51 protein-coding genes and 2 pseudogenes are annotated in these 57,128 nt (G+C 64.6%); 26 read left to right on the forward strand and 27 right to left on the reverse strand.

What is annotated here, in order from left to right; all coding sequences use genetic code 11:
* Nucleotides 1–91: 91 nt before the first annotated feature.
* From ACEWFR_RS17070 to ACEWFR_RS17080, 3 genes are all read right to left on the reverse strand, one after another.
* Complete coding sequence (locus ACEWFR_RS17070) at nt 92–319, reverse strand: hypothetical protein (RefSeq protein WP_098725081.1); 228 nt, start codon at nt 317–319, stop codon at nt 92–94.
* Nucleotides 320–470: 151 nt separating this feature from the next.
* Nucleotides 471–890 carry an HIT family protein gene (locus tag ACEWFR_RS17075; protein ID WP_374062187.1) on the reverse strand — a complete coding sequence of 140 codons (420 nt, stop codon included), beginning with the start codon at nt 888–890 and terminating at the stop codon, nt 471–473.
* Between the two features lie 148 nt (nt 891–1,038).
* Nucleotides 1,039–1,788 (reverse strand): uracil-DNA glycosylase family protein, encoded by a 750-nt coding sequence (locus ACEWFR_RS17080; protein ID WP_374062188.1) that lies wholly within the window; start codon nt 1,786–1,788, stop codon nt 1,039–1,041.
* A gap of 118 nt (nt 1,789–1,906) precedes the next feature.
* Here ACEWFR_RS17080 and ACEWFR_RS17085 point away from each other — a divergent pair, with 118 nt between their 5' ends.
* From ACEWFR_RS17085 to ACEWFR_RS17095, 3 genes are all read left to right on the forward strand, one after another.
* Nucleotides 1,907–2,137, forward strand: a complete 231-nt coding sequence (locus tag ACEWFR_RS17085) for a hypothetical protein (RefSeq protein ID WP_374062189.1) — start codon at nt 1,907–1,909, stop codon at nt 2,135–2,137.
* Nucleotides 2,138–2,230: 93 nt separating this feature from the next.
* Nucleotides 2,231–5,437 carry an isoleucine--tRNA ligase gene (gene ileS, locus ACEWFR_RS17090; protein WP_374062190.1) on the forward strand — a complete coding sequence of 1,069 codons (3,207 nt, stop codon included), beginning with the start codon at nt 2,231–2,233 and terminating at the stop codon, nt 5,435–5,437.
* A 381-nt stretch (nt 5,438–5,818) separates the two neighbouring features.
* Nucleotides 5,819–7,915: a CARDB domain-containing protein gene (locus ACEWFR_RS17095; RefSeq protein WP_374062191.1), complete on the forward strand. Its 2,097-nt coding sequence runs from the start codon at nt 5,819–5,821 to the stop codon at nt 7,913–7,915.
* Nucleotides 7,916–8,078: 163 nt separating this feature from the next.
* Here ACEWFR_RS17095 and ACEWFR_RS17100 read toward each other — a convergent pair whose 3' ends face one another.
* From ACEWFR_RS17100 to ACEWFR_RS17115, 4 genes are all read right to left on the reverse strand, one after another.
* Nucleotides 8,079–8,621, reverse strand: coding sequence for a heme NO-binding domain-containing protein (locus tag ACEWFR_RS17100; RefSeq protein ID WP_374062192.1), 543 nt, complete (start codon nt 8,619–8,621; stop codon nt 8,079–8,081).
* Nucleotides 8,622–8,725: 104 nt separating this feature from the next.
* Nucleotides 8,726–9,583: a ribose-phosphate diphosphokinase gene (locus ACEWFR_RS17105; RefSeq protein WP_374062193.1), complete on the reverse strand. Its 858-nt coding sequence runs from the start codon at nt 9,581–9,583 to the stop codon at nt 8,726–8,728.
* A gap of 166 nt (nt 9,584–9,749) precedes the next feature.
* Nucleotides 9,750–10,271, reverse strand: coding sequence for a hypothetical protein (locus ACEWFR_RS17110; protein ID WP_374062194.1), 522 nt, complete (start codon nt 10,269–10,271; stop codon nt 9,750–9,752).
* 102 nt (nt 10,272–10,373) lie between these two features.
* The gene (locus ACEWFR_RS17115; RefSeq protein WP_374062195.1) at nt 10,374–11,318 is read right to left on the reverse strand and encodes a hypothetical protein; all 945 of its coding nucleotides are present in this window, start codon (nt 11,316–11,318) and stop codon (nt 10,374–10,376) included.
* A gap of 125 nt (nt 11,319–11,443) precedes the next feature.
* Between ACEWFR_RS17115 and glmM the strand changes: the two genes are divergently transcribed.
* Nucleotides 11,444–12,820, forward strand: a complete 1,377-nt coding sequence (gene glmM / locus ACEWFR_RS17120; RefSeq protein ID WP_374062196.1) for a phosphoglucosamine mutase — start codon at nt 11,444–11,446, stop codon at nt 12,818–12,820.
* Nucleotides 12,821–13,241: 421 nt separating this feature from the next.
* Here the strand turns inward: glmM and ACEWFR_RS17125 are convergent, their stop codons facing one another.
* The 5 genes from ACEWFR_RS17125 to serA form a co-directional block, all read right to left on the reverse strand.
* The gene (locus ACEWFR_RS17125) at nt 13,242–13,637 is read right to left on the reverse strand and encodes a universal stress protein (RefSeq protein WP_374062197.1); all 396 of its coding nucleotides are present in this window, start codon (nt 13,635–13,637) and stop codon (nt 13,242–13,244) included.
* 87 nt (nt 13,638–13,724) lie between these two features.
* On the reverse strand, nt 13,725–14,906 hold the full coding sequence (locus ACEWFR_RS17130) for a hypothetical protein (protein WP_374062198.1): 1,182 nt from the start codon (nt 14,904–14,906) through the stop codon (nt 13,725–13,727).
* A gap of 1 nt (nt 14,907) precedes the next feature.
* On the reverse strand, nt 14,908–15,276 hold the full coding sequence (gene hisI / locus ACEWFR_RS17135; RefSeq protein ID WP_374062199.1) for a phosphoribosyl-AMP cyclohydrolase: 369 nt from the start codon (nt 15,274–15,276) through the stop codon (nt 14,908–14,910).
* Between the two features lie 507 nt (nt 15,277–15,783).
* Complete coding sequence (locus ACEWFR_RS17140; RefSeq protein WP_374062200.1) at nt 15,784–16,695, reverse strand: hypothetical protein; 912 nt, start codon at nt 16,693–16,695, stop codon at nt 15,784–15,786.
* A gap of 179 nt (nt 16,696–16,874) precedes the next feature.
* Nucleotides 16,875–18,461 (reverse strand): phosphoglycerate dehydrogenase, encoded by a 1,587-nt coding sequence (gene serA, locus ACEWFR_RS17145; protein ID WP_374062201.1) that lies wholly within the window; start codon nt 18,459–18,461, stop codon nt 16,875–16,877.
* Nucleotides 18,462–18,702: 241 nt separating this feature from the next.
* On the opposite strand from serA, the gene ACEWFR_RS17150 reads away from it, so the two are divergent.
* Nucleotides 18,703–19,158: a universal stress protein gene (locus tag ACEWFR_RS17150; RefSeq protein WP_374062202.1), complete on the forward strand. Its 456-nt coding sequence runs from the start codon at nt 18,703–18,705 to the stop codon at nt 19,156–19,158.
* A gap of 9 nt (nt 19,159–19,167) precedes the next feature.
* Here the strand turns inward: ACEWFR_RS17150 and ACEWFR_RS17155 are convergent, their stop codons facing one another.
* Nucleotides 19,168–20,622, reverse strand: coding sequence for a PAS domain S-box protein (locus ACEWFR_RS17155; protein ID WP_374062203.1), 1,455 nt, complete (start codon nt 20,620–20,622; stop codon nt 19,168–19,170).
* Nucleotides 20,623–20,753: 131 nt separating this feature from the next.
* On the opposite strand from ACEWFR_RS17155, the gene serB reads away from it, so the two are divergent.
* On the forward strand, nt 20,754–21,398 hold the full coding sequence (gene serB / locus ACEWFR_RS17160) for a phosphoserine phosphatase SerB (RefSeq protein WP_374062204.1): 645 nt from the start codon (nt 20,754–20,756) through the stop codon (nt 21,396–21,398).
* Nucleotides 21,399–21,596: 198 nt separating this feature from the next.
* Nucleotides 21,597–21,974, forward strand: a complete 378-nt coding sequence (locus ACEWFR_RS17165) for a hypothetical protein (RefSeq protein ID WP_374062205.1) — start codon at nt 21,597–21,599, stop codon at nt 21,972–21,974.
* A 200-nt stretch (nt 21,975–22,174) separates the two neighbouring features.
* On the opposite strand, the gene ACEWFR_RS17170 is transcribed toward ACEWFR_RS17165, so the two are convergent.
* The 3 genes from ACEWFR_RS17170 to ACEWFR_RS17180 all read right to left on the reverse strand — a co-directional run bounded on the left by ACEWFR_RS17170 (nt 22,175) and on the right by ACEWFR_RS17180 (nt 25,690).
* A complete protein-coding gene (locus ACEWFR_RS17170) occupies nt 22,175–22,960 on the reverse strand; it encodes a hypothetical protein (RefSeq protein ID WP_374062206.1) in 786 nt (261 codons plus the stop codon).
* A 133-nt stretch (nt 22,961–23,093) separates the two neighbouring features.
* Complete coding sequence (metX, locus tag ACEWFR_RS17175; protein ID WP_374062207.1) at nt 23,094–24,299, reverse strand: homoserine O-acetyltransferase; 1,206 nt, start codon at nt 24,297–24,299, stop codon at nt 23,094–23,096.
* On the reverse strand, nt 24,296–25,690 hold the full coding sequence (locus ACEWFR_RS17180; RefSeq protein ID WP_374062208.1) for an O-acetylhomoserine aminocarboxypropyltransferase/cysteine synthase family protein: 1,395 nt from the start codon (nt 25,688–25,690) through the stop codon (nt 24,296–24,298). The genes metX and ACEWFR_RS17180 overlap by 4 nt, the downstream gene beginning before the upstream one ends.
* A 235-nt stretch (nt 25,691–25,925) precedes the next feature.
* Here ACEWFR_RS17180 and ACEWFR_RS17185 point away from each other — a divergent pair, with 235 nt between their 5' ends.
* Nucleotides 25,926–26,264, forward strand: coding sequence for a DsrE family protein (locus tag ACEWFR_RS17185; protein WP_098725106.1), 339 nt, complete (start codon nt 25,926–25,928; stop codon nt 26,262–26,264).
* Nucleotides 26,265–26,286: 22 nt separating this feature from the next.
* Here the strand turns inward: ACEWFR_RS17185 and ACEWFR_RS17190 are convergent, their stop codons facing one another.
* Complete coding sequence (locus ACEWFR_RS17190) at nt 26,287–26,943, reverse strand: DUF6517 family protein (RefSeq protein WP_374062271.1); 657 nt, start codon at nt 26,941–26,943, stop codon at nt 26,287–26,289.
* A gap of 151 nt (nt 26,944–27,094) precedes the next feature.
* On the opposite strand from ACEWFR_RS17190, the gene ACEWFR_RS17195 reads away from it, so the two are divergent.
* From ACEWFR_RS17195 to ACEWFR_RS17210, 4 genes are all read left to right on the forward strand, one after another.
* On the forward strand, nt 27,095–28,327 hold the full coding sequence (locus tag ACEWFR_RS17195) for an MFS transporter (protein WP_374062209.1): 1,233 nt from the start codon (nt 27,095–27,097) through the stop codon (nt 28,325–28,327).
* Nucleotides 28,328–28,448: 121 nt separating this feature from the next.
* Nucleotides 28,449–28,934: a plastocyanin/azurin family copper-binding protein gene (locus ACEWFR_RS17200; RefSeq protein ID WP_374062210.1), complete on the forward strand. Its 486-nt coding sequence runs from the start codon at nt 28,449–28,451 to the stop codon at nt 28,932–28,934.
* 136 nt (nt 28,935–29,070) lie between these two features.
* Nucleotides 29,071–29,736, forward strand: coding sequence for a plastocyanin/azurin family copper-binding protein (locus ACEWFR_RS17205; protein WP_374062211.1), 666 nt, complete (start codon nt 29,071–29,073; stop codon nt 29,734–29,736).
* A 103-nt stretch (nt 29,737–29,839) separates the two neighbouring features.
* A complete protein-coding gene (locus tag ACEWFR_RS17210; protein ID WP_374062212.1) occupies nt 29,840–30,952 on the forward strand; it encodes an alanine--glyoxylate aminotransferase family protein in 1,113 nt (370 codons plus the stop codon).
* A gap of 169 nt (nt 30,953–31,121) precedes the next feature.
* Here the strand turns inward: ACEWFR_RS17210 and ACEWFR_RS17215 are convergent, their stop codons facing one another.
* On the reverse strand, nt 31,122–32,477 hold the full coding sequence (locus tag ACEWFR_RS17215) for a S8 family peptidase (protein ID WP_374062213.1): 1,356 nt from the start codon (nt 32,475–32,477) through the stop codon (nt 31,122–31,124).
* Between the two features lie 331 nt (nt 32,478–32,808).
* On the opposite strand from ACEWFR_RS17215, the gene ACEWFR_RS17220 reads away from it, so the two are divergent.
* On the forward strand, nt 32,809–33,705 hold the full coding sequence (locus ACEWFR_RS17220; protein WP_374062214.1) for a hypothetical protein: 897 nt from the start codon (nt 32,809–32,811) through the stop codon (nt 33,703–33,705).
* Between the two features lie 383 nt (nt 33,706–34,088).
* Here ACEWFR_RS17220 and eif1A read toward each other — a convergent pair whose 3' ends face one another.
* Nucleotides 34,089–34,376, reverse strand: a complete 288-nt coding sequence (gene eif1A, locus ACEWFR_RS17225; protein WP_098725110.1) for a translation initiation factor eIF-1A — start codon at nt 34,374–34,376, stop codon at nt 34,089–34,091.
* A 130-nt stretch (nt 34,377–34,506) separates the two neighbouring features.
* Between eif1A and ACEWFR_RS17230 the strand changes: the two genes are divergently transcribed.
* A complete protein-coding gene (locus ACEWFR_RS17230) occupies nt 34,507–34,686 on the forward strand; it encodes a hypothetical protein (protein WP_098725111.1) in 180 nt (59 codons plus the stop codon).
* Between the two features lie 41 nt (nt 34,687–34,727).
* Here the strand turns inward: ACEWFR_RS17230 and ACEWFR_RS17235 are convergent, their stop codons facing one another.
* Entirely contained in the window at nt 34,728–36,704 is a 1,977-nt protein-coding gene (locus ACEWFR_RS17235) for a DUF460 domain-containing protein (protein ID WP_374062215.1), read from the reverse strand.
* Nucleotides 36,705–37,199: 495 nt separating this feature from the next.
* The gene (gene rnz, locus ACEWFR_RS17240) at nt 37,200–38,138 is read right to left on the reverse strand and encodes a ribonuclease Z (protein WP_374062216.1); all 939 of its coding nucleotides are present in this window, start codon (nt 38,136–38,138) and stop codon (nt 37,200–37,202) included.
* Nucleotides 38,139–38,392: 254 nt separating this feature from the next.
* Between rnz and ACEWFR_RS17245 the strand changes: the two genes are divergently transcribed.
* The 3 genes and pseudogenes from ACEWFR_RS17245 (at nt 38,393) to ACEWFR_RS17255 (ending at nt 41,387) form a co-directional block, all read left to right on the forward strand.
* The gene (locus ACEWFR_RS17245) at nt 38,393–39,514 is read left to right on the forward strand and encodes a DUF4179 domain-containing protein (protein WP_374062217.1); all 1,122 of its coding nucleotides are present in this window, start codon (nt 38,393–38,395) and stop codon (nt 39,512–39,514) included.
* 244 nt (nt 39,515–39,758) lie between these two features.
* A complete protein-coding gene (locus ACEWFR_RS17250) occupies nt 39,759–40,763 on the forward strand; it encodes an AAA family ATPase (RefSeq protein WP_374062218.1) in 1,005 nt (334 codons plus the stop codon).
* 111 nt (nt 40,764–40,874) lie between these two features.
* Nucleotides 40,875–41,387: pseudogene (locus ACEWFR_RS17255) on the forward strand (acyl-CoA thioesterase).
* Nucleotides 41,388–41,568: 181 nt separating this feature from the next.
* Here the strand turns inward: ACEWFR_RS17255 and ACEWFR_RS17260 are convergent.
* On the reverse strand, nt 41,569–42,681 hold the full coding sequence (locus ACEWFR_RS17260; RefSeq protein ID WP_374062219.1) for a methyltransferase domain-containing protein: 1,113 nt from the start codon (nt 42,679–42,681) through the stop codon (nt 41,569–41,571).
* Nucleotides 42,682–43,100: 419 nt separating this feature from the next.
* Between ACEWFR_RS17260 and ACEWFR_RS17265 the strand changes: the two genes are divergently transcribed.
* Nucleotides 43,101–43,661 carry a TATA-box-binding protein gene (locus ACEWFR_RS17265; protein ID WP_006092636.1) on the forward strand — a complete coding sequence of 187 codons (561 nt, stop codon included), beginning with the start codon at nt 43,101–43,103 and terminating at the stop codon, nt 43,659–43,661.
* 422 nt (nt 43,662–44,083) lie between these two features.
* A complete protein-coding gene (locus ACEWFR_RS17270) occupies nt 44,084–44,503 on the forward strand; it encodes a hypothetical protein (RefSeq protein WP_374062272.1) in 420 nt (139 codons plus the stop codon).
* Nucleotides 44,504–44,571: 68 nt separating this feature from the next.
* Here ACEWFR_RS17270 and hisG read toward each other — a convergent pair whose 3' ends face one another.
* Nucleotides 44,572–45,432: an ATP phosphoribosyltransferase gene (hisG, locus tag ACEWFR_RS17275; RefSeq protein ID WP_374062220.1), complete on the reverse strand. Its 861-nt coding sequence runs from the start codon at nt 45,430–45,432 to the stop codon at nt 44,572–44,574.
* A gap of 98 nt (nt 45,433–45,530) precedes the next feature.
* Here hisG and ACEWFR_RS17280 point away from each other — a divergent pair, with 98 nt between their 5' ends.
* Nucleotides 45,531–47,888 carry a copper-translocating P-type ATPase gene (locus ACEWFR_RS17280; RefSeq protein ID WP_374062221.1) on the forward strand — a complete coding sequence of 786 codons (2,358 nt, stop codon included), beginning with the start codon at nt 45,531–45,533 and terminating at the stop codon, nt 47,886–47,888.
* Nucleotides 47,889–47,997: 109 nt separating this feature from the next.
* A complete protein-coding gene (merB, locus tag ACEWFR_RS17285) occupies nt 47,998–48,636 on the forward strand; it encodes an organomercurial lyase (protein ID WP_374062222.1) in 639 nt (212 codons plus the stop codon).
* Nucleotides 48,637–48,684: 48 nt separating this feature from the next.
* Here the strand turns inward: merB and ACEWFR_RS17290 are convergent, their stop codons facing one another.
* On the reverse strand, nt 48,685–49,317 hold the full coding sequence (locus ACEWFR_RS17290; RefSeq protein WP_374062223.1) for a helix-turn-helix domain-containing protein: 633 nt from the start codon (nt 49,315–49,317) through the stop codon (nt 48,685–48,687).
* Between the two features lie 172 nt (nt 49,318–49,489).
* Between ACEWFR_RS17290 and ACEWFR_RS17295 the strand changes: the two genes are divergently transcribed.
* The gene (locus ACEWFR_RS17295) at nt 49,490–50,449 is read left to right on the forward strand and encodes an ABC transporter ATP-binding protein (protein WP_098725127.1); all 960 of its coding nucleotides are present in this window, start codon (nt 49,490–49,492) and stop codon (nt 50,447–50,449) included.
* Entirely contained in the window at nt 50,446–51,342 is an 897-nt protein-coding gene (locus tag ACEWFR_RS17300) for an ABC transporter permease subunit (RefSeq protein WP_374062224.1), read from the forward strand. The genes ACEWFR_RS17295 and ACEWFR_RS17300 overlap by 4 nt, the downstream gene beginning before the upstream one ends.
* A gap of 117 nt (nt 51,343–51,459) precedes the next feature.
* Here ACEWFR_RS17300 and ACEWFR_RS17305 read toward each other — a convergent pair whose 3' ends face one another.
* Nucleotides 51,460–51,828 carry an SHOCT domain-containing protein gene (locus tag ACEWFR_RS17305; protein ID WP_374062225.1) on the reverse strand — a complete coding sequence of 123 codons (369 nt, stop codon included), beginning with the start codon at nt 51,826–51,828 and terminating at the stop codon, nt 51,460–51,462.
* Between the two features lie 411 nt (nt 51,829–52,239).
* Here ACEWFR_RS17305 and ACEWFR_RS17310 point away from each other — a divergent pair.
* A pseudogene (locus ACEWFR_RS17310) lies at nt 52,240–52,419 on the forward strand (metal ion permease); the annotation flags it as partial.
* 68 nt (nt 52,420–52,487) lie between these two features.
* Here the strand turns inward: ACEWFR_RS17310 and ACEWFR_RS17315 are convergent.
* Nucleotides 52,488–52,685 (reverse strand): heavy-metal-associated domain-containing protein, encoded by a 198-nt coding sequence (locus ACEWFR_RS17315; protein WP_098725130.1) that lies wholly within the window; start codon nt 52,683–52,685, stop codon nt 52,488–52,490.
* 126 nt (nt 52,686–52,811) lie between these two features.
* Between ACEWFR_RS17315 and ACEWFR_RS17320 the strand changes: the two genes are divergently transcribed.
* Both ACEWFR_RS17320 and ACEWFR_RS17325 read left to right on the forward strand, forming a co-directional pair.
* A complete protein-coding gene (locus ACEWFR_RS17320; RefSeq protein WP_374062226.1) occupies nt 52,812–53,402 on the forward strand; it encodes an AsnC family transcriptional regulator in 591 nt (196 codons plus the stop codon).
* 84 nt (nt 53,403–53,486) lie between these two features.
* Nucleotides 53,487–56,084: a heavy metal translocating P-type ATPase gene (locus ACEWFR_RS17325; RefSeq protein WP_374062227.1), complete on the forward strand. Its 2,598-nt coding sequence runs from the start codon at nt 53,487–53,489 to the stop codon at nt 56,082–56,084.
* 84 nt (nt 56,085–56,168) lie between these two features.
* Here ACEWFR_RS17325 and ACEWFR_RS17330 read toward each other — a convergent pair whose 3' ends face one another.
* Nucleotides 56,169–57,023 carry a DUF4382 domain-containing protein gene (locus ACEWFR_RS17330; RefSeq protein ID WP_374062228.1) on the reverse strand — a complete coding sequence of 285 codons (855 nt, stop codon included), beginning with the start codon at nt 57,021–57,023 and terminating at the stop codon, nt 56,169–56,171.
* Between the last annotated feature and the right edge of the window lie 105 nt (nt 57,024–57,128).

The following is a 57,128-nucleotide window of genomic DNA, read 5'->3' on the forward strand; positions in this document are numbered from 1 at the left end:
CAGTCACGAAAGCGCGCTGAGCGCTTTCGAACGACACCGCCGGAACGGGCGAAGCCCGTGAAGGCGGCCTTTTTAGCGTAAAAAGGTACGTCTACAGCGTCCGTTCGTACAGTGGCACCACGACGGTCCAGAAGAGGACGAACGCGACGCCGACGCCGATCAGCGCCAGCCACGGATCGCCCCGGCCGGTCGGCACGCCACTCGAGAGGAGCACGAACGTTCCCGCGAACAGTAGACAGCAGACGAGGACGCTGCCCAGCTCGAGGGCCGTGGCGACGGGGTGAGCGCGGAACTGGGCGACGATGCCGGCGATGGTCATACGCGAGGCTCACGCGCGGAGAGTAAAAACGTCACGGCACCCTCGAGCTGCGCCGTTCACCGATCGAATCGTACGGACTGCTGTCAGTCAGTTCCGGAGCAACCGCGAACCGTCCTGCGGTTGCTCCGGGACATCGGTACAGCAGACCGTCTCAGGCTCGAGACTCGATCTCGTCGGCGATGTCGTCGAGTTCGTCGTCCTCGAGATCGGCCGGGCCACCGAACATGGCGTGAATGGGGCCGCCGCCGTCGCCCTCGAACCGGGGGACGATGTGACAGTGGACGTGTGGAACCTCCTGTCCGGACTCCTCGCCGTTGTTGAACGCGACGGTGGTCGCGTCGGCGTCGACAGCCTCCTCAACGGCGGGGACCATGCGATGGATCGTCGCGTAGAGATCCGTCGCAATGTCTTCGGGAACGTCGTTCAGCCGCTCGTACTCGTCTTTGGGGATCACCAGCGTGTGGCCCGGTGCCAGTGGGTTGGCGTCGAGGAAGGCGATCGTCGTCTCGTCCTCGTACACGATGCGCGCGGGGATCTCCCCCTCCACGATCTGACTGAAGATCGTACTCATGCTCGAGTGTGTGTTGGCTCGCCGTATGAAGGTTACCCGACTACTCGAATCGATCGCCGGGTTCCGTCGAGCGCTGGACGGCGAAAGCGGTACTGTGACGGGAATAGCATCCGCAGCCGGAAGCTTGTTTTTGCAGCGTATTCACCCGCTACCGCTTGCCGGAGGGTCCACACAGTTCGTCGAGCGTCTCGCCGATCGCCTCGAGGTACTCATCGGGCTCGAACCCGAGCCGGCCGATCCAGACGTCCTGATAGGACGGATGCAGGATCGGAACGAGCCACACGTCGAGGCGCTCGCAGCGGACCGGCTCGAGCACGCTGTCGATAAAGCCCTCGAGCGTCCGATCTTCGGCCGCTAACACGGTCTTCGTCGCGTGCTTTCCCGTCGCGAGGACGACCGTCGGATCGACCTCCTCGAGTTCAGTCAGGAGATGAGTCCGACAGTTCGCGCGCTCTTCGGGGGTGGGTTCGCGATTACTCGTCGGGTCCTCGGGATCCTGGCTCACGGTTTCACTGTTCGCCGACTCCGAGGAGCGTGGCTCCTCGCTCGCTGGAAAACACTTCACCGCGTTCGTGTAATAGGCGTCGTCGCCGTAGCCGATCTGCTCGACCATCCGACGGATGCGCCGACCGGAGTGTCTCGAGGTGTAGGCCTTGCCGGTCCAGTTGCCGCCCCGCCAGCGGTCGGCGTCGGGGTTGCCGTATCCCGGCGCTTCGCCGACGACGACCACGTCGGCCTCGAGCGGGCCGGTTCCCCACGAGATGCACTCGCGGGACTCGACGAGTGCCGAACAGCGTGTGCAGTCGGGCTCGAGGACGTTTCGGTCGCTCGGATAGGCCGGGGATTCTGCGGTTGCCGAGTCGGGTTCGGCATCGGTATCGGGGTCGGTCGCGGGCACATACCGAGATACGACCGCAGGCGCTTAGACCGGTCGATTCGATGCGGCTTCCGTCCATGTGGTCGTGTCGCACTCGAGGGGACAGGTTTACCTTCTGTGGGTGGGTACCAGCAGGGTAATGCCAACGCTCGATCCTGAACTACTCGTGGAATCACTCACACTGGTCGTCTACACCGTCGTCGCCGGTGTATTGACGGTCGGCGGCGTCCTCGTCGAACAGGCGAGCCTCCAGCACCTCGGGGGTGGCGAGGCGATGATCGCAATGTGGATGGCTCTCCTCGGCGGCGTCATGCTCTACGCTGGCGCGTATGGACTGGGCTATCAGAAGGTCCTCTCGAAGTACATCTGAGCGGCCGAAAACGCCGTTCGATTTCTCGAGACATCGACGCGAGCGACCTGCAATATCGATTCCTCTTTACTACCGGAGGCGATTAGGTCGAGTATGAGCAGGTTCGGCGAGGTCGACGACCAGTACGACCCACACGAACTCGAGCAGCGGGTCTTCGAGTACTGGGACGACGTCGACGCCTACGAGCAGACGGTCGAGCACCGAGCGGACGGTGAGTCCTATTTCTTCGTCGACGGCCCGCCGTACACGTCGGGATCGGCGCACATGGGAACTACCTGGAACAAGTCGCTGAAGGACGTCTACATCCGCTTCCTGCGAATGCAGGGGTACGACGTCACCGATCGCCCCGGCTACGACATGCACGGCCTTCCCATCGAGACCCGCGTCGAGGAGCGACTGGGCTTCGAGAACAAGAAGGACATCGAGGAGTTCGGCGAGGAGAACTTCATCCAGGAGTGCAAGGACTACGCCGACGAGCAGCTCGAGGGCCTCCAGTCGGACTTTCAGGACTTTGGCGTCTGGATGGACTGGGACGATCCCTACCGAACGGTCGAGCCGGAGTACATGGAGGCGGCCTGGTGGGGCTTTGCGAACGCTGCCGACCGCGGCTTAGTCGAGAAGGGCCACCGCTCCATCTCGCAGTGTCCGCGCTGTGAGACCGCCATCGCGAACAACGAGGTCGAGTACGAGGACGTTGAGGATCCCTCGATTTACGTCAAATTCGACCTCGAGGACCGAGAGGGGTCGCTCGTCATCTGGACGACGACCCCATGGACGATCCCGGCGAACACCTTTGTCGCGGTCGACGAGGACGGCGATTACGTCGGGGTTCGTGCGGAGAGAGACGGCGAGGAGGAACTGCTCTACCTCGCCGAGGCGAAACACGAGGAGGTCCTGCGGGAGGGCCGCTACGACGACTACGAGGTGGAGGAGGAAGTCACCGGCGAGGACTTGCTCGGCTGGGCCTACGAGCATCCGCTCAGCGAGGAGGTGCCCGATCATCCGGACCACGAAGGCGCGCTCGAGGTCTACGCCGCCGACTACGTCGACACCGACGGCGACGGGACCGGGCTGGTTCACTCCGCGCCCGGCCACGGTGAGGTGGACTTCGAGCGCGGCCGCGAACTCGGCTTCCCGATCTTCTGTCCAGTCGGTGGCGACGGCGTCTACACCGCGGAAGCGGGCAAATACGAGGGGCAGTTCGTCACGGACGCGGACGACGAGATCACGGCCGACCTCGAGGACGAGGGCGCGCTGCTCGCTTCGGGCACCGTCCACCACAGTTACGGCCACTGCTGGCGCTGTGACACGGGAATCCTCCAGATCGTCACCGACCAGTGGTTCATCACGATCACGGATATCAAAGACGACCTCCTCGAGAACATCGAGGACAGCGAGTGGCACCCCGAGTGGGCTCGCGACAACCGCTTCCGCGACTTCGTCGAGGAGGCACCGGACTGGAACGTCTCCCGACAGCGCTACTGGGGCATTCCGCTGCCGATCTGGACGCCGGAAGACCGGGACGATGATGAGGACATGATCGTCGTCTCCACGCGCGAGGAACTCGTCGAGCGCGTCGATCAGGACATCGACCCCGAGGAAGTCGACCTCCACAAGGACACGGTCGACGACCTGACGATCACCGACGGGGACACCACCTACACTCGCGTTCCCGACGTGTTCGACGTCTGGCTCGACTCCTCCGTCGCGTCGTGGGGGACGCTGAACTACCCCGCGGACGACAGCCGGTTCGACGAGCTCTGGCCCGCCGACCTCATCCTCGAGGCCCACGATCAGACTCGAGGCTGGTTCTGGTCCCAGCTGGGGATGGGCACCGCCGCGCTCGGCGAGAGCCCCTACACGGAGGTCCTGATGCACGGCCACGCGCTCATGCCCGACGGCCGCGCGATGAGCAAGTCCAAGGACATCCTGGTCGACCCCCACGAGGCGATCGATCGCCACGGCCGGGATACCATGCGGCTGTTCTTGCTGTCGAACAACCCGCAGGGCGAGGACATGCGCTTCGACTGGGACGGGATGCAGACGATGGAGAACCACCTCCGGACGCTGTGGAACGTCTTCCGGTTCCCGCTGCCGTACATGCGCTTAGACGAGTTTGATCCACAGGAAACTACCCTCGAGGACGCGGACGAAGATCTCGAGCTGATCGACGAGTGGGTGCTCGCGCGGCTGCAGTCCACGAAGGCCGAGATGACCGACCATCTCGAGGAGTTCCGCCAGGACAGGGCGGTCGACGCGCTCCTCGAGTTCGTCGTCGAGGACGTCTCGCGCTTTTACGTGCAGGCGGTCCGCGAGCGCATGTGGGCCGAGGAGGACAGCGGTTCGAAGACTGCGGCCTACGCGACGATCTATCAGGTGCTCCGGGAGGGCGTCGCCCTGCTCGCGCCGTACGCGCCCTTCATCAGTGAGGAGATTTACGGGACGCTCACCGGCGATGACGGCCACCCAACGGTCCACATGGAGGACTGGCCCGCGGTCGACGAGTACTGGCAGGACGAACAGCTCGAGGAGGACGTCGCCCTCCTCCGCGCGATCGAGGAGGCCGGCGCGAATGCCCGCCAGCAGGCCGGCCGCAAGCTGCGCTGGCCGGTTCCGCGCGTCGTCGTTGCCGCGGACGACCAGCGCGTCGTCGCTGCCGTCGAGCGCCACACCGAACTGCTCGAGGATCGGCTCAACGCCCGCGAAATCGAACTCGTCTCGCCCGAGGAGCGCTGGGAGGAACTCCAGTACAGCGCCGAAGCGGACATGAGCGAACTCGGCCCGGCCTTCGGCGACCGCGCCGGCCAGGTCATGAACGCGCTCAATGAGGCCCGTATCGATGAACCGAGCCTCGAGGCGATCGACGACGCCGTCGCGGACACACTGGACGCGGGCGAGGAGATCACCGACGAGATGGTTTCCTTTGTCACTCAGACGCCTGACGGCGTCGCCGGCACCGCGTTCAGCACCGACGGCGACGACCGAGGCGTCGCCTACGTCGACGCCTCGCTGACCGACGATATCGAGAGCGAGGGCTACGCCCGTGAGGTCATCCGCCGGGTCCAGGAGATGCGCAAGGATCTCGATCTCGATGTCGAAGAGCGGATCGCGCTTGATCTCGAGATTGACGACGACCGCGTCGCCGACCTCGTCGCGGACCACGAGGACCTGATCAGCGAGGAGGTTCGCGCGGACGAGCGCCGCGCGGTCGAGGACGGCCACCGCAAGGAGTGGGATGTCGAGGGTGTGACGATGGAGATCGCGATCGAGCCGCTGGCGGCTGCGGAAGCGTCGGACTAGCGCTGTTGGGACGTATAAGGTGTTTTTCGGAACGGGAGGCGAAGCCGACCGTTCCGCTTTTTGGTCCAGATTTTTGCGCCAGCGCGGGACCTTTGGTCCCGCGGACCATGCGAATAGTGCGAGACCGGAGGTCTCGCATACCATGCGAACGGCGGCGGAGCCGCCGTGAGCAGAGAGCGGTCGCGAGCACTGTGAGCGACCCGAGCGGAAAACGGTGGATGTCCGAGATCGCAATCGAGCCGCTGGCGACGGCTGAGGCGTCGGAGTAGCCGGTTACGAGGCTGCCGTTCGCAGGACCGTTCTCGCTCCCGTTTGCTTCTTCAGGAAGTGACAGTATCGCTGCCATAAATGTCTTGAGCGCTGACTGACCAGCAACGGGTAGTGAAATCTCGGCTCGCCGTCTTCGTGTTCGTCGTCTTACTCGTCGGCAGTCTTCCGGCCGGCGTCGGTGCCCTCGAGCCCGCGGGGGCGGCCGATTCGGCGTCGACCGCCGACTTCGGGTCGGGAAGCGCTCCCAGCGGATCGCTCGCAGCCGTCGGAACGAGTACCGAATCGGTGGCGGCGACGAGCAGTTCTGACGACGTGCTCCACCGGACGACGGTCCTCCGGCACCTGCCGGCGGAGCCCGATCGCTTCGAGGCGGCGTTGACCCTCCGCGTGCCGGATCCCGTCACGGAACTCGAGATCACGTTACAGCCCGGTGCGACCGTCGAGTCGACGACGGGGTTCGAACGGACGGGCGAGCAGACCTACGAGTGGACCGAATCGACCGACGAGCCGACGATTCGGTACACGATGCCGGCCGATCGGACAGGGGACGAGGGGACCGTCGGCTCGTCGAGCGACGGCTACACGTTCGTCGACACCGGTGACTGGGGCGTGGTGCAGGTACCCGACGTTTCGATCCGGTACAGTCAGACCGATCCGGTCGGCATCGAAAAATCGGTGCGCGTCGACGGGCCGGGTGCGACCGGCGGCGACATCGCGTTCTTCGGTGCGGTTCAAGAGCACCGGCGGACCGTCGACGGGGAGACGTTCAGGCTTGTCGTTCCCGAGGCCGCGACCCTTCGGGAGTCACCCGAGGCGGTCCTGTCGGCACTGGCGGCGGCCAGCGGCCGACTCGACGTCGGGATGCGAAGCGACGAGGTGTTCGTCGTCGCGGTCCCGAACGATGTCGACTGGGGGCCGCCGGGGCTCAAGTACGGCCGATCGGACGCGTGGGTCGTCGCCGACGAACGTCTCGAGAAGTCGAACCCGGTCTGGTTCCACGAGTACGTTCACGTTCGCCAGCGCTTCTCCAATTCGAACGACGACACCGCCGCCGAAGTGGAGTGGCTGGTCGAGGCCCAGGCAGACTACTACGCGGGTCTGCTCGCCCTCGAGACCGGTCGCACCGACTTCGGGGACTTCAGCGACCTCCTCGAGCGAGGGGAACGGTCACGGTACGCCGACGGAGTATTGATCGACCGATCGACGTGGGACGACCCGGACACCGACTACGCGAAGGGGGCGCTCGTCTACGGCGAGATCGACCGCCGACTGCGGCTCGCGACCGACGGCGATCGAACGCTCGAGGATGTCTTCCGCACGCTGAACGCCCGGGAGGGGGAGATAACCGAGGCGGACTTCCTCCGCCTGCTCGAGGAGTACGGCGGAACGGACGTTCGGGCCGCCGCCGAGCGGTACACTCGGACCGAAGCGACTCCCGAGATGTGGAGTCGGAGCCAGCACGGAGCGGCATTCGACCAGCCGGTCGCGGTTTTCGAGTACGGGCTGGGAACCGAGTCGATCGACGTGGGAGACCGGGAGTGGCCGCGCTGGAACTCATCGACGATCGGTGCGACCGGCGGCGAGAACGGCGACGTAATCGCAGTTCCGGTCGGTGAATCCGTGTCGATCCCGGTCACGGTCGATAACGTCGGCGATCGCGACGGGACCTACGACGCGACCCTGCAGGTCGATGGCCGAGTGGCCGATCACGAGCAGGGGACGCTCGCGCCCGGCAAGGGGACGAACCACCGTCTCTCGTGGACGCCGTCGAAGCCCGGCGAGTACACGGTTCGCGTCGGCTCCGAGCGGCTGACCGCCGTCGTCCGGTCGGCTCCGAGCGTGACTGTTTCCGACCTCCGACTCTCCTCCGAGACGATCGATCCCGGCGAGTCGGTGACGGCGACCGCGACAGTCGAATCCGCTGATGACCGACCGGCGGCGGCCGTCATCGCGTTCCGGACCGCCGAAGGCGTCGTCGCCGAGCGATCGGTGGCGCTCCGACCCGGCGAGTCGACGACGGTCGAGGCGTCCCTCCAGTTCGACGAGAGTGGGCGATACGAGATCGGCGTCGGTGAGCGGACCGTCACCGTTCGCGTCGGCGGCGGGCCGGCCGCGGCGCTCGAGGAGGTCCCCGGCTTCGGCGTCCCGGCGGCCCTCGTTGCCCTTGTGATGGTCGTCGCCGGGTCGTTGTTGGCCCGCCGTCGCTGACCGTGAGCGGAATCGCGGCCGTGGCTCAGACGGATCCCGCGTTCGACGCTCGGGGTGACTGCGATCCGTTGTGCACGACCGCACCTGCGGCGTTCGCGCTCATCGCTACCGACGAATTCGATTCGAGATGAAAACGGGTGACGGCTGACTCACCGCAGGGGTCTCACGCCTCGAGGTCGACGCGGAACTGACACGCGTCGGCACCGTCGCCGGCGCAGGCCGTTTCCGCGACGGTCGCGTCGGCGTCGAACGCGGTGACGATCCCCTCGAGAATCCCGTGGGCAAGGCCGCAGTATCGGGTGTCGCGGCCCGACTCGTACGTGACGACCGCGGCGTCGGACTCGCGGTGACAGGAGAGTGCAGGCAGCACGGTCCCCTCGGTGGCAGCTTCGACGTCGTCGGTGACCGTCTCGAGTGACTCGAGCAGTTCCGGCAGCTCCCAGTCGCGGCGCAAGTGGGCGCTGAACGTCGACAGCAGTTCCGGCGCCAGGGTCCGACCGAAGTCGCGTTCGATCGCGCGCCTGTTCTGGGTGGCCATCGTCGACAGGGTCTCGAGGACGGCGTCGATCTCGCCGTCCTCGTAGTGGGTGACGGGCAGGTACAGCTTCGGCTCGAGGCCGGAGCGCTCGACGATCGTATCCCACGTGTCGTCGTCGGTCCGGGCGACGACGTACTCTTTGAGGGTTTTGTGGACGATTCCGTGCATCGAGTCAATGTAGTTCGGTATCCGCGGCGTCTCGTGTGGCCGAGCAAGCCTCGTGCCACGCGCTAACAACTAGGTGACTGGACGGGGACTACTTAATCGTTTGCTTACAGGTGTCTTGCGAGGGTCGGTGCGACCGAGACGGTGCTAACCCCGCGCTCGATGGTGTCGGTGCCATAGATCGCTTCGACGCCGGCCCGCGAGAGCTTCGTGACGGCGTTGCGGGCCAGCAGCGGGTGGACGCAGGTGACGAACACGCGCCCCACGTTTCGCTGCTGCAGGACGTCGACGGCCTCGCTCATCGTGGACCCCGTCGCGATGATATCGTCGACCACGACGACGTCTCGGTCGGCTACGTCGACATCGCTCGGGGATATCTCGACGTCGGTTCCGGAGTGTCGGGTCTTCTCGAAGTAGTCGGTCTCACCCGCGCCGGCGGTGTCCCGGACTGTCTCCGCGAGATCGATTGCGCCGGCGTCGGGGGAGAGAAAGACCGGCTCTACGAGGTCGTCGGGCAGTGGCTCGGCCAGTCGACCCGCAGCGTCGACGGCCGTCGCCGTCGGCTCGAAAAACTCACAGACTGCCGTTTCGTGGGGGTTGACGGTGAGGAGGCGGTCCGCGCCGGTCGAAATCGAACGGGCGACCGCCCGCGCGGAAACGGGATGACCCGCCTCGAAAGCCGCGTCCTGTCGAGCGTAGCCCATGTACGGCAAAACGGTGACGACCTCCTCGACGCCCGCCTCGCGAGCGGCGTCCTGTAACTGGAGTACCTCGAGGTGGGCGTCGCTCGAGACGGTCGAGGCGACGATCACCGCCCGGTCCGGGTCGGCGTCGGCCAGTCCCGGGACGGCCGCGAGCAGTTCGCCATCGGGAAAGCGGTCGTATTCGACGGCGGCGAGCGATTCCTCGAGCTCTCGAGCGAGCGTCGCGGCGAGAGCCTGCGACGCCGATCCGCTGACGATCATAGTCGGTGGGACAGGCCGGGGGGTAAACCAGTTTTCGTTCTCGGACCGAGAGAGTCGACTCGCACCGTCCGCAAAAAACGCGTCGTCGCGATCGGTGTGACAAAATGGACGCAACTACCCGTTCGACTCGGCACGCGATCCGATCGCTCGCTCACGACCCGTTCGATCACGCCTCGGCGTCGTCAACCGTCGCATCGCCGTCGCCGCACGCGCCGCCGTCGGTGTCGCTCAGAATCTTCAGTTCGCCGTTTCGGGTGACCAGCGCGAAGACGTTGATGCAGTCTGGATCGTTCCACTTCGCCGGCGTGACCTGGGTCGGTTCCCCTCCGTCGAGCCGGAACACGATGTTGAACGCACCCGGTTCTGTCGACCAGTTTCGCTCGAGTTCCGCGCCGCTGTCGGCCGCGAGTTCGTGGGTCGACCAGTGTTCGGGATCGCCGCCGAACTCGACGATGACGTCGACCGTATGCGATTCGTCGTTTAGATTCTCGACGGAGATTTCCCCGAGGAGCGTGCCGCTCGGTCCGCCGGATTCGTCTCCCGTCTCGTTCCCGTCCCCGTTTCCGCTCCCGTCACCGTTCCCGTTACCGTTCCCCGCGTCCTCGTCGCTGCCCGTGCAGCCGGCGACCGCACCCGTGAGTGCGGTGCCGGTCACGGCCAGTAGTCGTCGGCGTGGTAGTTCGCTCATATACTCACAGAGAATAATCCCGTATAGTTAAACGTCCGTCAGACATCGCGCCCGACCGGCGGTCTCAGACGCACACTCACCGACATCGCTGGGTCGCAAATCTCACTCCCGTTGTGGGATCGCAATCCCCGTCACGTCCCTGACACCGAGCGTTCGCGTCCGCCACTCCCCGTCGCTCCCAACGTGGGCCGTCCCTCCGGGACGCCCCACGCCCGCGAGGAAGGCCCCCTGCTCCGTCACGGCGTAGGTCGTCTCACCGTAGCTAAAGCCGATCACGGAATCGGTCGATCGATCGGATTCGCGCCACGCGTCGTCGTCGGGCACGTACTCGTAGATCGTCTCGTCCGTGACCGCGTGCGCGCGGACAAGCCGTCCCGGCTCCGAGCGGGGATCGGCTCCAACGGTGTCGAACCCCCCCTCGAGGACCGCCATCCAGCCGTTGCCGAGCTTGTAGAGTCCGTCCGTGGTGGCGGCGAGCGGGACGCCGGCCGCCGAGACGTCACGCACATCGGTCAGTCCGGCGTGATTAAGTCCGCCGTCCTGAACGCGGTAGACGCCGTCCGCTGTCCCGACGAGATCACCGTCGATCGCCCGAACCGGCGCGACGGTCTCGTCCGCGAGCGTGGTCCACTCGCTCGAGTCCGCGGCTTGACACGCGACGCGACCGTCCGGGTCGGCCGCGAGGAGGTCGCCGTCATCGTCGTAGCCGACGGCGACCGCCGGGCCGAACCCCGTCCCGACGAACGTCTCCTCCTCGGTCGCGAGTGACGCGTCGCCAACGTTCTCATCGTCACCGCCGTCGCCGCCGCTGCGGTTCGTTCCGGCTCCGTCCTCGAGGGCGAGTACTCGGACGTCTTCGTCGGTCGCGATGGCGACCGCGGCGGGGCCCGCCGCGATGTCTCGAGTCGAACAGCGTTCACAGAGGCCGAATTCGCCGACGGTGTCGCCGGCGACGCGCACGCGAACGATGCCCATTGCGCTCGCGACGTACGCGGTGACTGCCCCTGCGCGGTCGCCGTAGACGCGCTTTTCCTCGATCGAATCCATACGGGAATGTCGTGGGGGCGGGACGAAAACGTTCCGTCCTGCGCTGGCACACGGGGCGACGACGGCCGCCGCGTCGGAATCAGTTTGCGGAATCCCTTTGGGGGGTCCGGTTAGAGTACCACGTGATGCAAGTCTTCGGATCGAGCGGGACGCGGGGCGTCGCCAACGAGGAGTTGACGCCCGCGTTCGTCCTGCGCGTCGCGAAAGCGGCGGGGACGACCTGGGGTGGTGGTCGCGGTGGGGACCGGGTTGCCATCGCTCGTGACACCCGTCACACGGGGCAGATGCTGGCCGATGCGGCCGCCAGCGGGCTGGCGAGTACGGGTACCGATGTCGATCGCCTTGGGATCGTTCCGACGCCGGGGGCACAGGCCTACGCCGAACGCGAAGGGGTGCCGGTCATGGTCATCACGGCCTCGCACAACCCGCCGCCGTACAACGGCGTCAAACTCGTCGGGAGCGATGGCGTCGAACTCTCGATCTCGGCCCTCGAGGATATCGAGGAGACGCTACTCGCGGAGTCGTTTACCGTCGCCTCCTGGGACGAGACGGGTCGCGTCCGCGAGATCGACGGGGTCAAACGGGAGTACGTCGACGGGCTGCTCGCGGCAGCGGATCGGGAGGTGATCGCCGACGCTGACCTCACCGTCGCGCTCGATCCGGGCCACGGCGCGGGATCGTTGACCAGCCCGGAGTTCTTCCGGGAACTGGGCTGTCGCGTGGTCACCGTTAATGCTCAGCCCGACGGTCATTTCCCGGGTCGCGACCCCGAACCAGTTCCGGACAACCTCGCGGACCTCGGTCGGCTCGTCCGGGCGACCGACGCCGACGTCGGCATCGCCCACGACGGCGATGCCGACCGCGCGATCTTCTTCGACGAGAACGGCGACTACGTCGAGGGCGACGCCACGCTCGCCGCGCTCGCCGCCGCCGAACTCGAGGCCGGCGACACCACCGTCTCCGCGGTCAACGTCTCCCAGCGACTCGTCGACGTGGTCACCGCGGTCGGGGCCGAACTCGAGTTAACCCCCATCGGCTCGACCAACATCATCACCCGCATCGAGGAACTCGAGGCCAACGGCGAGCGGGTACCGGTCGCCGGCGAGGGCAACGGTGGCATCTTCTTCCCCGAATACCGGCTCTCGCGGGACGGGGCGTTCACTGCAGCGCGCTTTCTCGAGTTAGTCGCCGAGCGCCCGGTCAGCGAGATCGTCGCCCCCTACGACGGCTACGTCAACGTCCGGCGCAACGTCGAATACGAGTCGACGGCCGAGCGCGACGCGATGCTCGACGCGGCTGCCAACCACGCCCAGGCGTCCGACGCCGAACTCAACACCCGCGACGGCTACCGGCTGGATCACGGCGATGCGTGGGTGCTCGCCCGCCCGTCGGGCACCGAACCGCTCGTCCGGATCTACGCCGAGGCCCGCGAGGGCGACCGCGCCGAGGAACTCGTCGACGACATGTACGAGGCGCTGGCCGACGCGAAGGCCGACGCCTAAATTCGGTTTCTACCGCCGCTCGTTCAGCACCCACGAACGCTCAGTGACGGGAGCAACGTCTCGCTCCAGACCGACCATCCGGCATGCTGTGGCGCGCGCTGTCGACCGGCCGAGCGTCGCGAGGCGCGAACACAGTGAGTGCCTCGGAAAGCGAGCGGTGACCGCAGGGAACCGTGAGCACAGTGAGGGCGGTCGATGGACACTGCGCGAGGGATGAGTGAGCGCCGTGAGGCGCGAACGTTAGCGCGGAACCTCCGGTTCCGCGAACCATACGAACGGCGGCTCCGCCGCCGTGAGTAGAAATCGGCTGGGGAGGGCGTGGCGATTCCCTGTTGCCACGATAGTAGGACGCTTCTTTCGCTGTTTCTCATTAGAATCGGCGATTCCATTCATAGCTCTCTCGACCGACTCCGACTGTCCGTCACGGAACGATCGTCACCGGAATCTCCGCGCGCCGCGTGACCGCCTCCGCGACGCTGCCGAGCAGCATCCGCGAGACGCCGGCTTTCCCCTCGCTGCCCATGACGATCGCGTCGACGTCCGCCTCGCCGACGTACTCGAGGATGGCGTCCGCCACTCCCGTCCCGTCGACGACGGTCGCTTCGACCGCCCTGTCGTGCTCGTCGGCGATCGCCCGGATCTCGGCGAAAAAATCGGGTTCGTCGTCCCCCGAGACGACGCTGCCGTAGTCCGCCTCGAGGTCGTCGACCGCGAAAACGACCGTCACTCGATCGGCTGGAACCCACTCGAGGGCGTGCTCGAGGGCCGCCCGCGCCGGCTCGGAGTCGTCCATCGGGACGAGGACGTGTCTGCTCATGCGAGTGAAATCGGGCTCCGACGGCTAAAGTGCGGGGCCCAAACGAACCGAGCCGCTCGGACCATGAGCCGCTCGAACTGCGACCGCTCAGACCAGGTCGTCGGCCTCGAGCGCCGCCTCGAGTCGCTCCCGTTCGGCCCGCAGAGCCTCGAGTTCGTCCGCGACGCGACCGTCGGTCAGCCGTTCGCGTTCGGCGGGGTCGAGCCGGGCGACGGCCTGCGCCGCGGTCTGGAGGCGGTCGTAGTCGCTGTCGGTCGTGAGGAGGCGGACCTCGCGAAGGCTCGCGACCACGTCTTCGTCGGCGACGCGAGCGACGAAGGGTCGGTACTCCCGGACGCGTCGACGCAGCGTGCCGGCCGACTCCGGTGGCCAGTCGACCGTCAGCGGCTCGGCGTCGATGCCGTCGAGGTACGTCTGCTGGGTCGCGACGTTGCGCTTGAGTTCGTCCGCGCTGTCGACGTAGTGAGAGAGCTTCGATCGAGAGTAGTCGGCATACTCGAGCAATTCCGGAATCGTGTACTCGCCCGCCGGATTCTCGCGGACGTACTCCAGCAGATCGTCGGGCGGCTGCTCGTAGTTCACGAACGGGTACCACGCGCTCCGCTCGAGCAGGTCGAACACTTCGCGTGCGCTGGCCGCGAGCCGGTACTCCTGTACGGCCTCGCGGATGGCCTCGTTGTAGTGCTCGATCGGCTCCCGAAGCCGCTCGACCGGCGCGTCGAGATCGGCGGTCGCGAGTTCGAGTAGCCGTTCGCGCTCAGTGATTTCGTCGTCGAGCGCTCGCGAGCGCTTGTTGGCTGCCTTGCGCGCCTCCGCGACCTCCTCGCGGGCGGCCTCGCGTTCCTCGAGCAGGTCGGCGTACTCGGCGGCCGGCTCGAGGGCCTCGCGAGCGCGCTCGAAGTCCGATTCGCTGAGCCGGCGCTTGTCGATCGCCTCGAGGGAGTCCTCGAAGGCCTCGTACGCGACGAGGTCGTCGGAGAGACTCGAGACGAGCCCGTCGAATTTCCCCTCGAGTTCGATGTAGGCCTGGAAGTTCTCCTTGCCGGTTCCGGTCGCTCGGTCGACGTAGTCGTCCAGTAATTTCGTCGCGTCGCGATAGGCCGTCGCGACTTCGTCGACGGTCTCCTCGCCGTGGTCTGCGATGCGGTCCTCGACCGTCTCACGGCGATTTCGAGCAGCTTCGAGGGTCTCGAGCGGGGTTGGTTCGCCGTCGTTAGTGCTGACGCTGGCGTCCGAGCCGGCGTCAGTGGAGGGGACGCGCTCGCTCATTTCACTCGTAGACGGCGTCGGGGTCAAACACTTTCTCGCCGACGTGCTCTCCCTCTATCGTCCGGTAAAAACAGGATCGGTGGCCGGTGTGGCACGCGCCACCCTCCTGGTCGACCAGATAGAGGAGGGTGTCGGCGTCGCAGTCGACCCGGACCTCCGCGACGTCCTGGACGTGGCCGCTCGTCGCCCCCTTCTCCCAGAGTTCCTCCCGGCTCCGGGAGTAGTAGTGTGCGCGGCCGGTCTCGCGGGTCCGCTCGAGGGCCTCCGGTGAGACGTACGCGAGCATGAGCACCTCGCCGGAGTCGGCGTCCTGTGCCACGGCGGGGACGAGTCCGTCCTCGCCGAAGTCGACCGAAACGTCGTCGTCCATACGCGCAATATCGTTCGTCCGAGCGATAGGTCTTTTGCCGCGCGCGCCTCATGCAGAAACCTATACAAAATATTATGCATCTGAAGAGTATCAACAAAAAGACTGGAAAATAATGGCTGTATTCTATAATGTAATCTGTGAATCAAACCACTCTATCAAGAAATTGTACTCATAAATTGTTCCTAACGTGAATATAGAGAAGCAAGCCAAGAGCGCCTGGAATCACTCCCCTCAAGAATAAAATGAAAATAACTGAACTTACTATAATTGGACGATTAATATCGTTTTTACGTGCATCATTATACGACCATATAGAAATAAGCGCCACAAATGAAATTATGATGGCTATTTCTACCGGCCCTAGTGGTATATTTAACATATCCATTATAGAAAGTAATATCTAATCGGACTAAACAGTTATGGTCTCTTTTTCAGAAGTACGTTATAAATATAACAATTAAATTTGTCATGAAGGCTGTCTATGACAAGTCGCTGCCTACGCAGTTTTCATGTCTCGATCCCGGAATCAACACACCATGACTGTGGTCCATCTGCTCCTCGAAGTTCTGAGTACGGATGTCCTTCATAGGCCGATACACCTATTGATGGAGCACCTTGTTCCATATGGCCCATAATATAAGAATGGTATGCTTCCTGGTATACATCATCCTCTGGTGAGGATTTTCCATTAGTTTCAATCGCCTCCCATTCGTCTGTTTTACCTTGGTAGGACATGAAATATGTCGTATGCTTAGGTCCATGCTGATTCCGTGTATTAAAAACACGTCCACCACCGTCTGATATCCTCCAGTCCCAGTGGATCTTATGTTCCCACCGATACGTAGTTGCACCCATAGGACTATTTTCTTCAATAATATGGGAATATGTATCGCTACCGGAGTCTACAACACCTGTGGTTCTAATAGCCTGAGTAGGTGTTTGTGAATTTGGCTCGTGAGCCCCCTCTTTCAATTTATGATGAAGAGCAAGTGATTCTTGCTCGTCTTCTCGGATAATTTTTTCCACAGTGTCTTTGTTCCATTTTCGGATGACGGCGGGCTCTACACTATCGCGTCGTTGAGAACTTTGTACGTTCACACTAGACGTACTGATCCTTCCACTCTCTAAAGTCTCTACTGTGTCTAGTGATTCTAACTCCTTACGGGGACCAGAAGCATTGATCTCATATACTACCGTTTCTACAGGCACATTAAAGGCCTTGACTGCCTTATACTCTTCTTCAGTAAGATCTTCTTCCATCTTCTTTCTTTCATCATTTTCAGCCTTCTTGTATTCGGTTATGAAATCATACACCTCTTCGAACCTACTTGGATTGAAGTTGTGCCCTCCGTTCCTATCAGCTACAACCCCTCCAGAAAATGCGACCGAAGTCGTCATTATCGATGCGAGTGCAGACATGGTACCTCTCCGGGTGGGTTTTCTCACCATACTACAAGTTGGAAATCTATACTATTAAAAATTCCGTCTAAATAGAATTTAAATCTACTAATAATATCTTATAAATAATACCATTTTGGGAAAACCTGTCCCTACACACTGTATATTTAAACAAAGATAGAGAATTGATCGACGCTCGATCAGCTCTGGCCGTTCAGCGTGATGTCGCTGACGCCGATGACCCGCTCGTCTTCCTCGAGCTCCGCCTTCGCTTCCGCGGGGACCTCGCTATCGACGTTGTAGACGGTCAGCGCTTCGCCGCCGATGGTCTCGCGGGCGTTGAACATGCCGGCGATGTTGACGCCGTGTTTGCCCATCACGGAGCCGATGAGACCGATGACGCCGGGCTCGTCGGTGTTTCGCGTGATGACCATCCGGCCGTGGGGGATGGCGTCGACGCGGTAGCCGTCGATGCGGACGATGCGCGGGTCGTCGCCGGCGAAGAGCGTTCCGTCGACGGAAACTTCATCGTCGTCGTTGCTGACGGTTACGGAGATCAGGCTCTGGAAGTCCTCGGCCTGTCGCGTCTTGGACTCGGTGACGTCGACGCCGCGATCCTCGGCGATCTGGGGGGCGTTGACGGCGTTGACCTGCCACTCGAGGGGCTGGAAGACGCCCTTGAGCGCGCTGGCGGTGACGAACTCGACGTCCTCGCCGGCGATGTCGCCCTCGTAGACGACTTCCACATCCTCGATGCGGCCCTCGAGCAGCTGCGCGGCGACCTTGCCGGCGGTTTCGGCGAGTTCGATGTAGGGCTCGACGCGGGGGAACGCGCTCTCGTCGATCGACGGCGCGTTCAGTGCGTTCGCGACCGGCTCGCCGACCAGCGCGGCGTTGACCTGTGTGGCCGTCGAGGTCGCGACGTTCTCCTGGGCGGCCTCCGTCGAGGCACCGAGGTGGGGCGTGACGAGGATGTCGTCGTGCTCGAGCAGCGGCGAGTCCGCCGGGAGCGGCTCCTCGGCGAAGACGTCGATCGCCGCGCCGGCGAGGGTGCCGTCCTCGACCTTGGCGGCCAGCGCGTCCTCATCGACGACGCCGCCGCGGGCGCAGTTGACGAGGTAGCCGTCGCCGAGTTGATCGAGTTCGGGCTCGCTGATCAGGCCCTCCGTTTCCGGCGTGAGCGGGGTGTGGACGGTCAGGACGTCGGCGCGCTCGAGGCACGGATCGAACTCGACGAGTTCGGCACCGATGCGCTCGGCGCGCTCCTCGCTGATGTAGGGGTCGTAGGCGACGATGTCCATCCCCAGCGAGTCGAGTTTCTTGGCGACCTCCTGGCCGACGCGGCCGAGGCCGACGACGCCGAGCGTCTTGCCGTCGAGTTCGGTGCCGAGGTAGTCGCTTTTCGCCCACTCGCCGTTTTTCAGGCGGATGTGGGCCTGCGGGATCGAGCGAGCGCTCGCGAACGTCATCGCGACGGTGTGTTCGGCGGCCGCGCGAACGTTCCCCTCGGGGGCGTTGGCGACGATGACGCCGCTGTCTGTCGCGGCGTCGATGTCGATGTTGTCGACGCCGATGCCGGCTCGGCCGACGATCGCGAGTTCGTCGGCGGCTGCGAGGACTTCCTCGGTGACCTCGGTGCCCGAGCGGACGATCAGTCCGTTCGCGTCCGAAACCGCCTCGAGGAGGTCGTCGCCCTCGAGTTCGTAGCCCGTTTCGACGTCGTGGCCGGCGTCTCTGAGTACGTCCAGACCCGCGTCTGCGATCGGATCCGTGACGAGAACCTTCATGCGCGAGATAACCGGGTGGAGAACGTAAACCCTTCCGTTGTCGCGAGGGGCGGCAAAAAATACCGCCACTTCCGAAGCGAAATCGGGGCGATGCGACCGTCGACGGCCAACTCTGCGCTGGTACCGACGCCGTTCCTCGTTCGGTTGATGCCCGATCGACCACTGGCAGCCGTCCGGACGATATTCCCGCGAACGTGAAATAGCCGGTCCAACTTATCCCGTCGAGCGCGTACCATTGACTATGTACGATCGAATTCTATTACCGACAGACGCGGCGGAGGGGACGGAACTGGCAACTGAACACGCCATCGCCGTCGCCGAACGGACCGGTGCGGAACTCCACCTGTTGTACGTCGTCGACAGCGATGTCTATGACTCCTACAGCGGCGACGAGTACGTCCACGAGTTCGAGGGCCTCGAGGCAGCGCTCGAACACGTCGGCGAGGACGCCCTCGAGTCGGCGGCCGAAGCGGCCCGGAACGCGGGGCTGAAGCCGACGACTGTCGTCAGGCACGGTTCTCCTCACGAGCAGATTCTCGCGTACGCGGATGAAGCCGACGTCGACTTGCTCGTCATGGGATCGAAGGAACGGCCCGGTGACTACCGCCAGCTGCTGGGGAGCGTCACCGACCGCGTCGCACGATTGGCCTCGCGACCGGTAACGATCGTCAAGACGCCGGTCGAGGACGGCGAGTAGAACGGCTCGTTACTGCGCTCGGGGGAAGTGGACGGTGACGCAACTCCCCTCGCCGTCGGACCGGGGCTCGTAGTCGAGAGAGCCGCCGTAGTCGTCGACGATCAGGCTGGCCAGCCACAGTCCCAGCCCGTTCCCGTGTCTGACCTGCGTGACCGGTTCGTCGTTGAAGATCCCGGCCCGCTCGGTCACGGGGATTCCGGGGCCGGTGTCGAGGACCCGAACGTCGACCGTGTCGGCGCCTTCCTCGATGTCGATTTCGACGGTCGGCTCGGCCGCGTCGGTGTGGGTGATCGCGTTCTGGACGAGTTCCTCGAAAACGGTCGCGAGCCGATCGTCGCCGGCGACGACCGCGTCCGTGGCCCCGGCGACCGTGATCGTACTCGCGGAATACCGGTCGCGGAGGTCGGCGAGGACCGTCTCGAGGACGTCGCCGACCGCCACCGGCCGCCGCGGGAGGCCGTCCTCGAGGGTCACGTCGGCGAGTTCCTTCGTCGACTCGTTGAGTTCGATCAACGACGCGGCAGCCGCCGCGATTTCGGCCGCGTTCTCGCGGTGAGTCTCGTCCTCGAGTTCCGCGACCAACGTTTCCGCAAACCCGCCGATGACGTTGAGTTCGTTCCGGAGGTTGTGCCGGAGCAACCGGTGGAGGACCCGCAGGTGCTGTTCCCGGAGTTTGAGCGCCGTAATGTCTCGTCCCTCGACGACGAGCAACTGGACCGCCCCCTGCTGATCGGTGATCGGGCGAACGGAGAAATCGATGACGGCCGTCCGGTCGTCGCCCTGAATACGGATTTCGCCACCGAACAGTTCCCCGTCGCCGGCGCGCTTGACGGCCTCGAGAGCGGTCTCGCGCGCAGTCTCTCCCAACTGGAACCAGTAGGTGTCCCAGACCGGCTTTCCGACGACATCGGCTCGGTCGATCCCGGCGAAGGCAAGCGCCGTCCGGTTGGCCTCGAGGACGGTTCCGTCGGGATCGAGGAGGCCGGTGAACTGGTAGGTGTTGTTGAAGACGGCCTCGAAGCGGCGCTGACGCGCCTTCTGATCGGAGATATCTCGGAACAATCCCGTGAACAGCCGCCGTCCTTCGTGGGTGTGCTCTCGAAGGCTCACTAGCACGGGAACCTCGTGTCCGTCCTTGTGCAAGGCGGGGAGTTCGATCCCGTCCCAGTTAATGTGTTTGTCGCCCGTTCGCAGGTACTTCTCGAGGCCGGCGGCGTGGGCCGACTGGAGCCGCTCGGGGATCAGCGTCATCTTCGAGGAACCGATGAGATCTTCTGGACTGTAGCCGAGAATGTCCTCGATTGCGGGGTTCGCGAACACGATGGTGCTCTCCTCGTCGATGGTCAGCAACCCCTCGGAGGTGTTCGCCACGAGCTGTCGGAAGAACTCGCTCTCGTCGAACGCAAAGAGCGGCGACTCGAGGGGCTCGCTCGCGTCCGTTCCGGTCCGTTCGCCGTCGGTCACGCATCAGTGACGGAACGCCCGATGTATATAGACAGTGGCCACTCACACCCGTTCGCCGGTGACGACCGATCGGTCCGCTCGACGACGGGAAACCTGAACTGGTTTATCCGGGGACCCACAACCGGGGCACAATGACAGTCGTCGCTTTCGACTTCGATGGGACGCTTTCGGACTCCGAGATGACAGTCCTGCTGGGCGACCGCCGCGGCGTCGCCGCCGATATGGATGAGATTACCGAGCGCGCGATGAACAATGAAATCGAGTACGCCGAGAGTCTGCGCAAGCGCGCGGCCCTGCTCGAGGGGCTCCCCCGGGCCGAGGCCGACGCGGCCTTCGATGAGGTCGTCCTCCGCGAGGGGGCCGCCGACCTCATCGAGGAACTGAATGCGGCTGGCGTCACAACTGCTATTCTCACGGGCGGGTTCGAACGCGGCGTCGCGGCCGCCCTCGAGCGCGAGGGCGTCTCCGTCGATCACATCGTCTCGAACTGGCTCCCGATGGAGGGAGACGAGCTCACCGGTACGGTCGACGGTCCGCTGATCGAGGGCACCAAGGACGACGCCCTTGCGGCCCTCGCCGACGACGTCGGCGTCGACCTCGCAGAAACCGTCGCGATGGGCGACGGTGCCAACGACTTGCCGATGCTCGAGGTCGCCGGACTGGCGATCGGGTTCGAACCCAAACCGGCGGTCGAGCCCCACTGTGACGTCGTCGTTACGTCGATGGCTGAGGCCCGCGAGACGCTGCTCGACGAGGCCGTTCTCACCGAGCGCTGATCCGTCGGGGACGCGTTCTATTGTGATCGCGTAATCGCTAATTGCGGTCCTGCGATGTCGGATCGGTCTGCGGATTCCGGCGTTTTTCGTCCTCCTGGCGTCGGTTTCGACACTCCGTCAGTACTCGGTGAGTGTCCGTGATAACTGCCGATTTCCGGACCGAGAGATCTTTAACTCACACTCGAGTAAGTACTTTTGATGATGTGGCAAGATCTCGTATTCATGTTCGGAAGCGGCCTTTCGATTATCTTCCTCGCGCCGACGCTGCGCGACTCGAGCGCGCGGGTTCCGCTCGGCACGAGCCTCCCGTCGATGGGGATCGGGTTCGTCTACGGCACGACGTTTTTCACACTCGGGATGAGTTTCTCCGCGATGGGCGCGTTCGCCGCCGGGTCGATGTGGTCGCTGATCGCCCTGTTCCGCTCGCCGCAAGGCGTCTCGATGAAACTGCTCGCCCGCGAAAACCTCGCGCTGTTCATCTCCGATCTGCAGTACTGGATCGACCGCCGACGCTCCGACCGCTCGACCGCAGACCAGTACGTTTCGTTCGACCACGGTCACAAACAGCAGTACTGATACTCGACAGTTCCCGTCCGAAACCGTTCCATTCCTCGTGTTTCCGCCGCCGTGCTCGCGTCGTCGCTATCGTCCGTCGACCGTTTCGACAGTGGGGACTCGAGCGCAGCAGCTCTCGGTGCAGTGATCAGTTCGGAAAAATCAGTTGAGACACTGATCTATATCTGTGCTGGGTAGTTCGATCGGTGATCGCAGTTCCCTTACTGGACCTTCGCCATCACGGTCTCGAGGGCGTCACGCGGCTGGGTGAGCAGGCCGCCGACGGCGCCGAGGATTGCCGGAACGATGATGCCGGCGAAGAGGACCGCATCGGTCATCGACGGAGCGAACTCGACGTCGGTGCTGACCGAATCTCCCGCGTCGTTGATGTAGTCGCCGGCGGAGAGTCCGAGAACGCCGCCGTCCTCAGCACCGATGAGGTTCAGGACAGTGGGAACCTCGGAGTACGTTTGCGTCATCACGAACGCCGCGATTGCGGCGAACGCGAGGTACGGGATGGCGACGGTGACGCCGGCTTTCGCGGCGTCGACGGGGCTGTTTGCCTCGGTGTATTTGGCAATCGCGTATCCAGAGACGACGATACCACCGACCGTCACGAGAAACAGGACCAGCGTCGACAAACTGAACGCGCCGGTAGCGAACGCGGCACCGTGGTTCGGCGCGTCACTGAGCGTTGCGGCTTCGCCGTCGGCCTCGAATCCGGTCCCGAACACGCTGAGGTAGCTCCAGCCAGCGGCCTTCCAGGAGGCGACCATTTCGGTGACGACCACGTCGCCATCCGCCCCGACGGATGCAGCGATGGGGGACGATTGTGCCGTCGCAATCGCCGTCAGAAGCAGGTGCGTCAGATACGTGGCGACCACGGCGATGGCCCCGAACACCGCCCCCTCTTTGATCGGTAGATCGCTCCCGTCGTCCCGCGGTACGCGTTGGTGTTCTTCCGTCGATTCCTCGGTTTCGTAATCCAGTTGCTTCCCGTCTGACATCACTAACACATCAGACAGAGTGGTATTATACTTTACGACACTGTTTATATGGCATGATTTTCAGTTTATCGTGAGTATACTCGTGGCCTCCTTTCGAGCGGAAATTTCCGTTCGTATCGGTTGGAAGAGTATATCACTTCGAAAACAGACTCGTGTGAACCGGGGCGAAGTCGCTGGTCTCGTCGGCCGCCGGTGCCGTATCGGTGATCGCACGGCCCTCGAGTCCGGTCTCGAGCAGGTCCGAGAGCGGCGGGCCGACGGTTTCGGGTTCGACGAGGAATGCGTCGTGGCCGTGATCGGACTCGATCACGTGGTGGGCGACATCGACGCTCGCGTCGCGACAGGCCTCGGCCAGCGCTTCGGCCTGTTCGACGGTGAAGTGCCAGTCACCGGTAAACGACAGCAAGAGGAGTTCGCCCTCGAAGGCCGCCAGCGCGTCGGCGTCGGACTCGTACCCCGCCGAGAGATCGAAATCGTCCATCGCGCGAGTCATGTAGAGGTAGCTGTTGGCGTCGAACCGGTCGGTGAACTTGTCGGCCTGGTAGTCCAGATAGGACTCGACCTCCCGGTAGGGGAAGAAGGCGGCCGCGGAGTCCGGCGGGTCCCCGCGAACCGCTTCCCGACCCGCCGAGCGGCGGCCGAACTTCCGCCCCATCGATGCCTTCGAGAGGTACATGATGTGGCCGATCTGGCGGGCTCGAGCGAGGCCGTCCCGGGGTTCCGGGCCGCCGTAGTAGTGACCGCCGTTCCAGTTGGGATCGCTGGTGATCGCTCGGCGGGCGACGGTATCGAGCGCGAGACACTGCGGGTCGAGCCGAGCGGCGGTGGCGACCGCGCCGGCGCGTTCGACGTCGTCGGGGAACCGGCGGAGCCAGTCGAGGACGTTCATCCCGCCGACGCTGCCGCCGACGACGGCGTGGAGCCGGCCGACGCCGAGGGCGTCGAGCAGCTCCCGCTGAGCGCGGGTCCAGTCGCCGACCGTGACCGGCGGGAAGTCGGTGCCGTAGGGCTCGCCCGTCTCCGGGTTCTCGCTGGCAGGGCCGGTCGTCCCGTAACACGACCCGGGTGCGTTCGCACAGACCACGTAGTACTCGCTCGTGTCGATCGCCTTTCCGGGACCGACGACGTCGCCCCACCAGGCGCGGGCCTGTCCCGCTGTCTCGCCGCCCGCGTCCGGTCGACGGGCGACGTGGGCGCTGCCGGTCAGCGCGTGACAGACGAGGACCGCGTTATCGCCGGTGAAATCGCCGTAGGTCTCGTAGGCGACCTCGAGGTTCGGGATCGATTCCCCCGACTCGAACTGAAACTCCCCCAGATCGACCGTCTCCTTCGTCGTCACGCTGTCTCACCCGTCCCTCGACTGGCCCGCGTCGCCGTCTCGATCGCCTGCTCGAGGTCGGCCAAGATGTCCTCGGGATCCTCGATCCCGACCGACATCCGGATCAGATCAGCCGTCACGCCCGCTTCTTCGCGCTCTTCCGGCGAGAGTTGACCGTGGGTCGTGCTTGCCGGGTGAATGACGAGCGTCTTCGCGTCGCCGATGTTCGCGAGGAACTGGGCGAGGTCGACGCTCTCGCAGAACGTCTTCCCGGCTTCGAACCCTTCCTCGAGCCCGAACGCGACCATCCCGCCGAAGTCCGCGAGATACCGCGTGGCGTTGCCGTGAGTGGGGTGGTCTTCGAGCCCCGGGTGTGTGACCCAGGCGACGTCATCGTGGTCGTCCAGATACTCCGCGACGATCGCGGCGTTCTCGCTGTGCGTTTCGACGCGCAGGGGCATCGACTCGAGTCCCTGAAGGGTCTGCCAGGCGTCGAACGGCGACTGCTGGTTGCCGAGACTGCGCAGCGAGCGGAATCTGGCCGTGGCCGCGAACGGTGCGTCCGAAAAGTCCCGCGAGAAGTCGACGTCGTGGTAGGCGTGATTCTGCCCCGCGATCTCGTCGTAGCCGTGTTCACCCCAGGGGAACGAGCCGCCGTCGACCAGCACGCCGCCGACCGTGGTGCCGGAGCCGTGGAGCCACTTGGTCGTCGACTCCCAGACGACGTCGGCCCCGTGCTCGAGCGGTCGACACAGCGCCGGCGTCGCGAAGGTGTTGTCCACGACGAGCGGGACGCCGTTGTTGTGGGCGACCTCGGCGACGCGCTCGAAGTCGGGCGTCACCAGCGACGGGTTGCCGATCGTCTCGACGTGGACGAACGCGGTATCCTCGTCGATGGCCTCCTCGTAGGCGTCGTACTCGAGCGTGGGGACGAACTTCGGTTCGATGTCTCTCCGGGTTGCGGTCTTCGAGAAGTAGGTGGTCGTCCCGCCGTAGGTGTCGGTCGAACAGACCACGTTGTCGCCCGCCTCGGCGAGAATCAGCACTGCGGAATCCAGTGCGGCCATGCCGCTTCCGGTCGCGACCGCGCCGGCACCGCCCTCGAGGTCGGCCAGGCGGTCCTCGAGCGTCGTGACGGTCGGATTGGCGATACGAGAGTAGATGTAGCCGTCGTCCTCGAGGGCGTAGCGGGCGGCGGCCGTGTCGGCGTCCTCGAAGACGTAGGAGGTCGTCTGGTAGATCGGCGGTGCCATCGCGCCGGTTTCCGGATCGGGAGACTGGCCGGCGTGGACGCTGCGCGTGCCGAGCCCGCGCCCGCCGTCCTCGGCGTCGGCGGTTTCACCGCCTCTGTCTCGAGACGTCGCTGACGTCTCGCGATCGGCGTCGTGCCCGTCGCTCGCGTCGTCGCTCATGTTTAGTATGCATACTACTCCACGTTCATATGCGTGGCAGTAACGGCAAAAACCGCAGACTAGAGAATGTCACGCACGAACGGGGCGAACGCGTTCGCGTCAGAGACGGACGCACGAACGCTTGCTTCGATGAGGTGCACACACGGCCGCCTCGAGCCTCCGAGCCGACCGTTTCACACGGAGCGCTTCGCTTGCAGGCTCAAACGCTTTCCCTAGCCGGCCGCCCTATCGAGATATGCAGACGGTCTTCCACCTCATCGCCGACGAACCGGCACAACAACAGACCGCGCTCACGATCGCAGAAAATCTCACGAAAGACGACTCCGTCGAGATCGACGACATCGCCATCGTCGCACAGGCCGACGGGATCGAGCCGCTGACGGCCGGTGGGGAGGGCAGCGACACGGTCGAATCGCTCCTCGAGACGGGAATCTCGGTCAAGGCCTGTGGCAACACGCTCGACCTCAAAGACCTCGCGGAATCGGATCTCGTCGAAGGTGTCGAAACCGTCCCCTCCGGCGGCGGTGAACTCACCCGACTGCAGAGCGAGGGCTACGCCTACATCCGTCCGTAGGTTCAGCCGCTCCCGTCGATCCTTACGCGTGCTCGAGCGACGTGAACATCGTCCGAACGGTATCGGACTCCGTCTCGAGTCCTCCTGCCTGCGGAGAGACCGCGATACAGAGCACAAAGTCGTCACCGTGGGCGACAGGCTCGCTGACCTGCAGGTCGACGTCGAGCCTGCTCCTCTCGGAAATCAGCCGCGCACGCGCTTCGTACCGGGCGAGCGTCGTCTCGGTCCCCAGGATCGAGATCGATTCTTCGCCGACGGACTGGACGTCCTCGAGCCGGTCGTATCGGCTCTGGATCAGCGCGACGAGTTCGTTCGTCGAGAAGTCACCGACGGGATTGAACGTCTTCCCGAGGACGGCTATCTGTGGCGTCGTGAGGACGGCGACGACCGCTGCTTGCACGCGCATCAGTCCGAGCGCCTCGAGCGGGATCGCCCGGTCGTACTCGGCGTACCAGTTCCGCGCCTCGAGCGAGCGTTCGATCCCGAATCGGCCGACGGTCCGCCTGACGACGAGTTCGTCGACGGCGCGTTCGTCGTACCCGGTTTCCGCGAGCGCTGCCCCGGAGACGGTCGCGGCAGTCGACGAGAGCGAATCGTCGACGACATTCGTACAGCCGGCAACGACCCCCGTTCCGGCGGTGACTCCCGCAGCGAGTACGTGCCGGCGCGTGACTGTCATCGAGAGTAACACGTTCTCAGCGACCGAAACTCCATCGGTTCCGGCCGTTGTCGTCCCCATGCGTTGATACCAGAGACAGGACGACCCCTGCCCCGTAGCTGCTTGCATCGAGACGAACGGCTTCATACTCACGGAGGGCCAAGCCCCCGTCGTGCACTCGAGTGATCGCGACCGGGCCGTGCTCGCCGCCCTCGTCTTCGCGGTGTTGTTCTCGCAGGTGCTGCTCTATCCGGGCGTGGCGACGCTGGTGGCGGCGCTGGGTGCGGACGCGACGGGTTCGGCGTTCGCGGCGACACCGCTCGACGCGAGCATGTGGTTTCTGGTCGCCGAGTTCGCGGCCTACGTCACGTTCGTCGGCGTCTGGGGCGTCGCGAGCGATGCGACCGGCCGCCGGACGCCGTTCATCGTCGCCAGCGCCGTCGCCGGTGCCGTCGGCTACGCCGCCCTCGCCGCCGTCCCCGCGGTGGGATCGATCCCCTTCGAGGGCGTGCTCCTCCTGCGGGTCTTTCAGGGCGCGATGACCATCGGCGCGTTCTCCCTGACGATGACCATGCTGATGGACCTCGAGGGCGGCCACGGCCGGAACATGGGCGCGGCGGGGATCGCCATCGGGCTCGGCGCCGCCCTCGGCGCGCCGATCGGCGGCCAGCTAACGGAGGTCGACCCGCTCGCACCGCTGCTCGTCGCCGCCGGCTTGCTCGTCTTCGTTGGCATCGCCGTCTCGCTCGTCGAGGACCGCACGCCAGACGAACGCCGGTCCGCTCGCGCGCTCGTCGACGGGATCCGTCAGCGGCCGACGCTGTCGATTCCGTTCGCCTTCGGCTTCGTCGATCGGCTCACGGCCGGCTTCTTCGCGCTCGTGGGGACCCTCTACTTCCAGGAGGCGTTCGGGCTCGACGCCGGAACGACCGGGCTCATGCTGGCGTGCTTTTTCGCGCCCTTCGCCCTCCTGCAGTATCCGATGGGTGCCCTCTCGGATCGGATCGGCCGCACGATCCCGATCGTCGTCGGTTCGCTGTGTTACGGCGGCGGGATCCTCCTCGTCGGGGCCTCGCCGTCGGTCGCAACTGCCGCGATCGCGATGGTCGGCGTCGGTGTCCTCGGCGCGCTGGTCGCCCCCGCGACGATGGCGCTCGTCACCGACCTCGCCGACGAGAGCGAACGCGGGATCGCCATGGCCGGATTCAATCTCGCCGGCAGCCTCGGCTTCCTCGGCGGCTTCCTCCTCGGCGGCACCGTCGCCAGCAGCTACGGCTACGGCACCGCCTTCCTCGTCGTCGGCGGTCTCGAGATCGCGATCGCCGTCGTCACGGTGCCACTGTTTTTGCGACTCCCGCTCGAGGCAACCGATCGCGTCCGATCGGGCGACCGCGGCGACGCCTGATACCGGTCGCGGTATCGGACAGTCAGCGAATACACTCTTCCCTACATTGTGGTATGTACTCACATAACGTTGTAACGAGAGAAGGTATCAATTTTTATGCGGTCAAACCCAATCCCCGATGATGGCACGAGACAACCCAGTTTCGCGGCGGACAGCACTGAAGCTCACGGGCGCGGCCGCATCGACGGCGCTCGTCGCCGGTTGTAGCGGTGGTAACGGAGACGGTAACGGTAACGGCAACGGTAACGGCGATGACAGCGGTGCCGTCGAAATCAGTCCCGACGAAACGATCATGCTCAAGGCCACGAGCTCTAACAAGTGGGAGGGGAAATCCCCGTCCGGCATCGAGGGCCAGGAGAACCCGACGCTGGCGCTCCAAGAGGGCGAGACCTACGAGATCGGCTGGGACGAAAACGGCGGTAGCGCACAGCACAACATCGCGATCTACAACGGCGATGGGAGCACTCACAACGGAAAGAAAACCGAAGTGACCGCCGACCCGGGCGACGGTCAGACGCTTGAGTTCGAGGCCTCGAGTGACACGGTTGAATACGTTTGTATCCCCCACTACACGTCCGGTATGGCGGGCGACATCGAGCTGCAGTAACGCCGTTCGTCGACTTTTTATTTCTCGTTTTCTTCGACCGATTCTTTTGTCGATCTCTTCGACAGCGGACGCTATCGAGAACCCGACGAAAAGTCAAACGACGATACTTTATTTTTGTATAACCATTACCGAGAACGTGACTGCTTACGACAAGCGAACCCGCCGGATGATACTGCGAGGTGCCGGCCTGACCGCCTCGAGCGCGGTTCTCGCCGGTTGTATAGACGATAGTTCAACCGATACCGACCCCGACGCGTCGGGCGATGGGAGCGGTGACGAGGAACAAGAGGACACAGAATCAAACGGTAGCAACGGCTCTCAATCGGATGGCGATGCGGGAGCAGACGGTGCCGACGCCGACACGGATGCGGACACCGACGGCGATGCCGACGAGACGGAATCGGACGGCGACGACACCGACTCATCCGCGACGAATCACACGTTCGTCATCGAACCCGGAACGGAGATTCTGTTTCGCTCCGATGCCCTCACCTGGGTCGGTGAACGACCGTCAGCTCTCGAAGATGTAGCGAATCCGACGATCGTTCTTACCGAGGGCGCACGCTACACGATCCGCTGGACAGAGAACGAGAGCAGCATTCAGCATAATATCGCAATCTACACCGCCGATGGGACCGTGTACGACGACCTTGAAACGGACGTTGTCTCCGAACCCGGAGATGGCCAGGTACTCGAGTTCGAAGCCTCGAGCGAGATGGCAGAGTACGTCTGTCAGCCCCACTACTCCGCAGGGATGGCGGGCAGCATCGAAGTTCGGAGTAGCGACGACTCGAGGGAGTAACGCCGGTAACCGACTTCCGGTGGTAACCGCCGATCCATTCCCGGTGCGGCATCAAAAGTACCATACCACCTCGCGACGCAGTAGCCCGTATCAGGTGATTTCCGTGAGCAAGAAACGCGAATATAAGGACGACTATCCGGACAAAACGCTGTACATCCCGGGCCCGACCGAGGTACGCGAGGACGTCCTTGAGGCGATGTGCGAACCGATGTTCGGCCACCGAATGGATCGAATGACCGACCTCTACACCACCATCGTCGAGGACACGAAGGAGTTCCTCGGCACCGACAACGAGGTCATCATCCTCACGGGGTCGGGGACCGAATTCATGGAGAGTTCGCTCCTCAACCTCGTCGACGAGAACGTCCTCTGTACGACCTGCGGGAGCTTCAGCGAGCGACAGGCCAACGTGGCCGAGCGACTGGGGAAGACCGTCGACACGCTCGAGTACGAGTGGGGTCAGGCGGTCAAACCCGAGGATGTCCGCGAGGCCCTCGAGGAGAGCGAGACAGAGTACGACGCCGTCACCTGCGTGATGAACGAAAGTTCGACCGGCGTCCGCAATCCGATCGAGGAGATCGGCGATGTCGTCGCCGACTATCCGGACACCTACTTTGTCGTCGACGCCGTCTCCGCGCTCGGTGGCGACCTCGTCGACATCGACGAGCACGACATCGACGTCATCTTCACGTCGGTCCAGAAGGCCTTCGCCATGCCGCCCGGCCTCGCCGTCTGCGTCGTCAGCGACGACGCCTACGAGCGCGAACTCGAGTCCGAGTCGGCGTCGTGGTACGGCGGCTTCCAGCGCTCGCTGGACTACTACGACCGGAAGGGCCAGACCCACTCCACGCCCGCCATTCCGGTCATGCTCGCATATCGGAAGCAGATGAAACACATGCTCGAGGAGGGCCACGACGCCCGCGACCAGCGCCACCGGGAAATGGCCGAGTACACGCGCGAGTGGGCCCGCGAGCACTTCGATATGTTCCCTGAGGCGGGGTACGAATCCCAGACGGTGGCCTGCATCGAGAACACGCAGGGCATCGACGTCGCGGAGACGATCGAGGCCGTCGACGAGAAGTACGACATGGTCTTCTCGAACGGCTACGGCTCCCAACTCGGCGAAGAGACGTTCCGCATCGGCCACATGGGCGAACACGACCGCGAGTCGATCGAGGAACTGACCGACGCCATCGAAGACGTCGCCGGGCTGTAGTCGGCACTCGCGTCGCTGCTCATCCTCGTCACACAGATGGGGAAACCAATTCTGAATTTAGTACTATCGACCGGTGCTGCGGTGGGGTCTCGCCGCGCTCCTTCCGGTCAATAACTGGCCGCCTACGGTGTGTACGCGCTCGCCTGCGGGCGAGCCGCTCGACCGACGCTCACCGGAACAGGCCCAGGAACCACTCGAGGACGGCCGCGATCTGATTCGCGATCCATTCCAGTCCCGAGACGATATTCTCGATAATCGACCCCACGCTACCGGCAACGACGCCACCGCCCTCGTCCGCGCGTTCGTGACCGAGCGCCGTGCGGGCGTCCACGAGTCCGTGTCCCTCCTCGCAGGTACCCAACACCGGCTCGGCGGTGTCGGTGAGAATCCGGCGCACCTGCTCAGTAGGGCCGGGACCCTCTTCCTCTCGGGTCTCCCAGACGAGCGCCGCGACGCCGGTGACGAACGGGCAGGCGACACTCGTCCCGCTCGCCTCCGCGTACTCGTTGTCGACGGTGCTCGAGGTGATGCCCGTTCCCGGTGCCAGCAGGTCGATATTCGAACCGACGCTGCTGTAGGACGCCAGCGTGTCGTCCTCGTCCATCGCGGTGACCGCGACGACGTCCTCGTGGGTCGCCGGATAGGTCATCGTCTCCGCGTCGCACGACCCGTTCCCGCCGTTTCCTTCGTTCCCGGCCGCACAGAGCAGGAGGTGTCCCGCCGAATGTGCGGCCTCGATCGCCCGGTCCATCGCGGCGCTCGAGGCCTCGCCGCCGAGGCTCATCGAGATCACCTCCACGTCGTTCGACATGCACCAGTCGATCCCGGCGATCAGTTCGCTGTATCGACCGGAGCCGTCGTCGCCCAGCACCTTCACCGCGTACAAGTTCGCACTGGGAGCGACGCCGACGACGCCGAGGTCGTTGTCCGACGCGCCGGCGACACCGGCGACGTGCGTCCCGTGGCCGTGGCGGTCCTCGTAGTCGCCGGGCGTCCCGTCATCGGTGAAGTTCCGACCGCCCTCGACCGAGAGACTGCAGTGGCTCGATTCGATTCCCGTGTCGAGAATTCCCACGTCGACGCTCGAGCCGTCCGGTTCGACGGTGTCGGCACCGATGCGTTCGACGCCCCAGGACGGTCGTTGATCGGGATGGCCGAAACAGTCGGATCCCCCAGGAGGATTCAGGATGTCCGACAGGGACGGCGACCAGTTCGACGGGATCCCCGTCTCCTCGTCGTCTTCGACGGACGCCACGCGGCGGTCGCCGCGCAGCTCGTCCAGCCTGTTCGACGGCACCTCTGCGACCACGAACTCGAAATTGTCGTACTCGAGGATCGTCGTGCCACCGACGGCATCGATGAGACCGAAGAAATCGCCGAGCCCGTTGAGCAGCCCCGTTTCGGGGTGGACGAACACCCGCTCGGTGTCGGTTTCGGACTCCGCGACCGCCGCGGGCATGCCGAGCAGTCCGACCGCAGCGCCGGCACCGATACCGCCGAGTAACCGCCGCCGGCTGAGTTTCATGCGCGGGTCGATGCACAACGATAGAATAAGTCTTCTGTGTCGGACGACAGTCAGTCGAAACGATCGGTCGGTCGCGTCGATACCGTATCAACGTTCATTTGTTTCCGATGGGTACTGTCGGCGAGGCAGAAGCGATGGAGCCCGAAACCGAAGTAATCGATCTCTGGCTGTCTATCGAGACACCAGTAACTCTCCTCGTCACCGTTCCAACTCTCTGGCCCGCTTTTTCGGGCGACGTAGTTGCAAATCGCCTCGTCTGTATCGCTGACCTCACCACTGACCATGTTAATATTCAGACAACATTTAGCCCATCGAGAATGACGTGTATCATATGAAAGATATTGAGCAGCCCACGGCCGTACCACCGGGCCAAGCGAACACCCAGTTCGCCGTGCTCGCTGGATGCTACGTGGCTGCGCTCGTCGCGCCGACGCTGACTCTCTGGGCCGTCGGGTACGTGCAGATCCGCAGTCGCCTCCTGGCGCTCGGTGTGATGGGCGTAGTCGCTATCGTGGTCGGTGCTTCGACAGTGTCCGTCGCAGGGAACAACGAGGGACTCCTCTCGTGGCTGAACACGGGATGGCTACCGTGGCTGTTCCCGGTTGCCGGGATCCTCCCGATGATTGCCTACCATTTCAGTCTTCTCGAGGTGTTCGCGACGTTGTTCGTCGAAGGGGCGTCGATCCCGGTCACAAGTCTCGTGGCGTCGATCGCGTTCGTCCTCGGGATTGTTGCAGCTTTCGTCGGTGAAATAGCCCTGCGTGCTGCCCGCAACCAGATCGCTTGCTCCGCCACGAGGGCCGAGGATCTGACGATCAAGTGGTCCGCCAAGTGGCCACGGTCGCACAAGCTGAAGATCTTAGTGATCGTCGTACTCGCGGGTATCGGTCTCCTCGCGGTCCTCGCAGTCACAGTAGCGCCTGTATCGGTCGTATTTACTGGCCCCTTCGTCTTGGTACTCGTTCTTGTCACGAGGATGTTCCTCTCCGAACGAGAGTTCGAGCTGACTCCGACCGGACTATCACACGCCCGGAGTGGAACACTTTACACTCACCGCCAGTTCCTCCCGTGGTCGGAGATTGAATCGTTCACGCTCTCCGACGATGCCGTCGTACTCCATCGAGAGGGGCCGCTGCCCAGTATCCGGTTCTCACGGTCCGATATCCGGCCGGACGAGGAAGAGATTCTCGCCGCCCTCGAAGAGCATGTCAGTAGGCAATCCCGATAGTTCACCCCACAGCAATCGTCGATTCTGACGCCGCCCCTCTCACGTTCTGCAGGCCAGTCGTTTCGAAGGGTCTCCCGGTCGAACGGGTGCCACTTCGAGGCGCGAAATAGGGGCAACCTAGGTGTTACGGGTCTCCGGGCGTACTGCCAGCTGCGCGGGCTGAGTCTGATAGGTTAAAATTCCGCGGCAACGGTTCGCTGGCGCTAGCTCACTTGACGTTCCGCGTCTCGTACGGCGAGTTCCGTGAACTCGTCCTGATGTGTGTCGTCTACAACATCGAGCGGGCCGTGACACAGTGAAATCAAACTCTGTATGGCGATTCACCACGGCAAATTTTTGCCGAGGGTGCGCCTGCGGCGCGCCCGCAGAGGAAAACTTCGCCCCTATTGGATGTGGCCTTCTTCCCGCAGCTGATCGGCCTCGCTCTTCTCGTAGCGCCAGGTGATGTCGGCCTTCTCGTCCTGCCAGTCCCAGGGTTCGACGAGCACGACGTCGTCCTCGCGGATCCAGACGCGCTTTTGCATCTTGCCGGGGATGCGCGCGGTGCGTTCGGTCCCGTCGGCACAGCGTACTGTGACCCGATTCGCCCCGAGCATGTTCGTGACGGTCGCGAAGACCTCGTCATCCTCGGGCATCCGGAGGTTCTTCCGACCACCGTCTCCGTCGCTCATGGCCGTGGATTCGCGTTCGAGTGGTTTAATCCTTTATCGTCCGTCCGAACGCCGGTCACTGACGGCGCGTGACGGACGTGCGAGCGCGGAAACCACGCCGTTTATTTCGCTCGGCTCTGCACCCCTGGGTATGTTGAAAAACCTCGGCGCGCTCGGTATCGCCGGTATCGTGATCTTGCTCGCCGGTATCGGTCTCATCGCATCCCAGAATCTACTGATCGCCGCGGGGATGGCACTCATCGTTGCCGGCCTCGGTCTGGTCGTCAAGTCCCTGATCTCGGGCATGCTCCAGAACTTCGGGATGTTCTGAGACGGTCCGCTTCATAGTGGCTCTTAGGACGGCGATCCGTCTCACACTTCGCTGTCGCCGGCGCGGTGCTCGCTGATGAGCTGGTCGACCATCGCCGATTTGCGGTCGCGTTTCCGCGCCTCGGCGCGTTCGTGCCAGTCGTCGATAGCGGCTTCGACGTCGGCCTCGCGGGCGACGGCGAGTTCGTCGACCTCCTGCATGGCCACGTCGTCGGCGGGGCCGACCGGAATCTCGCTCTCGAAGAGGAGCTCGTCGGCGATCTCCGAGAGGCCGCCGTCCTTGAGGACGACGCGGGGATCGAACTCCGCGAGGAGTTTGGCTGTCGACCGGCCCGCGCCGCTGGCGTCCCGGATGTAGACCACGTCGCCGCTCGCGATGCCATATTGCTCGTCGGCCTCGCGGATCGCGCCCTTCGTGAACTTCTCGACGACCTTCACCGGGACCAGCCCCTCCTTCTCCGCGGAGACGTCGCTGAAGTTCGAGTGGTCGAGCTTCCAGAGGGCCTTCATCCGCTCGACCTTGTTCTCGAGGCTCTCGACGTTCTCGCGGGCGTCGTCGCGCTCGCGCTCGAGGCGGTTCGCCTTCCGCTCGAGGCGGTTCACCTCGCGGTCCTTGCGAACTTGCGTTCGTTCCTCGCGGCGGGCGAGTGTCAGTTTCGACTCGAGTTCGTCGATCCGGTCGTCGCGCTCGGCGACGCGGCCCTCGAGCCGTTCGACGTGCGACTGGAGGCGCTCGACCTGGCGCTCTAAGTCCTTGATCCGTTTCTCTTCCGCGGTGAGTTCGCGGGGCTCGTGCTCGTTTTCTTTCTCCTCCTCGCCGCCCTCGTCATCGGTCAGGTCCCGCAGGGCGGCCTCGACGCTCTCCTCGCCGGCGACGACGCGGGCGGTGACTTCGCCGCGATCGATCCCCGGCGGGAGCTTGTCGGCGATGCGCTCGAACTGGTCCGCGTGAGCGTCGAGGGCGAAGAGCGCGGCGGCCATCGCGTCGCGCTGGTGGTCGTCGTCGTAGGGGTGCTCGCGCGTGCGGTGTTGCTTCTCGTCGACCGGGAGATCGCTCTTGGGCGTCCAGCCCGCGGCGTCGAAGCTTCGGCGGAACTTCTCGACGGTTTCGGGTATCGGCGTCACGTCGGCCGCGACGATGATCGGGCGGCCCCGCTCGACGATCCACTCGATCACGTCGGCGGTATCGCTAGTTCGGGAACTCCAGACGTCGAGCACCTCGCCCTCGAGGCCGACGATGGCGACGGCGGTCGTCGTCCCGGGGTCGATGCCGACGACGACGTGATCGCGGCGCTTGACGAGGGGCTCGAACTCGATGCCGTCGCGGCGCTCGCGTTCGATCTCGACGCGGACGTCGCCGGATCGGTTGCGCGAGACGGGGATGTCACTGGGTCGGGCCTGGACGGTGAAAATCGCGTTCGCGAAGCCGCCGTAGGCCTCCCGAACGTCGCGCTCGTACTCGAGGTTGTGCGCCTCGAGTTCGGACTCGACCTCGCGGGCTCGTTTCCTGACCGAGCCGTGGATGCGGCGGGTGTAGCGGTCCTCGCTCCAGCCGCCGCTGCCGGTCGAGCGGCCGCGGGCGACCTTCACTTCGGTCGTGTCGGTGAACGCGGAGACTTCGTGGCCGACGTTGTGGGCGGCCAGCCGGGCGGCGGCTTCGGCCTCCTGCATCGGGTCTTTCCCGTAGGGAATGTTGTGGCGGTTCGCGACGCGGGAGAGGGGCTCGGGCTGTTCGGCACCCGTTACCTGTACGAGCTTGGTTCCGGTCGGCAGCGAGCCGAGGAAGTGGATCAGCTGGTCCTTGTCGGCGGCCAGCTCGTACATGTTGTCCGTCGCGACGATCGCCGGCTCCTCGTCGTCGATCAGTCGCCTGAGCTTGCGGTGGGAGACGACGTCTCGAGTGATCTCCTCCCCATCGTAGACCGCCAGTGCGTACGATGGTGCATCGCCGCGCACGTCACCGCTCTGGATATCGACGCCGAAGACGACCGCATCGAGCGCACTCGTTCGCGTACTCACAGGAGGTCATAGGGACGAGACGGCTATAAATCCGACGCGGGTTCGCACTCCGATAGAGTCGGGTGGAGCCGGGAGCAGGAACGCGTTCTCCAGCCGATTCGCGTATTCACTCGGTGAATGGAACAGCGGATTTTGATGGGTATCCGGTGAACGAAGTGTCCTGCTATCGTGGCAACAGGGAATCGCCACGCCCTCCCCAGCCGATTTCTGCTCACGGGCGCGCAGCGCCCGTCTGCTCACGGCGGCTCCGCCGCCGTTCGCATGGTATGCGAGACCTCCGGTCTCGCACTATTCGCATGGTTCGCGGGACCTCCGGTCCCGCGCTAACGCTCGCTGCTCACGGTTCCCGTCGGTCACCGTTCGCTCATCCCTCGCGCAGTGTCATCGGCCACCCTCACTGCGTTCGGTTGGCCTCAAGCGCGCGCCACCGCACGCCGGGTGGCTGGTCCGAAGTGATCCGCAGTTCCCCTGTATCGAACGGTAGCGTCGACTGACCTACTCGCCGTCGGGATACGGAATCTCGAGCCCCTGTCCGTCGTCGGGAACGAACGCGTCTGCCGGGTCTCCAGCGAAGGCCTCGCGGGCCTGTTCTTCGTGATCGGCGGTGTGACCGGCGTAGCGCGAGGAGAGGTGCATCAGTGCGAGCCGATCCGCGCCGGCGCGGTTCGCGATTTCGGCGGCCTGGCGGGCCGTCGAGTGGGCGGTGTCGGTCGCCCGATCGGCCCGGTCGTCGGCGAAGGTCGCATCGTGGATCAACAGGTCGGGCTCCTCGGCGACCTCGATCGTCGCCTGCGCGGGACGGGTGTCGCCGGTGTAGACGATCGATCGGCCGGGTCGGGGGTCGCCGACGACCTGGTCGGGGTCGACGACGGTGCCGTCCTCGAGTTCGACGGCCTCGCCCTTGTGGAGTCTCGAGAACTTCGGCCCGACTGGAACGCCGAGTTCCTCGGCGCACTCGCGGTCGAACCGGCCCTTGCGGTCGTCCTCGACGAGCGCGTAGCCGACTGAGCGGGTGTCGTGGTCGGTGTCGAACGCGCGGACCTGGTACTCCTCAGCGCGATAGGGGACGTCGCCGCCGCCGACTTCGTTGATCCGCACCGGAAACGAGGGGCGATTTCCGAGGGCGTTCACCAGCGATTTGAGCTGGGTACGCGTGCCGCGAGGGGTGTGAATCGCCAGCGGCGCGTCGCGGTCGTTGAAGGCCATTGTCTGGAGCAGTCCCGGAATCCCGAGAACGTGGTCGCCGTGGAGGTGCGTGACGAACAGGTTCGAGATGGAAAAGCCCGTCCCGAAGCGCATCATCTGGCGCTGGGTTCCCTCGCCGGCGTCGAACAGCAGCCCCTCGCCCTCGCGGGCGACGAAAACGCTACTCGGATTTCGCGCCGTCGTCGGAATCGCGCCGGCCGTCCCCAGAAACGTCACGCGCAGTGGCATCGGTACCCCTTCGGCGGGCCGCGACTAAACCGGCTTCGGATCGCTCGAGTCGAGTCTCGCGTTTCGCACTGCCCTCCTCGGGTGGGAATCTCGAGCCCGACCGTTCGGATCGCCCGTTAGCGACGAACAGGCCCGCTGAAATCTCGTAACTGGCGATTATTCAGCAAAACTATCCCGAACCAAATCGGTTGTCTGCGAACGGACTGCGCATTTTACGTCCGTCGAACACGAAGACGAGGACGACGACACCCCCAATGAGTTCGAGACTGACGTTCGGCACGCTGAAGCGGATCGGTGCGATTCTGATCGCGATCATGATCGTCATCGCCGCCGGTATCGTCGTCGGCCAGGCCCCCGCCATCTTCGGCGTCGAGGAGGACCCCGAGGCCTCGATCACGTTCGAGGATCAACAGGGCAACGGCTCCACTGTCACGGTGCAGTCGGTTACCCTTTCTGAGGGCGGCTACGTCGTCATCAGCGACGGCGGCGATGAGCCACTGGCCGTCTCCGAACGCCTCGAGGCCGGCAGCCACGAGAACGTAACCCTCGAGCGCGAGGACGACGCGACCCGCGAACTCCTCGGGCAGCTGACCGCGACGGTTCATCGGGACACGTCGGACGACGAAGGGTACGCCTACGAGGCGAGCGGCGGCGAGGAGGATCAGCCCTATCTTGAGGACGGGTTCCCGGTTAGTGACACCGCGACGGTGACGACCGGCGACGATGCGGTCAGCGACTCGTTCATGGTCGAATCGATCGACGTGCCGGCGACGGCGACGACGAACGAGACGATCGAGGTGAACGCCACGATCCGCAATCCGACGGAGTTCCGAGCCCAACAGCCCGTCGAGGTCCGTATCGACGGGGCCGTCTTCGCGAGACAGGTGCTGGAACTCGAGGGCGGTGAGACCCGAACCGTGGCCCTCGAGACGGACACAAGCGGCGCACCGCCCGGGAACCAGTCGATCGGCGTCTACACCGAGGACGACGGGGTACTCGATCGGATCGATCTCGAGTTCCATACTGATCCGAGCGTCTCGGTCGAAACCGCGAGCGACGGGAACGTGACGGTCTCCGCGGCGATTCCCGAGGCGGGATTCGTCGCCCTCGAGCGAAACGGGGCGGCTATCGGCACGACCGACCGACTCGAGCCGGGCGAACACGAGAACGTCTCCCTCGAACTCTCTGACAACGCCTCCATCGACGAGGACGAGGAACTGACGGTGGCACTCTACGCCGGCAATCCCGACAACGCTGGTGCGGCCTCGCCGATCGAGTTCGAGGGCGAACCGGTGCGGACGACGTTTACGCCGGCGGACGTGGAGACGGGTGATTCGGACGACGGCGGGGCCGGGAACGACTCGAGCGGCGAGTAGCGGATCGACGGCTCGCCGAGAGGCGGCGGATCACCGGGTCGTCGACGGGTCCCGCCGGCTATAGTAGCCACTGAAACGATTCACACACTGATCGGACAGCTGTCGTTCGATCAGGCGTGCAATGACTTGCAGTGGCTACTATAGCGACTCGTCCTGTCGTGTCAAGACGGTCGATAGATGACGACACCGCAGTACCCGCTCCCAACCGACCGATTCTTACCCGCCCCACTCCTAGTCGCTGGCGATGGACGCGCCGCTGTGGACCGAAACCCACGCCCCGGAGCTGGCCGAGTTGCCACAGGACGACGCTCGCGAGTACTTAGAGCGGGCCGTCGAGGAGCCGATCAACCTCCTCCTGCAGGGCCCGCCCGGAAGCGGGAAAACGGCCGCGGCGCGCGCACTGGCCCGTGCGGCACACGACGACCCCGACAACGATTTCGTCGAGATCAACGTCGCCGACTTCTTCAGCCGGACCAAGACCGAGATTAAGAACGATCCCCGTTTCGAGCACTTCCTCGTCGGCCGCTCGTCGATGTCCAAGCGGGACATGATCAACCACGTCCTCAAGGAGTCGGCGAGCTACGCGCCCGTTTCAGGCGGCTACACCACGATTTTGCTCGACAATGCCGAGGACGTCCGCGAGGACTTCCAGCAGGCCCTGCGCCGGATCATGGAGCAACACCACCGGACGACGCAGTTTATCGTCGCCACGCGCCAGCCGACCAAACTCATCCCGCCGATCCGTTCGCGGTGTTTCCCCGTCTCTTTCCCCTCGCCGACCAGCGAGGAGATCGTCACCGTCCTCGAGCGCATCGTCGAGGAAGAGGAAGTCGCGTACGACGACGACGGCCTCGAGTTCGTCGCGGGCTACGCGAACGGCAACCTCCGGCAGGCGATCCTCGCGGCCCAGACGACCGTCGAGAACGCGGGCGAACTCACGATGAGCGCGGCCTACGAGACGATCGGCGAGGTCGGCCTCGAGGACGAGGTCGAGTCGATGCTCGACGACGCCGAAGCCGGCGCGTTCACCGACGCGCGATCGACGCTGGACGACCTGCTCGTCGACGAGGGGTTAGACGGCAATGAGGTGCTGGACGTGGTCCTCCGGGTCGCGCGCAAGCGCTACCAGGGCGAGCACCTCGCCGAGATCCACCGGCTGGCTGCCGATATCGACTTCGAGATGCACGAGGGAACGAGCGATCGAATTCACGTCTCGCATTTGCTCGCGGAGCTGGGTCGGGACGCCTGATCGTCGCGTCACTGACCGACTGTCCCGTTTTACCTGGTCGACGGAGGACTTCTCGAGACCACGACCTCCACTGACCCGGAGCGTTATTCCATCACCGGACGAAAGGCGGCTATGCCGACACTTCTCGAGACCCACATTCGGAATCGCTTCCGCGTCCAGCCCAATCACGCGAACAACAACGACACGCTCCACGGCGGCAACCTGATGAAGTGGCTCGACGAGGTGAGCGCGATGTCCGCGATGCGCTTTGCCGGTGAAACCTGCGTCACCGCCCGCGTGAACGAACTGGACTTCGAGCGGCCGATCCGGATCGGCGACACCGCCCTCGTCGAGGCCTATACTGTCGGCTGTAACGGTGGCGGCGATTCGCCGTGATCGTCCGGTGAATCGCCTCACTGACTTACAGCCGACAGTATCTACGATGCGGGCCGGACGAGCGTCCACGTCGCGCTCCGCGCCTGGCGCGAGGAGCCCCGCAGCGGCGAGACCGAGAAGACCACCGAGTCGACGTTCACCTTCGTCGCGATCGACGAAAACGGCGAGAAGGTCCCGGTTCCCGACCTCTCGGTCGAGACCGAGGAAGGGATGCGACTTCGGGACCGCGTTCTCGAGACCGAGGACTGAACGCCTGCCTCGATTTCTGCGGTGGCGCGCGCTGGGCCGCGGCGAACGGACTGTGAGCCGCGGGCCGAAACTGCGCGAGGGATGAGTGAGCGAGCCTGCGAGCGAACGAATCGGCTGGGGAGGGTGTGGCGATCCCGTGTTGCCACGATAGCAGGGGGCTCATCTCACCAGTCGGTCCCGTTCATTCGACGGAACTGACGTATGGTGTTCGTCGCTCGAGCACCATCACGTATCGCGTCAGCGACCGGTGGACCCGGCGCTCGAACGTAGACTCGAGTTCCCAACCGGCCGCCCGCGCCTCGCCAGCCCACGATCGATCGGCGACCACGACCGCTCGCGGAGCCACCCGGCGGGCTTCCTCGAGCGCGCCGGCGACGAGGTCCGCGAGCCGATGCGTTTCGATCTTCGACTGACGCCCGTAGGGGGCGTCGAAGACGACGCCGTCGACCGCGTCGTCGGCCAGCGGCAGTCGGGTCGCGTCGCCCCGACCCACGTGCCACGACCCGCGCGATACACCGGTCGGCGAGGGCTCGTCGCGCTCGAGGAAGTGCTCCAAATTTGTCCGTGCGCCCTCGGCCATCTTCGCCTGCGCGTCGGTACCGATCACGTCCGCGCCGACGAGGCCCGCCTCGACGAGCACGCCGCCGGTGCCACACATCGGATCCAGAATCGTCGCGCCCGGCCGAGCGCCGGCGACGTTCGCCACGGCCCGCGCGAGCAGCGGATCCATGCTACCGGGTTGGAAGAAGGGTTTGTCCGTTGGCGCGCGAGCGCCGAAATCGCGGACGCTCTCGGCCGCGAGCCAGCCGAGCGCGCAGACGGAGACCCGCTCGCCGTCGGCGTCACCGGTCCCGTCGCCCTCGAGGGGCTCGAGCACGCCGTCGTCCCCGTCGGCCTCGAGCGTCCCTTCCGAAAACGCGACGCGCAGGAGGTGGTCGGGATCCTCGAGATCCACCGAAAAGCCCCGGTCGACCAGGATTTGGCCGAGTTCGCGTTCCGCCGTTTCGGTGCTCACGCCGCTCGAGCCGTGGACGTCCGTCGCGCGTACCGCGACCGATCCCTCCCGGTCGATCGCGGCGGCCTCGAGGATCGCGCGAGCGCTCTCGAGGTCGGCGTCGCCCCGTCCGAGGAGGTCGCTCGCGCGGTGGGTGTAGGCGAGGCCGCGGACGCGCTCGGGGACGACTGTGTGTGCGACGGCGAGTCCCGGTGCGATTCCCTCCACGCCGGTCGCGGCGCTCCCGGCTTCGCGGGCCGCGAACGCGTCGTCCTCGCCGCCGAACTCGAGCAGGTACACGGACGACTGTCGCCGCGCCTCGAGTATGAGGCTGCCGTTTTTCGCGACTCACTCACGGGGTGCTCGTCCGTTCGTCTCGCACCCTCCACTGCGGGCTCGAGGACGAATTCTGTCGAAAACGAGCGTCCTGCTATCGTGGCACCAGGGAATCGCCACGCCCTCCCCAGCCGATTCGTTCGCTCGCAGGCTCGCTCACTCATCCCTCGCGCATGTTCCCGCCGTGGTTCGCCGTTGACGGCGAACCGCGACCCAGCGCGCGCCACCGCACGTGGTTTGGTCAGTCACGGATCGATACTACCGGTCGTGTGAACAACCGCGACCCGGCGACGGTCTCGGATCGATTTCAGTCGGATGTACCGGATATATCAGGTGGCGGTACCAACCTTTATAAATCTTAAATACGTCCTTTTAAGCGACTAATGACGGATCCGAAGGACACCATCAATATCGAAAACGTGGTGGCGTCGACCGGCATCGGGCAGGAACTCGACCTCCAGAGCGTCGCAATGGACCTCGAGGGGGCCGACTACGACCCCGAGCAGTTCCCCGGTCTCGTCTACCGAACCCAGAATCCCAAATCCGCCGCCCTGATCTTCCGATCGGGAAAGATCGTCTGTACCGGCGCGAAAAGCACCGACGACGTCCACGAGAGCCTGCGAATCGTCTTCGACAAGCTCCGTGAACTCCAGATCCAGGTCAACGAAGACCCCGAGATCGTCGTCCAGAACATCGTCACCTCGGCCGATCTGGGCCGGAACCTCAACCTGAACGCGATCGCCATCGGGCTGGGCCTCGAGAACATCGAGTACGAGCCCGAGCAGTTCCCCGGTCTCGTCTACCGACTCGACGACCCCGAGGTCGTCGCCCTGCTCTTTGGCTCCGGGAAACTCGTTATTACCGGCGGGAAAAAGCCCGTCGACGCCGAACACGCGGTCGACAAGATCGTCTCTCGGCTCGAGGACCTCGGCCTGCTCGAGTAACGCTGTCAGATTTCGCTCGAGCCGGTGTCGCCACCAGTTGCCGTCCGTTCATCGGTCCGCTATACCGATGTCCCGGAGCAATCACAAGACGGTTCGCGGCTGCTTCGGAACGAACGTACACCGGTCCGTCTCACAGCCGTCTCGTCGGTGAATGTCCGTGCGATATCGTCTCGAATCTGCATTCTACAGACTGATTCCGTTCACCGCCAGCCGGTAGTGACATATTACTCGCGTTCTGGGGATCGCTCCGTTTCCGAATCGTCTCGAGTTCCCGTGCCGGGCACCTGACTCGTCGCCGCTTTGGCCGGATTATCGACCGTTCATTCCGGCCACAGCGGGCCCGACTGGCCTGAATCGAGTCACACTCGTCGAAACGACCGGTCGCGTTTATCCAATGTGCCGTCCCTGACTTTCTCGTGCCAATGACGATCCACCCTGATCCAACGCCGACTGCTTCGGATCGGTTTCGCCTCGGCAACGACGGTGCGCTCGGTCGTCGTCCCCTCCCGCGGGAGACGATCTCCCGCGTCGTCGACAGCGACCGTCGGTGTGAAATTCTTCGCTGCGTGCTCGCGACCGACGATCCGATCCCCCTCCGAACGCTCGTCGGCCGGCTCGCCGATGCCGAACGCGACCCGACGGTCGGGACGACGATCCACCAACTGCGCCAGCGGATCCACACGTCGCTCCGTGAAACCCACCTCCCGCTGCTCGAGGAACACGATATCGTGCGCTTCGATCGGGTGCGGGGCCTTGTCGGCCCGGCGGCGAACTGCGCCGCATTCGACTCTCTTCTCGAGTTCGACTCGCTCGAGCGACCGATCGCCGCCCGACTCGAGTAGCCCGGACTCGGGCCGATCCGGTGCTCGAGTCCCGGCGTACCCAGCCACTCGAGTCACGACCGACCGGACTACTCGACCAGTCGCTCGATCTCGGTCACCAAAATATCGCTCGCGCCGGCGTTTTTGACCTCGGTGATCGTCTCGAAGACGTTTCGCTCGTCGACGACGGCGTGGACAGCAACGGTCGCCTCATCGTCGTTTTCGTCGGCGATGTCCATGATCGTCGGCCCGCCCAGCCCCGGGATGACGTCGCGGACGTCCTCGAGTCGGTCTCGAGGCACGTTCATCATCAGGTACCGTTTGCCCTCGGCCTGCTTGACCGAGGAGAGAGCGGTCCTGACCTCGTCGATCTTGGGTTCGTCGAGCACGTCGTCGCGACCGAACAGCCGGACGGAACTCGAGAGCACCTCGTCGACGATAGCCAGCCGGTTCATCTTCAGCGTCGTTCCGGTACTCGTGATGTCGACGATGGCGTCGGCCATCTCGACGTGGGGCGTGAGTTCCGTCGCGCCCGAAACCTCGACGATATCCGGCTCAACGCCGGTATCGGCGAAGAAGTCCTCGGTGATGTTCGGGAACTCGGTGGCGACCGTCTTGCCCGCCAGATCCTCGAGTCGCTCGATATCGCCGTCCTCGGGAGCCGCGAGGACGAGTCGGCAGCGCCCGAACTCGAGATCGAGCAGCTCCGAGACGTTGTCTACGCGTGCCTCCTGCACCTGATCGAAGCCCGTGATACCCAGATCGGCCGCGCCGTCGGAGACGTACTCCGGGATATCGGCCGCACGAGCGAACAATACGGTCACGTCGGGGTCGACGGTGTCCGCGTAGAGCTTTCGGTCCGCTCCGTTCTCGAGATGGAGCCCCGCCCGCTCGAGGAGGTCGATCGTCGGCTCGTGCAGGCGGCCCTTGTTGGGAACGGCGATTCGCATATGGTGGCGTCTTGGCGGCGGGGCGGGAATTGTCTTTTCATCCGACCGACGGCCGACTCACAACCGTTCCCCCGGGAGTAGCCAGCCCCACTTCCTTGATGCGCGACCGCATAGAGTTGGTCGAGAACCGACCGATGGACGACCACGACCGCCGAACCGAAGACGATCCGGAGCCGGCCGATACCGACCGAGACAACGGTGAGCGGTCGGACCGAGTCGAGGAATCGCTGCTCGAGGACGAGGCCGACGACGCCGAACGGGGCAGAGACGAGATCCGTGACCGACAGGAGCGCGAAGGGGACCACGCCGGACACGGTGAGCACGGCGACGACGGGGGTCAGGGTGGCCGCGGTGCTGACGACGCTCAGGGCGGTGGCGGTCATGATCACGGCGATGGCGGTCGCGATCACGGCGATGGCGGTCACGACCACGGTGGCGGCATGCACGCCGGCCACGAAACGATGTTCCGGCGGCGATTTTTCGTCTCGACGCTGCTCTCGATTCCCGTCCTTCTCTACAGCGAGACGCTCCAGACGTGGCTCGACTTCTCGGTGCCGGCGTTCCCCGGTAGCGAGTGGCTCACCCCCGTCTTCGCGGTGATCGTCTTCGCCTACGGTGGCGTTCCGTTCCTCCGGATGGCCGCCCCGGAACTGCGAGAGCGCGCGCCGGGGATGATGACGCTCATCTCGATGGCGATCACCGTCGCGTTCGTCTACAGTCTCGCGAGCCTCGCCGTCCCGACCGAGTCGGCGTTCTTCTGGGAACTCGTGACGCTGATCGACATCATGCTGCTGGGTCACTGGATCGAGATGCGCTCGGTCCGGCGGGCCTCGAGTGCGCTGGACGAACTGGCGAAGCTGATGCCGGATACCGCCGAGCGGATTACGAGCGATGGCGAGACCGAAGAAGTTCCCGCGAGCGACCTCGAGGAAGGGGATCTCGTCCTCGTTCGGCCCGGCGCGAGCGTGCCGGCGGACGGCGTCGTCGAGGAGGGCGAGTCGGACGTCAACGAGTCGATGATCACCGGCGAATCGACGCCCGTCTCGAAGGGTCCCACAGACGAGGTGATCGGCGGGACGGTAAACGGGGACGGCAGCCTCCGGGTGCGGATCAGCGCGACGGGCGAGGAGACGACACTCGCCGGCATCATGCGCCTGGTCGAGGAGGCCCAGTCGAGCGAATCGAAAACGCAGGCGCTAGCGGATCGCGCCGCAGGCTGGCTGTTCTACGTCGCCCTCGGCGCGGCCGTCGTCACGGCCGTCGCGTGGACGATCGCGGTGGGATTCGATTCGACGGTGATCGAACGGGTCGTTACCGTCCTCGTCATCGCCTGTCCGCACGCGCTCGGACTGGCCATTCCGCTCGTCGTCGCGATCAACACCTCGCTGGCCGCGCGCAACGGGATGCTCGTCCGTGATCGCATCGCGATGGAGCGGGCCCGAACCCTCGATACGGTCGTCTTCGACAAGACCGGAACGCTCACCGAGGGCGAGCAGGGCGTGGTCGATATCGAGACCGTCGGCGATGTCTCCGAGGAAGACGCCCTGCGGCTCGCCGCGACCGTCGAGGGCGACTCCGAACACATGATCGCTCGAGCGGTTCGCGAAGCGGCCGACGGGCGCGGCATCTCGAGGGGATCCGCCACGGAGTTTGAGGCGCTAAAGGGGCGCGGGGTTCGCGCGACAGTGGATGGCGAGCGGGTACACGTCGGCGGTCCGAACCTGCTCTCGGAACTCGAGGGCGGCGTGCCAGCGGAACTCGAGCGATTCGCCGATCGAGCCGGCGAGAACGCACAAACCGTCGTCTACCTTGTCCGTGAGGGGACCCCAGTCGCCGCGTTCGCACTCGCGGACGTCATCCGCGAGGAGAGCTACCGGGTCGTCGACGCGCTTCACGAACTCGGCCTCGAGGTGGCGATGCTGACCGGCGATTCCGAGGATGTGGCTCGAGCGGTTGCGACCGATCTCGGGATCGATACGGTGTTCGCAGAGGTGTTGCCCGAGGACAAGGACGAGAAGATTACGGAGCTCCAGGCGCAGGGCAAGTCGGTCGCGATGGTCGGCGACGGCGTCAACGACGCGCCGGCGCTCACCCGGGCCGATATCGGGATCGCGATCGGGAGTGGGACGGACGTCGCCGTCCAGTCGGCGGACATCATCCTCGTCAAGAACAATCCAATGGACGTGGTTCGACTTGTGAAACTGAGTCAGGCGAGCTACCGGAAGATGCAACAGAACCTCGTCTGGGCCGCGGGCTACAACGTCTTCGCGCTCCCGTTGGCGGCCGGGATCCTCGCACCGATCGGTATCCTCCTCTCGCCGGCCGTCGGCGCGCTGCTCATGTCGCTCAGCACGGTAATCGTCGCGATCAACGCACAGTTCCTCCGGCGCGTCGATCTCTCGGTCCCGAGCCTACCGGGCGTCTCCGCGCAGCGGGAGCCGCGACCGGCGGACTGATCCGATGACTGGATCCCGTCGACCGTCCGTACGGTTCTCGCTCGCTCATCTAAACGGTCCCAGTAATTTGGGAGTCGAGCCGATAGCCGTGGCCATTCGACGGGACAGTATGGGAGACGATCCGTGCCCCTGCGACAGCGCCACCGACGGACAGGCGGACGAACCCGAATCGACTTCCGATCGGTGGATACCGGAGACACCGGTTCTCGAGGCACCGCTCCCGAGCGATGTCCAAGCTGCGTTTGGTCGGCTCCTCGGCGAGGAGGCGATCGAAACGCTGGACGAGTGGTGCACCGAGATCCGTCGCCGAACCGGCGGCGGCCCGATCGCGGTCGACGACCTGTGCCACGCCGACGAGGAGACGGCGCACCGGGGCGAGACGGACGGAGAGCGCTACTATTTCCGGTGTTTCTACGACGCCGTGATTCTGTCGGCGCTCGCGGAGACACCGGTCGCGATTCGAACCGAAAGCCCGGGCGGAGCGGTAATCGAAGCGCGCGCTGTGGGAACGACTGAGCTTACAGCCACCCCTGAAACGGCGGTGTTTTCCGTCGGTGTCGACGAAACCGTGGCGCTGCCGCCGGACGACGAACCGTCGCATTCGACTATCTACGCTGCGATCTGTCCATACGTCAGGGCGTTCCCGGATCCCGAGGCGTACGAACGGTGGTCGACGACCGTTCCGGCGGCGACCGTCGCGATGCCGCTCGCGGGTGCCACGGAACTGGCGGCCGAACTCGTCGCGTGACCGACCACTCGGACGACCGGCGTCGATCTCGATTTGCACCGTTTCCGTTCACAGGTGCTGGCCCAACAGGTTCCGCTCGGCCCGCTGGAGGTGCTCGGCGATCGTCGACGGATCGACGTCGAGTTCGGCGGCGACGTCCGCGGTCGTCACCGTTCGCGGCACCTCGTAGTACCCCATTTCGTAGGCCGTCCGGACCGCCTCGCGTTGCCGCTCGGTCAGTTCGTCCAACGGGTGGTCGCGGCCGTCGTACGACCCGAATTTCCGTATATCCGGCGAAAAACCGGCCGTCTCGTACTCCTCGACGGTTCCGGAAATCGTCTCCTGTAACCCGACCAGCGACAGGGTGGCACCCCGATCGGTCACGTCAGGCTTGCAGGTGCCGACCAGATCGTCCGCCCGCTCCGCGAGGCTCTCGGGGAGCTCCGGTGCGGTAAACGCGATCACGTAGCGGTGGTCGCTCTCCGAGTCGGTGATCCGCTCCCACCAGTCGACGTACTCGAGGTCGGACAGTCGGTCCCCGTCGATCGGCGTCTCCACCGCGACCTGTACGATCGCACCGGTCCCGTGACACGCGAGTTCCTCGAACCCCAGCACCCCCGCCTTGCGAGAGAGCGAGACGAGCTCCGCGATGCCCATCCGATCGAACGCCGGGTCGTTGATCCGCACGTGGGCTTCTCGCATGGCTCTAGGTGTCATCAGACGGTTATCGAATAAAGTGCTATCCACCGGTCACTTCCTGTACCAGTCTCCACGGCTACCGGACCGAAGGCCGACGGTTGCTCGAGCGGGTAGATAAACCGTCCCAGTATACTCGGAGAACGGCCCTTGCGTTCCGCGCCGGTATCGTGCGGTGATGCCTGCGATTCAGACAGATAACCTCACCAAGCGCTTCGGCGACGACGTCGTCGCCGTCGACGGCCTCGATCTGCGCGTCGCGGAGGGAGACGTGTTCGGCTTCCTCGGGCCGAACGGGGCCGGGAAGTCGACGACCATCGACATGCTGCTGGACTACGTGCGCCCGACCGAGGGAACCGCGACGGTACTCGGCATGGACGTCCGCGAGGAGTCGGAGACGCTTCGCGAGCGAATCGGCGTGCTTCCGGAGGGAATGAGTCTCTATGACCGCCTGACTGGCCGCCGACACCTCGAGTTCGCGATCGAGTGGGCGGACGCCGACGACGATCCCGACGCGATACTGGACCGCGTCGGACTGGACGAACGCGACGCCACCCGGTCGGTCGGCGACTACTCGAAGGGGATGCAACAGCGCCTCGCGCTGGGGATGGCACTGGTCGGCGATCCCGACCTGCTCGTCCTCGACGAGCCCTCTTCGGGGCTCGATCCGCACGGGATTCGTCGGATGCGGGAACTGGTCCGCGAGGAGGCCGCAGACGGGACGACGGTGTTCTTCTCGAGCCACGTTCTCGGCCAGGTCGAGGCGGTCTGTGACCGCGTCGGCATCCTGTCGGCGGGCGAGTTAGTGGCCGTCGATACCGTCGAGGGACTGCGGAGAACCGTCGGTGCTGGCTCGGAACTGCGCCTGCGCGTGACCGGCGACATCGATGTCACTATCACCGATATCGAGGGGGTCGATTCGGTTCGGCTGGCGGACGGTCTCCTCCGGGTCGCGTGTTCGGATTCGCGTGCGAAAGCGCGGGTCGTGACCCGACTGACGAACGCCGGCGTCGATATCCTCGACATCGACTCCGAGGAAGCGTCCCTCGAGGACGTGTTCACGGCGTACACGACGGACGGCGACGGTACCGAATCACCGGTGAATGACCCCGCCGTCGTCACGGAGGTGGTACCGTGACGGTCTCCTGGCGAGACGTCGCCCGGAAGGACTTCGAGGATGCCGCGCGCTCGAGGCTGCTCTGGGGGCTCGTCTTCGTCTTCGTCGCGTTCTTGGTGATGTCGCTGCTCTCGGCCGAACAGCTCTTCCCGGAGCCCGTGACCGTCGGCGCCGCGATGGCCCTTTCGGGCGTCGCGATGCTCGCGCAACTGTTCGTCCCGGGTATCGCGCTGGTCGCCGGCTACATGTCCGTGGTCGGCGAGCGCCGGTCCGGGAGCCTGCGAGTGCTGCTGAGCTATCCGTTCTCCAGGGGCGACGTGGTCGCCGGCAAACTCGCCGGCCGACTGCTCGTTACCGGGACGGCGCTGACTATCGGATTCGCCGTGGCCAGCGTCCTCGTCGTGGCGCTGTACGGCGTCCCCGACGTCGCGACGTTCGCCGGGTTCGTGGCCACCGGCGTCCTGCTCGGGCTGACGTTCACGGCCCTCGCAGTCGGCGGGTCGGCCGCCGCGTCGACCCAGGGACGAGCGCGGACGCTCACCATCGGGTCGTTCGTGGGAATGGTGTTCTTCTGGAAACCGGTAATCGTCGGGATATACTACGCGGCTACCGGTTCACTGCCGGGGATTCGGGCCGAGACCTGGTACTTCGTCCTCAAGCGACTCAACCCGATCGAGGCGTATCGCGTCCTCACCGGTGCCGTCCTCGACGAGCGGGTGGACGCGGTCCCCGAGTTCCCGCTCGAGGACGTCCCGGCTACCGCGTCAGCCGAGACGCTCGAACTCTCGAACCGGATCGCGGGCGAGGTTCCGTTCTACCTCGCCGACTGGTTCTCGGTCGTCGTGTTGCTCGCGTGGGGACTCGTTCCCGTCGTCGTGGGCTACTGGCGGTTCGAGGACGCGGACCTCGGGTGACGGTGACTCGGCTTCGATCGACTCGAGCACGAGGCGGCCGAACGCCCCGTTCACGAACCGTGTTCGAACGGCCGGTCGTCGCCGACGGATCACGTTTCTACACGAGGGCGCCGGTCCTCACCCGTCCCGCTCGAGCGCGTCTCGCCGCTGTTCGTACTCCTCGTCGCTCACTTCGCCACGAGCGTACGTGACGCGAAGTTCCTCGAGCGCCCGATCGGAGTCGTCCGACCCGGCAATCGCACGATAGAGGAGGTATCCGCCACCGATGATGGCGGCGACGAACAGGAGTTGGAGCAGGACGGCGACGAGCGGCATCCAGCCGGGTGCCGTTCCGTCACCCCACGCTCCGTGTCCCCACATTCCGCCCATCATCGGGCCGAACCCCATCATTCCGAACCCCATGAAGACCATCGGCAGAACCACGAGGGCACCGAGGGTAATGAGGACGATCGTGACGAGTCTCGTATCGTTCGTCTCTGTTGCCATGAGATCTCACCAGTGACGGATCGTTCCGTCTCTATCTAGAGAGACGACCTCCGTACTCAATGCGATTCTGCCTTCGAACCTTGCGTCTATATCCGGAATATCTTTGATATCCATCGTTTAGAATCACTATGCGATCATCATTGAACTGAGACCAGTGAACCACCCGTTCGGAGCGTGTTGAACCACTCGATACCTGCTTCCAGCGGAGTATGTCCACGTACAGAATCGTTTTGCGTGATCGGTGGCCTCATTGATCCCTGTACTGGGACGCCACGAGACCAACGAGCGGTCTTCACGCCACCCTCTGCAATACACACTCCCCATTCCACTTTGGATATCAGTTCCTGGGCCGGATCAGACAACGCTTTTCGAAGGAGAACAGCAATAGCTGATCCATCCGATCTACTACGCATGGCGGCGACACTTATCGATGGAATCCTCGAGTCGCTCCGGATCGGCGTCGGGTTCCTTTGGACGGCGGCGTGGGCGATCAGCATGGGGCTCACGGTCACGAGTCTCGTTCAGGTGTACGTCTCGAAGGAGCGAATGGCGAACGTTCTCGGAGAGAGCGATCACACGAGCCTCACGAAGCTGATCCCGGTTCCAAGAGCGGTCGGCAATGGCCTACAATACGAGTTCATCCGCCGCTCGAGTTCCGTCTACGCCGTTGCGTCGTAGCCGGCGTCGTCGACCGCGCTGACGAGTACCTGGGTGTCCACATCCCCCTCGACGGTGGCCCGTTCCGCCTCACGATCGACGTCGACCGACTCGACGCCCGCTACATCCTCGAGCGCGTCTCCGACGGTCTGCTCGCAGTGTTCGCAGGACATTCCTTCGACGGTAATGGTCTGACTCATACGAAACGATACGGGCGGCTATTCTTTGTGCGTTACTACTTTCAATGCTAGCTCAAAGACGGCTAGTACTTTCGAACACAAAGAAAAAATCGCCACGTTCTTTGATCGCCGGATTCAACGAGCGCTATGCGCGACCTCGACGAGACCGACATGGAGATCCTACGGCTGCTGGGGGAAGACGCTCGACGACCGTACAGCGAAATCGCCGAGGCGGTGAGCCTCTCTGGGCCGGCCGTCTCGGACCGCGTCGAGCGACTCGAGGAGGCGGGCGTCATCGAGGGATTCACCGTCGACGTGGATCAGTCACAGCTCCGAGCCGGAATCCCTGTGTTCGTGCAGGCGACCGTTCCCGCGGCCGATGTCGACGACTGCAAAACGACCATCGCGGACGCCGACGCCGTCGAGCACGTGTTCGTCACCGCCGACGGCGAGTGCTGGTTCTACGCTCGTGCGCAGGTGCGACAGGTCCGCGAGTGGCTCCAGGGGCTCCTCCCTGACGCGGACGGCGTCGACTACGACGTCACGCTGGTGGATGACGCGGAGTGGACGCCTTCCCTCGAGGGAACGGCGTTCGCACTCACCTGCGCGGAGTGTGGGAACACCGTCGACAGCGAGGGGGAGTCGACCCGGATCGACGGCGAGGTGTACCACTTCTGCTGTCCCTCCTGTGCGAGCCGGTTCCGAGGGCGGTACGACCGGCTCGAGGAGGGGGTCTGACCTTCGATCGCAAAGAAACGAGTCCGCTTAACTTCGGATTGTAACCAGTAAAGGGGGTAAGGTCGGATCCCGTACTAGTTCTCAATGAGTACCCGGACCGCACACCTGGACATTCGGGGCATGAGCTGTGCGAACTGTTCGCAGACGATCGGCGATACCCTGGAGTCCCTCGACGGCGTGAGCGAGGCGAACGCCAACTACGCGACCGACGACGCCACCGTCGAGTACGACCCCGAGGAGGCATCGCTCGCCGAGATTTACGAGGCCATCGAGACGGCCGGCTATAGTGCCGAGCGCGCAAGCCGGTCGATCGGGATCACGGACATGTCCTGTGCGAACTGCGCCGAAACGAACGAGTCGGCGCTCGAGGACGTTCCCGGCGTCATCGACGCCAACGTGAATTACGCGACCGACGAGGCGACGGTCGAATACAATCCCGACGACGTCTCGCTCTCCGACCTCTACGAGGCGATCGAGGGGGCCGGCTACGCGCCCGTCCGCGACGAGGGCGACGAGGAGTCGGCGGGGGAGCGCCGCGACGCGGCCCGACAGGCGGAGCTGCGAAAACAGCGCCGCCTGACGATCTTCGGTGCCGTTCTCTCGGCCCCGTTCCTGCTCTTCCTCGCCGACAAGTTCCTCCTCGGTGGGACGCTCATACCGGAAACCGTCTTCGGAATCGACTTTGGCTGGCTCGAGTTCCTGCTCGCGACGCCGGTCCAGCTCGTGCTGGGCCGCCCGTTCTACGTCAACTCCTACAACGCGCTCGTGAACAACCGGCGCGCCAACATGGACGTGCTGATCGCGCTGGGCTCGTCGACGGCGTACGTCTACAGCCTCGTCGTCCTGTTGGGACTGCTGGCCGGTAGCATGTACTTCGACACCGCCGCGTTGATCCTCGTGTTCATCACGCTGGGTAACCTACTAGAGGCCCGTTCGAAGGGTCAGGCTGGTGAGGCCCTGCGGAAGCTGCTCGAGATGGAGGCCGAGACGGCCACGCTGGTCGACGACGACGGGAACGAGGAGGAGGTGCCCCTCGAGGACGTCGAGGTCGGTGACCGGATGAAGGTCCGGCCGGGCGAGAAGATCCCGACCGACGGCGTGGTCGTCGACGGCCAGTCCGCGGTCGACGAGTCGATGGTGACCGGCGAGTCCGTCCCCGTCGAGAAGGAATCCGGCGACGAGGTGATCGGCTCGACGATCAACGAGAACGGCGTGTTGACCGTCGAGGCGACGAAGGTCGGCGAGGACACGGCCCTGCAGGGGATCGTCCAAACCGTCAAGGAGGCTCAGTCGCGCCAGCCCGAAATTCAGAACCTTGCGGATCGTATCTCGGCGTACTTCGTCCCCGCGGTTATCCTGAACGCGATCTTCTGGGGGCTGGTCTGGTTCCTCTTTCCGACGACGCTCGCCGGCGTCGTGGGCGCACTCCCCCTGTGGGGACTGGTCGGCGGCGGTCCGGCCGCGCTGTCGACGTTTGAGTTCGCGGTCGTCGTCTTCGCCTCCGCGGTGCTGATCGCTTGCCCCTGTGCGCTCGGCCTCGCCACGCCTGCGGCGACGATGGTCGGCTCCACGCTGGGTGCCCAAAACGGCGTCCTGTTCAAGGGCGGTGATATCTTAGAGCGCGCGAAGGATGTCGATACCGTCGTCTTCGACAAGACCGGCACCCTGACGACCGGAGAGATGACGCTGACTGACGTGGTCGCGCTCGAGGACGGGGAGACGGAACCGGCCGCTGACGGCGGCGAGCCGGCCGCCGACGGCGGGGCGCTCGCGACTCGAGCGGGCCTCGATCAGGACACGGTGCTGCGCCTCGCCGCCAGCGCCGAGCGCAACAGCGAACACCCGCTCGCGCAGGCCATCGTCGAGGGGGCCGAGGAGCGCGGCCTCGAGCGAGCCGACCCCGACGCGTTCGAGAACGTTCCGGGACAGGGCGTCCGGGCGACCGTCGACGACCGTGAGGTCCTGGTCGGCAACCGCCGACTGCTTGAGGGCGAGGGAGTCGATCCGTCGCCCGCCGAAGCGGCGATGGAGCGCCTTGAGGGCGAGGGCAAGACCGCAATGTTGGTCGCGGTCGACGGCGCGGTCGCGGGCGTGGTCGCGGACGCCGACACGGTCAAGGAGCGTTCGGCCGAGGCGGTCGCTGCGCTGCGAGAGCGCGGGCTGGACGTGATGTTGATCACCGGCGATAACGAGCGGACGGCCCGCGCCGTCGCCGAGCGGGTCGGAATCGACCCCGACAACGTTCGCGCGGGAGTCCTCCCCGAGGACAAGGCCGACGCCGTCGAGGACATCCAGTCGACGGATCGCAAGGCGATGATGGTCGGCGACGGCGTTAACGACGCGCCGGCGCTCGCGGTCGCGTACGTCGGCACGGCGATCGGTTCGGGGACGGACGTGGCCATCGAGGCTGCGGACGTGACGCTGATGCGCGACGATCCGCTGGACGTGGTGAAGGCGATCCGGATCTCGGCGGCCACCCTCCAGAAGATCAAGCAGAACCTCGTCTGGGCGCTGGGCTACAACACGGCGATGATCCCGCTGGCCTCGCTCGGCCTGCTCCAGCCCGTGCTCGCGGCCGGCGCGATGGCGCTGTCATCGGTGTCAGTCCTCTCGAACAGCCTGCTCTTCCGTCGGTACACGCCCGACCGCGACTACGAACTGTTCGGACGGCTCCGGCGCTGACCGGCGGCTACCGTCAATATTTAACGATCGCCGTTCGTTCGAAAAATAGCGTTATCGTGCGATGTCACATTTTGGGACCCGATTCTATCGGAGCAGAGCCATCTCCGCAGTAGTTTCGTTCCCGTCGGTCTCGTTGGCCTGCTGTTCGTCGTCCACTTGCGTCTCTTCGTCTTCCGTTTCTTCCTCGTCCGCTGCTTCGCTCTCGTCTTCCTTGTCGATATCGTTGATCTCTACCTTGTCGCCCGTTCCGCTCTGACTGATCACCGGCTTGAGGATGTATTTCCCGCTGTTACCGGCCTTGTGGGGTGCAATGTCGTAGACGAAGTCGACCCGCTCGCCGTCCCCGATGGTAAAGTTCGAGTTGATATGGAGCCTGTTACTCGGCAGTTTCACTTTCGTCTCGCTCCCGTCGGTCAGGATTCCCTCGGTGTCGCTGACGTAGATGAAGACTTTCTCGTAGTCGCCGGCCGGCAACTCGAACTCGTCGATCATGGACGCGTTCGCGCCCTTCAGCTCGGTGAGATCGACCGTCCGATTGTCGACATCGTGCTCGACCCAGTGCTCGTCGGACGCGCCGTCGTCCGCCTCGGTGTCCGTTTCGTTCGTCGACTCGGTGCCATCGTCGGACTCGTTTCCGTCGTCTCCGTCAGTTTCGTTCCCGCTACTGTCGGTCTCATTCGAGTCGCCGTCACTCAGATCGCCGGTTCGCTTGAATCCGACCTTCGTAATCGTCACGTTGAGATGCTGGAAATCGTCGATCACGCTTGGGTCGTCGCTGACGTAGAACGCGGCCGTCCCCATCCCGCCATCGCTCGAGTCCGTGGTGGACGAGTCATCAGTCGGCGAATCGCTTTCTGGAGTGCCGCCCATCCCACCGGCACAGCCGGCGATGGCGACGAGGGCTGCCACGAGTATCAGTTGGACCGCTTGTCTGTTCATACGCAGTGACAGTCAGTCATCCGATAAAAGAGAGTCGACGATTCGATTCGTTCACAACCGTTCAGACGCTCCAAAACTGGGAAAACAGCGGGCTGACCGATGTTC

Origin of the sequence: Natrinema sp. H-ect4, assembly GCF_041894845.1 — an archaeon.
Classification (GTDB): Archaea; Halobacteriota; Halobacteria; order Halobacteriales; family Natrialbaceae; genus Natrinema.

Coding starts and splice junctions, on each gene's coding strand:
- hisI (WP_374062199.1), bottom strand. CDS start 15,276: ATGGACGACGACGTTTCGGTCGACTTCGGCGAGGACGGACTCGTCCCC.
- ACEWFR_RS17245 (WP_374062217.1), top strand. CDS start 38,393: ATGAGTTCGAGACTGACGTTCGGCACGCTGAAGCGGATCGGTGCGATT.
- ACEWFR_RS17270 (WP_374062272.1), top strand. CDS start 44,084: ATGACGATCCACCCTGATCCAACGCCGACTGCTTCGGATCGGTTTCGC.
- ACEWFR_RS17115 (WP_374062195.1), bottom strand. CDS start 11,318: ATGGATTCGATCGAGGAAAAGCGCGTCTACGGCGACCGCGCAGGGGCA.
- ACEWFR_RS17170 (WP_374062206.1), bottom strand. CDS start 22,960: ATGTCAGACGGGAAGCAACTGGATTACGAAACCGAGGAATCGACGGAA.
- hisG (WP_374062220.1), bottom strand. CDS start 45,432: ATGCGAATCGCCGTTCCCAACAAGGGCCGCCTGCACGAGCCGACGATC.
- ACEWFR_RS17150 (WP_374062202.1), top strand. CDS start 18,703: ATGTACGATCGAATTCTATTACCGACAGACGCGGCGGAGGGGACGGAA.
- ACEWFR_RS17165 (WP_374062205.1), top strand. CDS start 21,597: ATGATGTGGCAAGATCTCGTATTCATGTTCGGAAGCGGCCTTTCGATT.
- ACEWFR_RS17215 (WP_374062213.1), bottom strand. CDS start 32,477: ATGAAACTCAGCCGGCGGCGGTTACTCGGCGGTATCGGTGCCGGCGCT.
- ACEWFR_RS17075 (WP_374062187.1), bottom strand. CDS start 890: ATGAGTACGATCTTCAGTCAGATCGTGGAGGGGGAGATCCCCGCGCGC.
- ACEWFR_RS17200 (WP_374062210.1), top strand. CDS start 28,449: ATGGCACGAGACAACCCAGTTTCGCGGCGGACAGCACTGAAGCTCACG.
- ACEWFR_RS17220 (WP_374062214.1), top strand. CDS start 32,809: ATGAAAGATATTGAGCAGCCCACGGCCGTACCACCGGGCCAAGCGAAC.
- eif1A (WP_098725110.1), bottom strand. CDS start 34,376: ATGAGCGACGGAGACGGTGGTCGGAAGAACCTCCGGATGCCCGAGGAT.
- ACEWFR_RS17325 (WP_374062227.1), top strand. CDS start 53,487: ATGAGTACCCGGACCGCACACCTGGACATTCGGGGCATGAGCTGTGCG.
- ACEWFR_RS17315 (WP_098725130.1), bottom strand. CDS start 52,685: ATGAGTCAGACCATTACCGTCGAAGGAATGTCCTGCGAACACTGCGAG.
- ACEWFR_RS17140 (WP_374062200.1), bottom strand. CDS start 16,695: ATGTCTGCACTCGCATCGATAATGACGACTTCGGTCGCATTTTCTGGA.
- ACEWFR_RS17320 (WP_374062226.1), top strand. CDS start 52,812: ATGCGCGACCTCGACGAGACCGACATGGAGATCCTACGGCTGCTGGGG.
- serA (WP_374062201.1), bottom strand. CDS start 18,461: ATGAAGGTTCTCGTCACGGATCCGATCGCAGACGCGGGTCTGGACGTA.
- ACEWFR_RS17110 (WP_374062194.1), bottom strand. CDS start 10,271: ATGAGCGAACTACCACGCCGACGACTACTGGCCGTGACCGGCACCGCA.
- rnz (WP_374062216.1), bottom strand. CDS start 38,138: ATGCCACTGCGCGTGACGTTTCTGGGGACGGCCGGCGCGATTCCGACG.
- ACEWFR_RS17295 (WP_098725127.1), top strand. CDS start 49,490: ATGCCTGCGATTCAGACAGATAACCTCACCAAGCGCTTCGGCGACGAC.
- ACEWFR_RS17070 (WP_098725081.1), bottom strand. CDS start 319: ATGACCATCGCCGGCATCGTCGCCCAGTTCCGCGCTCACCCCGTCGCC.
- ACEWFR_RS17290 (WP_374062223.1), bottom strand. CDS start 49,317: ATGCGAGAAGCCCACGTGCGGATCAACGACCCGGCGTTCGATCGGATG.
- ileS (WP_374062190.1), top strand. CDS start 2,231: ATGAGCAGGTTCGGCGAGGTCGACGACCAGTACGACCCACACGAACTC.
- glmM (WP_374062196.1), top strand. CDS start 11,444: ATGCAAGTCTTCGGATCGAGCGGGACGCGGGGCGTCGCCAACGAGGAG.
- ACEWFR_RS17085 (WP_374062189.1), top strand. CDS start 1,907: ATGCCAACGCTCGATCCTGAACTACTCGTGGAATCACTCACACTGGTC.
- ACEWFR_RS17100 (WP_374062192.1), bottom strand. CDS start 8,621: ATGCACGGAATCGTCCACAAAACCCTCAAAGAGTACGTCGTCGCCCGG.
- ACEWFR_RS17190 (WP_374062271.1), bottom strand. CDS start 26,943: ATGACAGTCACGCGCCGGCACGTACTCGCTGCGGGAGTCACCGCCGGA.
- ACEWFR_RS17130 (WP_374062198.1), bottom strand. CDS start 14,906: ATGAGCGAGCGCGTCCCCTCCACTGACGCCGGCTCGGACGCCAGCGTC.
- ACEWFR_RS17185 (WP_098725106.1), top strand. CDS start 25,926: ATGCAGACGGTCTTCCACCTCATCGCCGACGAACCGGCACAACAACAG.
- ACEWFR_RS17125 (WP_374062197.1), bottom strand. CDS start 13,637: ATGAGCAGACACGTCCTCGTCCCGATGGACGACTCCGAGCCGGCGCGG.
- ACEWFR_RS17105 (WP_374062193.1), bottom strand. CDS start 9,583: ATGATCGTCAGCGGATCGGCGTCGCAGGCTCTCGCCGCGACGCTCGCT.
- ACEWFR_RS17330 (WP_374062228.1), bottom strand. CDS start 57,023: ATGAACAGACAAGCGGTCCAACTGATACTCGTGGCAGCCCTCGTCGCC.
- ACEWFR_RS17230 (WP_098725111.1), top strand. CDS start 34,507: ATGTTGAAAAACCTCGGCGCGCTCGGTATCGCCGGTATCGTGATCTTG.
- ACEWFR_RS17280 (WP_374062221.1), top strand. CDS start 45,531: ATGCGCGACCGCATAGAGTTGGTCGAGAACCGACCGATGGACGACCAC.
- ACEWFR_RS17265 (WP_006092636.1), top strand. CDS start 43,101: ATGACGGATCCGAAGGACACCATCAATATCGAAAACGTGGTGGCGTCG.
- ACEWFR_RS17180 (WP_374062208.1), bottom strand. CDS start 25,690: ATGAGCGACGACGCGAGCGACGGGCACGACGCCGATCGCGAGACGTCA.
- ACEWFR_RS17305 (WP_374062225.1), bottom strand. CDS start 51,828: ATGGCAACAGAGACGAACGATACGAGACTCGTCACGATCGTCCTCATT.
- ACEWFR_RS17250 (WP_374062218.1), top strand. CDS start 39,759: ATGGACGCGCCGCTGTGGACCGAAACCCACGCCCCGGAGCTGGCCGAG.
- serB (WP_374062204.1), top strand. CDS start 20,754: ATGACAGTCGTCGCTTTCGACTTCGATGGGACGCTTTCGGACTCCGAG.
- merB (WP_374062222.1), top strand. CDS start 47,998: ATGGGAGACGATCCGTGCCCCTGCGACAGCGCCACCGACGGACAGGCG.